The organism is Massilia cavernae (assembly GCF_003590855.1).
Classification (GTDB): Bacteria; Pseudomonadota; Gammaproteobacteria; order Burkholderiales; family Burkholderiaceae_D; genus Telluria_A; species Telluria_A cavernae.
In genome coordinates, this window is record NZ_QYUP01000043.1 from 1 (window position 1) to 51775 (window position 51775).

40 protein-coding genes and 4 pseudogenes are annotated in these 51775 nt (G+C 64.4%); 19 read left to right on the plus strand and 25 right to left on the minus strand.

Going from position 1 to position 51775, the window contains the following annotated elements; all coding sequences use genetic code 11:
• Window positions 1-59 precede the first annotated feature (59 nt).
• The 4 genes from D3872_RS04485 to D3872_RS04495 are packed head-to-tail and all read right to left on the minus strand — an operon-like array spanning window position 60 to window position 7813.
• Complete coding sequence (locus D3872_RS04485) at window positions 60-3692, minus strand: EAL domain-containing protein (RefSeq protein ID WP_119809672.1); 3633 nt, start codon at window positions 3690-3692, stop codon at window positions 60-62.
• Complete coding sequence (locus D3872_RS04490; protein ID WP_182915679.1) at window positions 3689-6847, minus strand: EAL domain-containing protein; 3159 nt, start codon at window positions 6845-6847, stop codon at window positions 3689-3691. The genes D3872_RS04485 and D3872_RS04490 overlap by 4 nt, the downstream gene beginning before the upstream one ends.
• Before the next feature lie 19 nt (window positions 6848-6866).
• On the minus strand, window positions 6867-7043 hold the full coding sequence (locus D3872_RS25550; protein ID WP_182915680.1) for a hypothetical protein: 177 nt from the start codon (window positions 7041-7043) through the stop codon (window positions 6867-6869).
• A complete protein-coding gene (locus tag D3872_RS04495) occupies window positions 7028-7813 on the minus strand; it encodes a chemotaxis protein CheW (RefSeq protein ID WP_119809674.1) in 786 nt (261 codons plus the stop codon). The genes D3872_RS25550 and D3872_RS04495 overlap by 16 nt, the downstream gene beginning before the upstream one ends.
• A gap of 980 nt (window positions 7814-8793) precedes the next feature.
• On the opposite strand from D3872_RS04495, the gene leuA reads away from it, so the two are divergent.
• Window positions 8794-10482: a 2-isopropylmalate synthase gene (leuA, locus tag D3872_RS04500; RefSeq protein WP_119809675.1), complete on the plus strand. Its 1689-nt coding sequence runs from the start codon at window positions 8794-8796 to the stop codon at window positions 10480-10482.
• A gap of 44 nt (window positions 10483-10526) precedes the next feature.
• Here leuA and D3872_RS04505 read toward each other — a convergent pair whose 3' ends face one another.
• Entirely contained in the window at window positions 10527-11660 is a 1134-nt protein-coding gene (locus tag D3872_RS04505) for a branched-chain amino acid ABC transporter substrate-binding protein (protein ID WP_119809676.1), read from the minus strand.
• Window positions 11661-11841: 181 nt separating this feature from the next.
• Between D3872_RS04505 and D3872_RS04510 the strand changes: the two genes are divergently transcribed.
• The gene (locus tag D3872_RS04510; RefSeq protein WP_119809704.1) at window positions 11842-12333 is read left to right on the plus strand and encodes a MarR family winged helix-turn-helix transcriptional regulator; all 492 of its coding nucleotides are present in this window, start codon (window positions 11842-11844) and stop codon (window positions 12331-12333) included.
• A gap of 25 nt (window positions 12334-12358) precedes the next feature.
• On the opposite strand, the gene D3872_RS04515 is transcribed toward D3872_RS04510, so the two are convergent.
• From D3872_RS04515 to D3872_RS04525, 3 genes are all read right to left on the minus strand, one after another.
• On the minus strand, window positions 12359-13159 hold the full coding sequence (locus tag D3872_RS04515; protein WP_119809677.1) for a ferritin-like domain-containing protein: 801 nt from the start codon (window positions 13157-13159) through the stop codon (window positions 12359-12361).
• Between the two features lie 79 nt (window positions 13160-13238).
• Window positions 13239-14231 carry a diacylglycerol/lipid kinase family protein gene (locus D3872_RS04520; RefSeq protein ID WP_370660946.1) on the minus strand — a complete coding sequence of 331 codons (993 nt, stop codon included), beginning with the start codon at window positions 14229-14231 and terminating at the stop codon, window positions 13239-13241.
• An 84-nt stretch (window positions 14232-14315) separates the two neighbouring features.
• Window positions 14316-15200 (minus strand): cupin-like domain-containing protein, encoded by an 885-nt coding sequence (locus D3872_RS04525; RefSeq protein WP_229459161.1) that lies wholly within the window; start codon window positions 15198-15200, stop codon window positions 14316-14318.
• Window positions 15201-15549: 349 nt separating this feature from the next.
• On the opposite strand from D3872_RS04525, the gene D3872_RS04530 reads away from it, so the two are divergent.
• From D3872_RS04530 to D3872_RS04545, 4 genes are all read left to right on the plus strand, one after another.
• Entirely contained in the window at window positions 15550-16527 is a 978-nt protein-coding gene (locus tag D3872_RS04530; RefSeq protein WP_119809679.1) for a tripartite tricarboxylate transporter substrate binding protein BugD, read from the plus strand.
• Window positions 16528-16656: 129 nt separating this feature from the next.
• Complete coding sequence (locus tag D3872_RS04535; RefSeq protein ID WP_119809680.1) at window positions 16657-17115, plus strand: tripartite tricarboxylate transporter TctB family protein; 459 nt, start codon at window positions 16657-16659, stop codon at window positions 17113-17115.
• A 13-nt stretch (window positions 17116-17128) separates the two neighbouring features.
• Window positions 17129-18631 (plus strand): tripartite tricarboxylate transporter permease, encoded by a 1503-nt coding sequence (locus D3872_RS04540; protein WP_119809681.1) that lies wholly within the window; start codon window positions 17129-17131, stop codon window positions 18629-18631.
• A 115-nt stretch (window positions 18632-18746) separates the two neighbouring features.
• On the plus strand, window positions 18747-19727 hold the full coding sequence (locus tag D3872_RS04545) for a Bug family tripartite tricarboxylate transporter substrate binding protein (protein ID WP_119809682.1): 981 nt from the start codon (window positions 18747-18749) through the stop codon (window positions 19725-19727).
• Between the two features lie 96 nt (window positions 19728-19823).
• Here the strand turns inward: D3872_RS04545 and D3872_RS04550 are convergent, their stop codons facing one another.
• From D3872_RS04550 to D3872_RS04570, 6 genes and pseudogenes are all read right to left on the minus strand, one after another.
• Window positions 19824-20306, minus strand: a complete 483-nt coding sequence (locus D3872_RS04550; RefSeq protein ID WP_119809683.1) for a (R)-mandelonitrile lyase — start codon at window positions 20304-20306, stop codon at window positions 19824-19826.
• A 15-nt stretch (window positions 20307-20321) separates the two neighbouring features.
• Window positions 20322-21155: pseudogene (locus D3872_RS26950) on the minus strand (molybdopterin cofactor-binding domain-containing protein); the annotation flags it as partial.
• A 153-nt stretch (window positions 21156-21308) separates the two neighbouring features.
• Entirely contained in the window at window positions 21309-22550 is a 1242-nt protein-coding gene (locus tag D3872_RS26955) for a molybdopterin cofactor-binding domain-containing protein (RefSeq protein WP_274381690.1), read from the minus strand.
• On the minus strand, window positions 22547-23506 hold the full coding sequence (locus D3872_RS04560; RefSeq protein ID WP_119809684.1) for an FAD binding domain-containing protein: 960 nt from the start codon (window positions 23504-23506) through the stop codon (window positions 22547-22549). Before D3872_RS04560 ends, D3872_RS26955 begins: the two co-directional genes overlap by 4 nt.
• Window positions 23503-24135 (minus strand): aldehyde dehydrogenase iron-sulfur subunit PaoA, encoded by a 633-nt coding sequence (gene paoA / locus D3872_RS04565; RefSeq protein ID WP_119809685.1) that lies wholly within the window; start codon window positions 24133-24135, stop codon window positions 23503-23505. Before paoA ends, D3872_RS04560 begins: the two co-directional genes overlap by 4 nt.
• 25 nt (window positions 24136-24160) lie before the next feature.
• Window positions 24161-24577: a carboxymuconolactone decarboxylase family protein gene (locus tag D3872_RS04570; RefSeq protein WP_119809686.1), complete on the minus strand. Its 417-nt coding sequence runs from the start codon at window positions 24575-24577 to the stop codon at window positions 24161-24163.
• A gap of 143 nt (window positions 24578-24720) precedes the next feature.
• Here D3872_RS04570 and D3872_RS04575 point away from each other — a divergent pair, with 143 nt between their 5' ends.
• The gene (locus D3872_RS04575) at window positions 24721-25710 is read left to right on the plus strand and encodes a LysR family transcriptional regulator (RefSeq protein ID WP_119809687.1); all 990 of its coding nucleotides are present in this window, start codon (window positions 24721-24723) and stop codon (window positions 25708-25710) included.
• Window positions 25711-25749: 39 nt separating this feature from the next.
• On the opposite strand, the gene ilvD is transcribed toward D3872_RS04575, so the two are convergent.
• The gene (ilvD, locus tag D3872_RS04580; protein WP_119809688.1) at window positions 25750-27612 is read right to left on the minus strand and encodes a dihydroxy-acid dehydratase; all 1863 of its coding nucleotides are present in this window, start codon (window positions 27610-27612) and stop codon (window positions 25750-25752) included.
• A 144-nt stretch (window positions 27613-27756) separates the two neighbouring features.
• Window positions 27757-28662: a LysR family transcriptional regulator gene (locus tag D3872_RS04585; RefSeq protein ID WP_119809689.1), complete on the minus strand. Its 906-nt coding sequence runs from the start codon at window positions 28660-28662 to the stop codon at window positions 27757-27759.
• 132 nt (window positions 28663-28794) lie between these two features.
• Between D3872_RS04585 and hmgA the strand changes: the two genes are divergently transcribed.
• The 4 genes and pseudogenes from hmgA (at window position 28795) to D3872_RS04605 (ending at window position 32937) form a co-directional block, all read left to right on the plus strand.
• Complete coding sequence (gene hmgA / locus D3872_RS04590; protein WP_119809690.1) at window positions 28795-30114, plus strand: homogentisate 1,2-dioxygenase; 1320 nt, start codon at window positions 28795-28797, stop codon at window positions 30112-30114.
• Window positions 30111-31448 carry a fumarylacetoacetase gene (fahA, locus tag D3872_RS04595; RefSeq protein ID WP_119809691.1) on the plus strand — a complete coding sequence of 446 codons (1338 nt, stop codon included), beginning with the start codon at window positions 30111-30113 and terminating at the stop codon, window positions 31446-31448. Before hmgA ends, fahA begins: the two co-directional genes overlap by 4 nt.
• Before the next feature lie 4 nt (window positions 31449-31452).
• Window positions 31453-31830, plus strand: coding sequence for a glutathione S-transferase N-terminal domain-containing protein (locus D3872_RS27395; RefSeq protein ID WP_182915682.1), 378 nt, complete (start codon window positions 31453-31455; stop codon window positions 31828-31830).
• Window positions 31831-32242: 412 nt separating this feature from the next.
• Window positions 32243-32937, plus strand: a pseudogene (locus tag D3872_RS04605) (fumarylacetoacetate hydrolase family protein).
• 55 nt (window positions 32938-32992) lie between these two features.
• On the opposite strand, the gene D3872_RS04610 reads toward D3872_RS04605, so the two are convergent.
• The 3 genes from D3872_RS04610 to D3872_RS04620 are packed head-to-tail and all read right to left on the minus strand — an operon-like array spanning window position 32993 to window position 35870.
• Window positions 32993-33205, minus strand: coding sequence for a DUF2783 domain-containing protein (locus D3872_RS04610; protein WP_119809692.1), 213 nt, complete (start codon window positions 33203-33205; stop codon window positions 32993-32995).
• Window positions 33202-34893: an FAD-dependent oxidoreductase gene (locus D3872_RS04615; RefSeq protein ID WP_119809706.1), complete on the minus strand. Its 1692-nt coding sequence runs from the start codon at window positions 34891-34893 to the stop codon at window positions 33202-33204. The genes D3872_RS04610 and D3872_RS04615 overlap by 4 nt, the downstream gene beginning before the upstream one ends.
• Before the next feature lie 14 nt (window positions 34894-34907).
• Window positions 34908-35870, minus strand: a complete 963-nt coding sequence (locus D3872_RS04620) for an MBL fold metallo-hydrolase (protein ID WP_119809693.1) — start codon at window positions 35868-35870, stop codon at window positions 34908-34910.
• 134 nt (window positions 35871-36004) lie between these two features.
• Here D3872_RS04620 and D3872_RS04625 point away from each other — a divergent pair, with 134 nt between their 5' ends.
• Window positions 36005-36925, plus strand: coding sequence for a LysR family transcriptional regulator (locus tag D3872_RS04625; RefSeq protein WP_119809694.1), 921 nt, complete (start codon window positions 36005-36007; stop codon window positions 36923-36925).
• Window positions 36926-36927: 2 nt separating this feature from the next.
• Here D3872_RS04625 and D3872_RS04630 read toward each other — a convergent pair whose 3' ends face one another.
• From D3872_RS04630 to D3872_RS26305, 3 genes and pseudogenes are all read right to left on the minus strand, one after another.
• A complete protein-coding gene (locus D3872_RS04630; protein WP_119809695.1) occupies window positions 36928-38232 on the minus strand; it encodes an MFS transporter in 1305 nt (434 codons plus the stop codon).
• A gap of 189 nt (window positions 38233-38421) precedes the next feature.
• On the minus strand, window positions 38422-38844 hold the full coding sequence (locus D3872_RS04635; protein ID WP_370660947.1) for a penicillin-binding transpeptidase domain-containing protein: 423 nt from the start codon (window positions 38842-38844) through the stop codon (window positions 38422-38424).
• Window positions 38845-39052: 208 nt separating this feature from the next.
• A pseudogene (locus D3872_RS26305) lies at window positions 39053-39361 on the minus strand (trimeric intracellular cation channel family protein); the annotation flags it as partial.
• Between D3872_RS26305 and D3872_RS27400 the strand changes: the two are divergent.
• A pseudogene (locus D3872_RS27400) lies at window positions 39269-39469 on the plus strand (ArgP/LysG family DNA-binding transcriptional regulator); the annotation flags it as partial. The pseudogenes D3872_RS26305 and D3872_RS27400 sit on opposite strands and share 93 nt — an antisense overlap.
• Before the next feature lie 26 nt (window positions 39470-39495).
• Here D3872_RS27400 and D3872_RS04650 read toward each other — a convergent pair.
• The gene (locus tag D3872_RS04650) at window positions 39496-40395 is read right to left on the minus strand and encodes a LysR substrate-binding domain-containing protein (protein ID WP_119809696.1); all 900 of its coding nucleotides are present in this window, start codon (window positions 40393-40395) and stop codon (window positions 39496-39498) included.
• A 151-nt stretch (window positions 40396-40546) separates the two neighbouring features.
• Here D3872_RS04650 and D3872_RS04655 point away from each other — a divergent pair, with 151 nt between their 5' ends.
• Entirely contained in the window at window positions 40547-41725 is a 1179-nt protein-coding gene (locus D3872_RS04655; protein ID WP_119809697.1) for an acyl-CoA dehydrogenase, read from the plus strand.
• Window position 41726: 1 nt separating this feature from the next.
• Window positions 41727-42944 (plus strand): CaiB/BaiF CoA transferase family protein, encoded by a 1218-nt coding sequence (locus tag D3872_RS04660; RefSeq protein WP_119809698.1) that lies wholly within the window; start codon window positions 41727-41729, stop codon window positions 42942-42944.
• On the opposite strand, the gene D3872_RS04665 is transcribed toward D3872_RS04660, so the two are convergent.
• Complete coding sequence (locus D3872_RS04665) at window positions 42941-43873, minus strand: LysR family transcriptional regulator (protein WP_119809699.1); 933 nt, start codon at window positions 43871-43873, stop codon at window positions 42941-42943. The genes D3872_RS04660 and D3872_RS04665 overlap by 4 nt on opposite strands.
• A gap of 271 nt (window positions 43874-44144) precedes the next feature.
• Between D3872_RS04665 and D3872_RS04670 the strand changes: the two genes are divergently transcribed.
• On the plus strand, window positions 44145-46601 hold the full coding sequence (locus D3872_RS04670) for a patatin-like protein (protein ID WP_119809700.1): 2457 nt from the start codon (window positions 44145-44147) through the stop codon (window positions 46599-46601).
• 36 nt (window positions 46602-46637) lie between these two features.
• On the opposite strand, the gene D3872_RS04675 is transcribed toward D3872_RS04670, so the two are convergent.
• Window positions 46638-47810: a GGDEF domain-containing protein gene (locus tag D3872_RS04675; RefSeq protein WP_182915683.1), complete on the minus strand. Its 1173-nt coding sequence runs from the start codon at window positions 47808-47810 to the stop codon at window positions 46638-46640.
• A 555-nt stretch (window positions 47811-48365) separates the two neighbouring features.
• On the opposite strand from D3872_RS04675, the gene D3872_RS04685 reads away from it, so the two are divergent.
• The 3 genes from D3872_RS04685 to D3872_RS25965 all read left to right on the plus strand — a co-directional run bounded on the left by D3872_RS04685 (window position 48366) and on the right by D3872_RS25965 (window position 51628).
• On the plus strand, window positions 48366-50828 hold the full coding sequence (locus tag D3872_RS04685; protein ID WP_119809702.1) for a patatin-like protein: 2463 nt from the start codon (window positions 48366-48368) through the stop codon (window positions 50826-50828).
• 189 nt (window positions 50829-51017) lie between these two features.
• Window positions 51018-51344 carry a hypothetical protein gene (locus D3872_RS04690; RefSeq protein WP_147373790.1) on the plus strand — a complete coding sequence of 109 codons (327 nt, stop codon included), beginning with the start codon at window positions 51018-51020 and terminating at the stop codon, window positions 51342-51344.
• A 17-nt stretch (window positions 51345-51361) separates the two neighbouring features.
• The gene (locus tag D3872_RS25965) at window positions 51362-51628 is read left to right on the plus strand and encodes a hypothetical protein (RefSeq protein ID WP_147373791.1); all 267 of its coding nucleotides are present in this window, start codon (window positions 51362-51364) and stop codon (window positions 51626-51628) included.
• Window positions 51629-51775 lie beyond the last annotated feature (147 nt).

Below are 51775 nucleotides of genomic sequence, written 5' to 3' on the forward strand. Positions count from 1 at the left end.
CCAGCACATGCTTCGCAGGCATCGTCCAGGTGGAGTTCCATGTACTTGCTTATCATTGCCTATTCCTCTGTGATTGCTTCGCCCGTTGGCACGGGCTTGAAAATGATCAGCCGCCCGCGCGCCCGGGTTCCCTTGCCCATGCTGTGGGCGGCGATCTCATAACGTGTTCCATGCAGGGTCTCGCTCCAGCTGCGCCCTTCGGCGGCTTCCGCCAGCGCCGGCATGAACCATTCCACCGGGCCGCCCAGCGCCATGCCGTCCTGGCCCAGCAAGCGCTGGGCCGCCACGTTGGCGAAGGCCACCACCTGCTCCTCGTCGAGGCCCAGGATCGGGAGCGGCACGTGCTGCAGCGCCTCGCGCACGATGTCGAGCGATATCCCGGTGCGGCTGATCTGTTCCTTCTGCTGCTGCAGCATCTCCTCCAGCTGGCGGTTGACCTGGGCCAGCCCGTGGTTTGCGGTGCGCACCTGCAGGTCGAGGCGGCGGTTTTCGTCGGCCATTTCCTTGTGCGCAAACGCTTCCTGGATGTGCCCGCGCAGCTGGGTGTCGTCCCAGGGCTTGGTCAGGAACTTGTAGATCGCCCCTTCGTTGACGGCGTCCGTCACCGACTGCAGTTCGGTGAACCCGGACAGCACCATGCGTACCGTGTCCGGATGCGAGGTCTTCACGGCGCGCAGGAATTCGACGCCGGTCATGTCCGGCATGCGCTGGTCGGACAGGATCACGTCGACATGTTCGGTTTCCAGCAGCGCCATCCCTTCCCGGCCGCCGGGCGCGGTCAGGATGCGCATGCCGGCGCCGCGCAGCTGGCGCCGCAGCGCCGCCAGGATGTTCGGTTCGTCGTCGACCAGCAGCAGCGTCCGCTCGCGCTTGTGCATGCGCAGCAGCTGTGCCGGCAGGCCCCGGCCCGCGGCCAGCAGCGCGCCGGCCGCTTGTTCGTCGAGCGCCGGGGAAAACAGCTTGCCCTGGATCTCGTCGCACATGTTGCGGGCCAGGATCTCGCACTGGGAATCCGTCTCGACGCCCTCGGCGATGACCCGCATCCCGAGACTGTGCGCCAGCGAGATGATGGCGGCCGGGATCGCCGCATCGTTGCCCTCGCCCGACAAGGCGTGCACGAACGAGTGGTCGATCTTCAGCGCGTTGACCGGGAACCGGCGCAATTGCGCCAGGCTCGAATGGCCGGCGCCGAAATCGTCGACCGCGATGCCGGCGCCGAGTGCGCGCAGGGCGTTCATCACCTCCACCGCGCGCTCCCAGTCGCGCATCACCATGCGCTCGTTCAGCTCCAGCTCGAGGTGGCACGCCGCCAGCCCAGTGTCGGCCAGCACCGCGCCCACCTGGCCCGCCAGGTCGTCCTGGTTGAGCTCCCGCAGCGACAGGTTCAGCGCCAGCCGCAGCCCGGCGTGGCCCTCGTCCTGCCAGCGCCTGACTTGGGCGCAGGCGCGCCGCATGGCCCAGGCGCCGATCGGCACGATCAGGCCGGTGTCTTCGGCCGGCACCAGGAACTGGCGCGGCGTCAGCAGGCCGAGTTCGGGATGGCGCCAGCGCAGCAGCGCCTCGACGCCGACCACGCGGCCGCTGCTCAGGTCGAGCTGCGGCTGGTAGTGCAGCTCGAACTCGTCGCGTTCCAGCGCGCTGCGCAGGTCGCGCTCCATCTTCAGGCGCCACTGGGCGCGCTCGATCATCTCCGGCCGGTACAATTGGTAGTTGTTGCGGCCCAGCTCCTTGGCGCGGTGCATCGCCAGGTCGGCGAAGTCGATCAGCGTGGCCGGGTCGTCGCTGTCGGCCGGATAGCGCGCCACGCCGACGCAGGCGCTCAGGAACAGCTCCTGGCTGCCGACCGACACGGGCCGCGCGATCGCTTCCAGGATGCGCTCGGGGATGCCGGCGTCGAGGGCTGCGGCGCCGCGTTCCGGCACCACCAGGATGAATTCGTCGCCGCCCAGACGGGCCAGGGTGTCCTCGGGCCGTGCCGCCGACAGCAGGCGCTGCGCGATCGCTTGCAGGAAGGCGTCGCCGGCGCGGTGGCCCAGGCTGTCGGTGACGAACTTGAAGCGGTCGACGTCGATGAACAGCACCCATACTGCCTGCCCTTCGCGCCCGGCCGCCTCGGTTGCCTCGCGCAGGCGCCGGTACAGCAGGTCGCGGTTGGCCAGCCCGGTGAGCGGGTCGTGGGTGGCCTGGTATTCCAGTTCGGACTCATAGCGGCGCTTCTCGGTGACGTCGTACTGCGCCACCACGAAGTGCCGCACCGCGCCCGACGCGTCCTTGAACGGCGCGATATGGGCTTCCGACCACAGCTCGCCGCCGTCCTTGCGCCGGGTCCTGACCACGGCGGTTCCTTCGCGCCGCGCGCGCGCCAGCGTGCCGAGCGCGCGTACGCCGGGCTCGTCTTTCTCTTCGCCCCAGAACATGGTGCAGCTGCGCCCGATGACTTCATCGGCGCGGTAGCCGCTCATCTGCTCGAAGGCCGGGTTGACGTACTGGATCGGATATCCGGGGGGCTCGGCGCTGGTGATGATGATGCTGTCGTAGCTGGCTTCGATTGCCTGGCGCAGTAGCTGCTGGGTGCGGTTGGCCTGGCTCAGCGCCGCGGTGCGCTCCTTCACCAGCCGGTAAACGCTGCGGGTCCGCCTCGACGCCGCGCCGGCGCACGCCGCCGCCAGCAGGGTGCAGATCGTACCGCCCACCAGCATCAGCAACGAGCCCAGGCTATGCCGCGGCAGCGGGCCCGGCTGCTCGGAGACTTCGACCCGCCACGGGCGGCCCGCCACTTCGAAGCTCTGGCCGACATGGCGGCTGCCGCCGCCGGCCAGCCGCGCCAGCGCCGACGGCTGCGCCGTGGCCAGCGGTCCGACGCGGAGCACGCGCCGCGCCGGATCGGCGCCGGCGCCCTCGTACACGCTGACCTCGAGGTCGGGCGCGGCCTGCATGCGCGGGTTGGCCAGTGTCTGCGCCACCAGCGCCGCGCTGCTGACGGCGGCCACGGTGAAGCCTTCGACAGCGGCGCAGCCGGCGCGCCGCACGCCCGCCCGGTACACCGGCATGATCACCATGAATCCCTGCTGCAGGCTGTTCCCCAGCACCACGCCGTACTGGCCTGTCATCGCCGCGCGGCCGGTTTCGCAGGCGCGCCGCGCCGCCGCGTCCTGCTCGGCGCGGGTCGCCGCATCGAGGCCGAAGGTGGACTCGTTGCCTGCCATCGGTTCCAGGTAGTCGACCACGCGGTAGCTCGCGCGCGGCGCGGCGCTGACCACGCTGGCGCCGGCCAGCTCGCCGATCCCGAAACCCGGGAATTCGGCGCGCCGCGCCCGTTCGAAGGCGGCGCGCTCGCTGCCCGCCACCACGCGCTGGAAGGCGATCAGGCGCAACTGGGGGCTGTCCTCGAGCATGGGCCGGGTAAATGCGCCGAACTGCTCGCGCCCGACCGGCGCCATCGCCACGAACAGGCGGTTGACTGTCTCCACCGCAGCCACCGCCTCGTTCAACTCCTCCCGCACCGCAGCCACGCGGGTGGCGGCACGGCGCTCGAACTCGGTCCGCATGCGCTGCTGCTCCACGGTGCGGATGCTGGCATACAACGCGCCGGTAACCAGCAGCCCGATAGCGACGGCGAGCAGCGCCAGCGGCTGCGCCAGCATCCCCGTCAGCGCGCGCGCGCCGTCGCCGATCTGGCCGGCCGTCTTCACGCGAGCACGGCGCCGTGCGGCGCCCCCTGCGTGGCGTCGTATTTGGCGAACGCCTCGCGCACCGCCTCGGCCAGCTCCTGCTCGACCCAGGGCTTGGTCAGGAACTTGAAGATGGCGCCGTGGTTGACCGCGTCGGTGACCGACTGCAGGTCGATGTAACCCGACAGCACCATGCGCACCGCGTCCGGATACATGTACTTCACGCGCGACAGGAATTCGGTGCCGCTGATCCCGGGCATGCGCTGGTCGCACACAATGACGCCGACCTCGTTGGTCGCAAGGATTTCGAAGGCCTCGGCGGCGCTGGCCGCGACCAGCACCCGGTAGCCGGAATGGCGCATTTCGCGCCGCACCGCGGCCAGCAGGTTGGCTTCGTCGTCCACGTACAGCAATGTCGGCAGGTCGGCCTGGCCGAGACGGCGCGCCAGATCCAGCATCTTGCCTTCGCGTAGCATGCGCCCGCAGGCGGCGCCATCCACCGGCCGGCTGAACAGGTAGCCCTGCATCTCGTCGCAGCCATGCTCGGACAGCAGGGCCAGCTGGCCAGCGGTCTCCACCCCTTCGGCGATGACCTCTAGCCGCAGCCCATGCGCCAGCGCGATCACGGCGCGCGAGATCGACAGGTCGTCCGGATCGGAGGTGATCTCGCGCACGAACGACTGGTCGAGCTTGAGCTTGTCGACCGGGAAGCGCTTCAGGTAATTCAGGTTGGAGTAGCCGGTGCCGAAATCGTCGATCGCCAGCCGCACCCCCATGTCCTTCAGGCGGCGCAGGATCTCGAAGGTCTTCTGCGGGTCTTCCATCGAGGCGCTTTCGGTCAGCTCCAGTTCGAGCAGTTTCGGGTCCAGCCCGGTCTCGGCGAGGATCCGGGCGACAGTAGGGGCGATATTGTCCGAGAACTGGCGCGCCGACAGGTTGACCGACACCGGCACCGGATGCAGTCCCTCGCGCTGCCAGGCGCAGCTCTGCTCGCAGGCGCGGCGCAGCACCCATTCGCCGATTGGCAGGATCAGCCCGGTCTCCTCGGCCAGGCCGATGAAGCGATCGGGCGCGATCAGCCCCAGCTCCGGATGCTGCCAGCGCACCAGCGCCTCGACCCCGACGATGGCGCCGCTGGTCAGCGACGCCTGCGGCTGGTAGTGGACCACCAGTTCGTCGCGTTCCAGCGCGCGCCTCAACGCGCTTTCGAAGCGGAAGCGTTCCTCCGCGCCTTCGTTCAGTTCCGGGCGGTAGAAGGCATGGCGTTCGGCCTTGCTGCTCAGTGCGCGGCCCATCGCCACCTCCGCGCCTTGGGCCAGGCTGTCGAAATCGTCGCCGTCGTTCGGAAACACCGCGATCCCGATGCAGGGGTCGAGGTGCAGTTCCTGCTGGCCGTGATGAAACGGTGCGCCCATCACCGCCAGCACCTGGCGCGCTAGCGCCGACAGCTCGTTGGCGCCGGCGCGCACGGCGGCGATCGCGAAGCTGCGGTCGCCGACGCGCGCCACGCTGGTGTCGGCATTGCTCCATTGCCCGAGCCGCGCCGCCATCTGCAGCAGCACTTCGCGCTCCGCACCCGGCCCGAGGCTCTCGCCGATCAGGCGCAGCCGCGCCGGTTTCAGCAGCAGGTAGCCCAGCACCTGGGTGCCGCCGGCCACCTGTTCGCGCAACTGCTGCACGCGGTCGCGCAGCAGGATCCGGTTCGGCAGCCCGGTCAGCGCGTCGAAGTTGCTGAGGTAGTGGAGCTTTTCCTCGGCGCCGCGCAGCTCGGTCACGTCGACGCCGGTGCACAGGAAGTACTCGACCGACTGGTCCGGTTTGCGCAGCCAGGTGCCCGACCAGACGATCGAGCGGATGCTGCCGTCGCGCGCCAGCCATTCGCCCCTGATCTGCATCGGCCGCGGGTTGGCTACGCGGCGCTGGAAGAACTGGTGCAGATCCTGGTGTCCCCTGGCCGAGGGGAACACGTCCCAGCAATGGCGCCCGATCGCCTGCTCCGCCGGCCAGCCCATCGCCTGTTCGCAGGCCGGGTTGAACAGCCGGACCACGCCGCCGGCGTCGGCCATGCACACCAGCGCGCCACTGGTATTGACGACCGCCGACAGCAACTCGGGTTCGGACTGCCAGGCATCGGTGCGCTCCTGCACCAGGGTTTCCATGTGGCCGTAGAGATGGGCGCGTTCCATCGCGACCGCGATCTGGTTGCCGGCCGTCTTCAGTACCTGCCAGTCGTCGTCGGTCAGGGTGGTGGCGGTGGTCAGCAGGCGCAGAATGCCGCCGGTGCGTCCGCCGATCGCCAGCGGCACGCTCGCGTGCGGGCGGTCGAGCAGCGCACAGCGCTCGACGAACCGCGGCGCCGCCTTGGCCTCGGCCAGCAGTTGCCCTTCGCAGCTGCAGCCGACGTGGCGCGCGTCCCCGCCCGCGGGAGCGAAATCGCGCTGCGCGACGATCCTGGCCTGAGCGCCGTCGCCGAACAGCCGGATGCAGCCGCCCAGCACGCCCGGAAAATCGAGCATGCGATCGAGCGCCAGGTCGGCCACGGTGCGCTCGCTCAGCGCCGGGTTGAGCGACTCTGCGAGCTTGTACAGCCCTTCGAGCGACCGGCAGGAACGGGCAATCCGTTGCTGCTGTTCCTTCAGCTGCCCGGTCATCTGGATCGCCTCCTCGCAGGTCGAGATCAGGAGGTCGAAGATCTGCTGGCGCTCGGCCGTGACGAAATGGGTCTGGCCGCCGAGGGTGACTTGCATTCCCAGGTGGATGCGGTCGTTGCTGCGCAGCGCACGGTTGGCGAGGATGAAGCGGATCCGCCCCAGCAGGTACTTGCGGTCGAACGGCTTGCGAATGAAGTTGTCGGCGCCGCAATCGAGTCCGCGGATCACGTCGTACAGGCTGGTGAACGAAGTCAGCACAATCATCGGGATGTCGCGCAGCGCCGGATCCTTCTTGAATTCCTGGCACATTGCGAAGCCATCCATCTCGGACATCGCGATGTCCGTCACCACCAGCGTCGGCGACGCTTCGCGCGCCGCGCGCAACCCTTCGGCGCCGTTGGCTGCGATGCGCACACGGTAGCCGCCCTCTTCCTCGAGCAGCCTGGCAAGGTACTGGGCCTGGGTGCTGCTGTCTTCCACCACCAGGATGTCGGTTTCTTTTTCGGAGCCCGGACAAATGTTCATATTTTTTTCTTGTTGGGTTTCAAAATTCAAAAACTGCCGGCGTGCCGCCGGGACGGGCCAGGCCGTGCAACAGCTTGCCGATGCCGGCCGGTTCCAGAACCAGCATCGCCGCATCCAGCCGGATCGCTGCGCCCGGCATGCCATACAGCGCCGAACTGGCGCGGTCCTTGCCCATCCCGGTCAGCAGCACTGCCACCGCCGCGCCGCGCCGCGCAAGTCCGGATGTACGGCGCGCAATAAGTATGACACCGATGGGCACATGCCGTGCTCAGGCGCGCCCGACCGATAGCTGGAAGCCGTCCGGCGCCAGCACGTCCGGCCGCCCTCAAGCCGTTCGCCGTCGGCGGCCATGCGGACCGGGTAGCCGCCGGACGACAGCCACGCAGCCAGGCCGGCGGTGAAACCGGACGCCAGGTGCTGCACCACCCTGACCTCTGCCATCGTCTTGACGGTGCGCACCAGCGCCTGCGCCGTCTCGGCGTGCGCCGGATTGCCGATCCTAAAAGGGCGCCGCACCACCAACCAGCGCGCCCGCCTCGATCGCGTGGAAGCTGGCGTCGCTCCGCCAGGAGCGCCAGCATGCCCGCCTGCGCCCGGCGGCGCGATCGCCAATTCCGAGTACGCGGTCGACCACCAGCTCCACGAGCAAGCCCGGCAGTCGGCGATCACGATGTAGTGCGCAAGGGAGATCACGGTCGGGCCGCATCCGACGCGCACCGCGAAATCGAGCACCGTGACCGTGTCACCCGCCACGTTGAGTACGCCAGGAACGATCGCCGAAGCGCCCGCCAAGGTAGCGGGCTCGACGGCCATCACGACGCGCCGGACACCACTGAGCGGCACGGCGAATCGCCGGCCGGCGCACTCGAATTCGATGAACTGTTTGGGCGCCGCGCACGGGGATGGCGGAGCCGCCCCTGCCATGTCGCCGCAGGCCATATCGGGGGCGGAAACGGAATCGATCATCGGGCGACTTTCATGGTTGGTACCGGCGGGGGAGCAAGGTCACAGCCGGCTCATCGGAAACCCGAATGGTAATCAAACGTGGATCGGACGCAACTCCCGGTCAATCGTCCACACCGGCGCGAACGCGTCGTCTGCAAAGTGGACTAAAGTCCCGGTTTTCGCTTGCAAGGTGTTGAATCTTCGGGGCATTCGTCAATACGAGCCACCAAAGGCGCGCGATCGGGTGTCATCAATCGGACCAAAGGGCCGTCGTCAAAACCACGACATCGGAATTCACATAAGCGTTGCGCCCCAGCAACATCGTAACATTTCCCCACGCTTTATTCCGATGCCGCACCCCCGCTTAAGCGGACCGTCGGGTAAATCCATGAGCATTCTGGATACTCCCATGACGGCGAAACATTCTGCCGTTTCCATATTTACACAACCGCTGTTGGTTTCACAAGCAGGTTTGACCTTACTCGCGGCTGCGCGCGGTTCGTCGCGCGTATATTGGCCATTCACTCAATGACCGTCACCACCAGCGATTCGATAAATGATGGTTATGACACATAAATACCCAACTTTAACAAACCCAATATCCCCGATCCCGCGCACAAGTGCTTGACAGCCACGCTACACACCCCTTAAAGTCGAAGCATGTCTTCCTTCCTGCATCTGCCAACTTCCCTATCGCTCGCTGGCGCGCTATCGCTAGCGACGCTGCTACTACGCGCTTAATTGCCGTCGTATGCGTCCGGCCCGCCAGCCGGCTTCAAGCCAAGTTCCAGGAAGTTTTACCGATGTCTGCCACTGTTCAATCCACACCGTCGTTCGCCAATACCGGGATTCTCCTGGCTGCCGGCGCGCGCGCGTTCGTCCTCCTGCTGCTAAAGCTACCGATCGGTTGCCGGGCCTAGCGTTACGTGGCCCGTCCGGCAGCCCCCGCCACAACGCGCCGCACCGGCCTTTCCCGTTTCGCACTATCAGGAGCAACGACCATGATCAGCAATCCATCAGCCAAATACCGTCCCTTCCCATCCGTCCAACTGGCCGACCGACAGTGGCCGTCCAACACCATCACCCGCCCGCCGATCTGGATGAGCACCGACCTGCGCGACGGTAACCAGGCCTTGATCGAGCCGATGAGCCCCGAGAAAAAGCTGCGCTTCTTCGAGATGCTGGTGAAGATCGGCCTGAAGGAAATCGAAGTCGGCTTCCCGTCGGCGTCGCAGACCGACTTCGATTTCGTGCGCAAGCTGATCGACGAGAACCGCATTCCCGACGATGTCACCATCATCGTGCTGACCCAGGCGCGCGAGGAGCTGATCCGCCGCACCGTGGAATCGGCCGCCGGCGCCAAGCGCGCGGTGGTCCACATCTACAACTCGGTGGCCCCGGTGTTCCGCCGCGTGGTCTTCAATATGTCGCGCGAGGAGATCGTGCAGATCGCGGTGAACGGCACCCAGCTGGTCAAGGACCTGGTGGCGGAGCATCCCGAAACCCAGTGGGGTCTGGAATACTCGCCTGAATCCTTCTCGACCACCGAGCTCGATTTCTCGAAACAGATAGTCGATGCCGTCAGTGCGGTGTGGCAGCCTACGCCAGCCGACAAGATGATCGTCAACCTCCCGTCCACCGTCGAAGCCAGCACGCCCAACGTGTACGCCGACCAGATCGAGTGGATGTGCCGCCACTTGAACAACCGCGAATCGCTCGTCATCAGCGTGCACCCGCACAACGACCGCGGCACCGCGGTGGCTGCGGCCGAACTCGCGGTGATGGCCGGCGCCGACCGGGTCGAAGGCTGCCTGTTCGGCAACGGCGAACGCACCGGCAACGTCGACCTCGTAACCCTGGCGATGAACCTCTACACCCAGGGCGTGCACCCGGGGCTGGATTTCTCCGACATTGACGCGGTGCGCAAGCTGGTCGAGGAATGCAACGAGCTGCCGGTGCACCCGCGCCACCCCTATGCGGGCGACCTTGTGTACACCGCGTTCTCCGGTTCGCACCAGGACGCCATCAAGAAGGGCTTCGCGCAGCAGAAGGCCGACGGCTTCTGGGAAGTGCCCTATCTCCCGATCGACCCGGCCGACCTCGGACGCAACTACGACGCCGTGATCCGCGTGAACAGCCAGTCCGGCAAGGGCGGCATCGCCTACCTGCTCGAGCAGGAATACGGCCTCGCGCTGCCGCGCCGCCTGCAGATCGAGTTCTCGCGCGTGGTGCAGGAGCAGGCCGACGCCAGCGGCCGCGAGATCGCCGCCGCCGACATTCACGCCCTGTTCACGCGTGAGTACCTCGACCAGGACAAACCGTACCGCTACGTGTCGCACGCGATGAGCGAGAATACCGCGCGCCCCGAACCGGTCCAGATGGACGTTTCGGTCACACACCACCATGCGCGCCACACGCTGCCAGGCTGCGGCAACGGCCCGATCGACGCCTTCGTCAATGCGCTCGGCCTCGACATCCAGCTGATGGATTACCATGAGCACGCGATCGGATCGGGCGCCAACGCGCGCGCGGCCTGCTACGTCGAGCTGCGCGTGGCGAACGGCCCTACCCTGTTCGGCGCCGGCATCGACAGCAACATCGTGACCGCATCGTTCAAGGCTGTGCTGTCGGCGGTGAACCGCCAGCTCGCGATAAAGCAGCGGGACGAACAGCCCGCGCTCGCTGCCTGATATCCTGCCGCCCACATGAAAAAACCCGCCGCAGCGGGTTTTTCTTACCTGGTCACCGCCAGCATCGTGCGGCGGCCGCCCTTGAAGGTGTATAGGGTCAGGGTCCCGTCACGGATATCGCCCTTCGCGTCGAAGGCCACAGGGCCGGTGACGCCCTTGTACCTGATCTTCGCCAGCTCCGGCAGGTACTTCGCCGGGGCAGTCGAACCTGCCTTCGCCATCGCATCGGCAATCGTCATTACCGCGTCGTACGCATATGGCGCATTGATCTGCACGTCGATACCGAAACGCTTCCTGTAGTCCGCCTTGAACTTGTCCAGCGCCGGCTTGCCCGCCGTCTCGACGCCGCCCGCTTCCGCACACACCACCTGGCCATCGGCCATGGCGCCGCCCGACAGCTTGGCGATTTCGTCGGAGCAGATGCCGTCGCCGCCCATCATCCTGGCGTTGATGCCAAGCTGTTTCATCTGGCGCAGCATCGGGCCCGCCACTGCGTTCATCCCGCCGAAGAAGATGAGGTCCGGCTTGCTCGCCTTGATTTTTGTGAGGATGGCGTTGAAGTCGGTCGCCTTGTCATGCGTGAATTCCTTGGCCACGACGTCCGCGCCGCCGCCCTGCTCCTTCAGGCCCCGCGCGAATTCGGTCGCGAGGCCCTGGCCGTAGGCGGTGCGGTCGTCTACCACTGCGATGCGGCGCACGCCCATCTGCTTCACCGCATAACGCCCCAGCGCGCGGCCCAACTGCTTGTCGTTGCTGACGACGCGGAAGGTGGTGTTGAAACCCTGTTCGGTGTATTTCGGGCTGGTGCTCGAATGCGAAATCTGCGGGATGCCGGCCGAGTGGTAGATTTTCGAAGCAGGAATCGTCGTGCCCGAGGTCTGGTGGCCGACGACGGCGTTGACCTTCGCGTCGACCAGCCGGTGCGCAACCGCGGTGGCCTGCTTCGGATCACCTGCGTCGTCTTCCGCCACCAGTTCGAAACGCACCTTCTTGCCGCCGATGACAGGGCCGCGCGCGTTCAGTGCCTCGACCGCCATGCGCGCACCGTTCTCCGTGTCCTTGCCAAAGTAGGCCACCGGCCCGGTCGTCGCGCCTACGTGGGCGATTTTTACGACCTCCTGGGCCGACGCCACCCCGGCTAGCGACAGGGCTACTGCCACAACTGCTTGCTTCTTCATCCGATCCTCTCGATTACACACTGCTATTCAGCTCATATTGCGATAACCCCATAGTTTACCGCGCTTGCGGCCGGGTGTGCCGGGAGGTCGCCATATCGGACCTTAGCGGATTTGGATCGTCGACTGGCATGTTATGATTTCGCCGCATTGGGCGGCTACGCTCACTGAAACAAAGATCCAGATGGCAACCCGTAAGCACGAAAAATTTGTCAACGCGGTCCAGGAAGCGGCCGACCAGCCGCTCGACCAGGACTTGCTCCTCAGCCTGGTTGCTTACAACTGTCGCCGCGCCTACCTGGCCATCATGCCGCTGTTCCATGAGCGGATGAACGGCTACGAGCTGCGCGCGGTCGATTTTTCGGTGCTGTGCCTCCTGAACGCCAATCCGAACATCACGCAGAAGCGCCTGTCGAAGGCGGTCAAGATGTCGCCGCCCAACCTTGCCATCCTGCTCGACCGCCTGGAAGAGCGCGGCCTCCTGCTGCGCCAGCGGAATCCGCTGGACAAGCGCTCGCAGACGCTGGTCCTGACGCCGGACGGCGAGCGCATGGCCGCCGACGCCGCGCAAAGCGTCAGCGAGATCGAAACGAAAGCCACCTCCGCCCTCAGCGACGCCGAACGCGCACAGTTGATCGAACTGCTGCAGAAGATCTTCAAGCCGACCCGCAGCTAAATCCGGAAGGTCACTGCACCCGAAATCAACCGAGGCTGGACAGCTCCGTTTCGGTAAATCCCGCCATCCGGCGCGCTTCGATGTTGAATGGCGCCTTCAGCGCCGGCGCGCGGTAGCGCGCCGCCAGTTCGCCATAGGCCGCGCGCGGGTCCAGCCCGCGCTGGCCGCACAGGTAGTTGTACCAGCGGTTTCCGATCTCGACGTGGCCTATTTCGTCCTCGAGGATGCGGTCAAGGATCTTCGCCGCCGCCGGGTCGCCGGCCTGCAAAAGCTTGGCGCGCAGCGGCGGGATCGCGTCGAGGCCGCGCGCCTCCAGCGTGCGCGGCACCAGCGCCATGCGGGCCGTGATGTCGCCGCTGGTGCGTTCGACCATTTCCCACAGGCTGTCGTGGGCAGGGAAATCGCCATAGGCGGCGCCGAGAAGCTGCAGGTGCGCCGACAACATCGAGAAATGGAGCGCCTCCTCTTTCGCCACGCGCAGCCAGTCGGTGTAGTACTCGACAGGCATGCCGGGGAAGCGCCACAGCGCGTCCAGCGCGAGGTTGACGGCATTGAATTCGATATGCGCGAGCGCGTGGATCAGCATCGCGCGGCCTTCCTGGGTGGCCATCGAGCGGCGTCCCACCAGGCGCGGCGGCACCAGCTCGGGGCGCACCGGCCGGCCGGGAATCGATCCATCGACGGCCGGAACGGCGCCGCTGTCCACTGCCAGGCGGCCGGCGGCATGCGCCGCAGCCATGGCCGCGACGGCCTCGGTCTTGGTGAGCGGATCGGTTTCAAGCAAGCACTGCAACGCGCATGCGCGGAGCTCGGACGGACGCGCCATGGTAAAGCCTTCAGCAAACGAAAAGGACGCAGTGTACCAAAACCCGCACGGGCTGGCGTATCGTGCCGGTTTCATGGTTTCACAATACGGACGCGACTCGTGCGTGTGTGCCGGCGCCATCCGCTTCACGCGGCCCGGCGCGTTCCGGCACGATGACACGTAGTGCTCCGGGGCGGATTCGATAGCGCAAGGGAGTCTCCATGATCGTCACTTCCCCGTCCGTTGCGACGCGCATACGTTTGCGCCGTGTTTCGATCAGCAAGTCGGTTGCCGCCACGCCGTCGAAGTCACGGGCGCCCCGCAGGCGGCCGAACAGCGCACGCATCGCGAGCATGAACAGGCCCATGCGTCCGGTACGATGGGTAACGTACAAACACAAGCGGCCTGCGTCGAGGCGCTCGCGCACACCTATATTGAAGCCTTCCATCAGGTATTCGTTATTGCCGACAAAAACGAAGGGCGAGCGGCGCCTGTGCTTGTCCTTGTTGACGCCGATAGTCACATTCAGGAAGGGATAGCGCCGCAGAGTTGTCATGGTGGCCCAGAAAAATGCCGTCCACTTGCCCCGCCCGAGGCGCTTCTGCTGCTTTTCGCGGTCCCGCACGATGTCGGGATACAGGCCGAGGCTCGAATTATTCAGGAACAGGCGTCCGTTGACTTCACCGGCGTCGATATTGATGCTGTTGCCGGCGGCGATATTCGCCACCGCTTCATCGAGGCCGAGTGGAATGCGCAGGTCTTTCGCGAAGTGGTTCAGGGTCCCGAGGGGAAGCACGCCAAACGGGATATCGGTTCCGATCAGGCATGATGCGACCGCATTGATGGTGCCGTCGCCGCCACCCGCGACGATCACGTCGGGCCGATCGGCGACTGCGGATTTGGCGGCATCGACAATCTCGTCACCGCTGTGGGCGAGGATCACGCGTGCGTTCGTTCCATTGGAACGGAACTTCTCGGCCAGGGCATCGGCCCACTCGGTCGTGTAGCCGAACCCCGCAGATGCATTGATAATCACCGCGATGTGTGAAGGCATGCGCGTTCCCTGACGGTCGGTGAGGATGGACAGCTTCACCTCAAGTCTACAAGACAAAGTACCGGCTTGCTGTCCAGGAGGCGACGCGTGTGGAGGAGCGCAGCTCTTCCCCTTGCAGGAGTTTCACGATTGCCGCGACGCGCCACCGTTCAATGCGAGCGGAACCGCTCTCGCCCACCGATTCGCGGAAAGGGAAAACGTCAGCGCCCGCACCTGGTGATACCAGCCGGCCGGCACATACAGCATATCGCCGGGATTGACGATGCATTCGATCATCGATGCCTTGCGCGCGAGCGGAAACTCCTCGTAATCCGGCGCCTCCGGGTCGAAGGGAGAACCGAACAGGATGGCATTCGCCTCGCTAGGGTACAGGTATTCGTCGTGGTGTGGCGGCGCCAGGAAGATCCGCTTGGTTCCCCAGACCTGCGCAAAAATATTGTCGTCGTAGTCGCAATGCAGCGGCGTCACCGTTCCCGCCGGGCCCACCCAGAAGCGCGGCGGCCCCATTTTCCGGAAATACGCGGGCCAGTGGCACAGCGAGTTCAATTCGCGCAGCTCGAGGTTGCCCAGGTAGGGAGGCAAATCGTGGGTGCCGGCGGACACAAGCTCCAGGTACTCGAGCATCGACATGTCCTGCATGGCCCGGTCTGGCGCGAATGCGGTGTTGACGTAGTCGCCTACCCGCGCGCGCACCGGCAGGTGGCTGTAGCGTTCGCGCAGCGCGTGCGGCGTCAGCGCGGACAGCGGCCACCGGTTCACCACACCGGTGATCAGGAACGGCAGGCCCTTTGCGGCCAGCGCCTGGAATGCTGCGGCATCGAGCCTGCCCATGCGCGGCACTTCCGATATCTCCGGCAGGCTGCGAGCGGCCTGCCTGATCGCGTCGCGCATTTCATGAATTGACGCGACTCCGCGGACCTGCGCATCCCTTTGCTCGCGCGCCTGCTTTTTGGCGGCAGCCTCCTCAGGCGACAACACTTGCAACCGCGGCGGCAAGCGCTGCGTCATGCGCGCCTGTGGCGCTTCCTGGTCTGGCGCTGGCGCCTTGCTCTTTATCGACATATACCTTCACCATCGCGTTCGAACCCTCGCCCGCGTAAAACTGTCTCACTGCCTGAACAGACGTCCGGGCACTCCCGCCCATCAGGGTGCCGGCCCGCTATTTTTACATATTAGCGAGCGGTCATCATTTGTGTTTTTCCACAGTTGCACGTAAAACTATTTACTGGTAAAACAACTGTTGCGTAGGAGGTAACGGCTGCACCGGTTTCAGGAGATTGCGGCCGCCGGACTGCCCCACTCCGCGCTCAAGTACTACCCCTTAAAAAACAGAACAGAGCTTAGAGGAAGACACCAGATGAGAACCACATTTTTGCGCACGGTTGCGTGCCTTGCGATGTTCGGTAGCGCAATAACTGCCCACGCCCAGGCTTACCCCACCAAGACCATCACGATGATCGTGCCGTTCGCGGCCGGTGGGCCGACCGACACGGTGGCGCGCCTGGTGGCCCAGTCGATGGGAAACAAGCTCAAGCAGCAGATCATCATTGAGAACGTCGGCGGCGCCGGCGGCACCATCGGCGCCGCGCGCGTGGCGAAGTCCGCCCCGGACGGCTACACCCTGTTCCTGCACCACATCGGCCAGTCCACCGCGCCTGGCCTGTACCGCAAGCTCACCTACAACGCGATCGACAGCTTCGAGCCGATCGGGCTGATCACCGACGTGCCGATGACCCTGGTGGCGCGCAAGGACTTTCCTGCCAAGGACTTCAAGGAGATGCTGGCCTACATCAAGGCCAACAAGGCCAAGGTTACCTATGCCAACGCCGGCCTCGGTTCGGCTTCCCACCTGTGCGGCATGCTGTTCATGACCGCCATCGGCACCGACCTGACCACCGTGCCTTACAAGGGCACCGGCCCCGCCATGAACGACCTGCTCGGCGGCCAGGTGGACTTCATGTGCGACCAGACCACCAACACCACCAGCCAGATCAAGAGCGGCAAGATCAAGGTCTACGGCGTGACCACCAAGGCGCGCCTGGCCTCGATGCCGGACGTCCCGACCCTCAACGAAGCCGGCCTGCCGGGCTTCGAGGTCGCCGTGTGGCACGGCCTGTACGCACCAAAAGGCACGCCGAAGCCGATCGTCGACACGCTGGCCGGCGCCCTGCAGACCGCGCTCAAGGACCCGGTCGTCAAGCAGCGCTTCGCCGACCTCGGTACCGAACCGGTGGCCGACAGCCGCGCCCGGCCCGAAGCCCTGCGCGCACACCTGAAGTCGGAAATCGACCGCTGGGGCCCGATCATCACCAAGGCCGGCGTCTACGCCGACTAACCGCTTCGACGTTTCGGGGACAGACCCCGGAATCGGGGCGGAATCGGGGTCAGACCCCGAATTGGGGTCTGACCCCGATTCCGGGGGCTGTCTCCCACATAATTTAAAACAGCAGCAAGGAGACACACAGTGCCAACATTCATACGCCATCCAAAGGATTTTTGGACAGGCATCATCTTTCTGTTTTTCGGGCTTGGCGCCGTGATCATCGGTATGGACTACGAAATGGGCACGGCCGGCCGCATGGGCCCCGCCTACTTCCCGACCGTCCTCGGTGTCATGCTGAGCCTGATCGGCGGCATTGCTGTCGTCCGTTCCTTCCTGCGCGAGGGTGAAGCAGTCGGCAAGTTCCACCTCAAAAACATCGTGCTGATCCTCGCCGCAGTCATCCTGTTCGGATTCCTGATCCGGCGCGCCGGCCTGGTGCCGGCGGCGCTGGCGATCGTCATGCTGAGTGCCTTTGCCAGCCCCAAGTTCCGCTGGGCCCAGGCCGCGGTGCTGGCTGCGGGACTGGCGATCTTCGCTTACGTGGTGTTCGTCAAGCTGCTGGGCTTGCCGATGCCGGTGTTCGGTTCATGGTTCGAGTGATAAGTAGAAAAACATGGAAATCTTAAGCAACCTCGGACTTGGCCTCGAGACGGCCTTCACCCTCACCAACCTGATGTATTGCCTGATCGGCGTGTTCGTCGGCACCGCGGTCGGCGTGCTGCCGGGCCTCGGCCCGATCGCCACCATCGCCATGCTGCTGCCGGCCACCTTCGGCCTGCCGCCGATCTCGGCGCTGATCATGCTCGCGGGCATCTACTACGGCGCCCAGTATGGCGGGTCGACCACGGCGATCCTGGTCAACCTCCCCGGGGAATCATCCTCGGTCGTGACAGCCATCGACGGCTACCAGATGGCGCGCAACGGCAATGCCGGACGGGCGCTCGCCACGGCGGCGATCGCTTCGTTCTTCGCCGGCACGGTCGCAACCATCCTGCTGGCGCTGTTCGCGCCGCCGCTGGCGGAGCTGGCGCTCAAGTTCGGTCCCGCCGAATACTTCTCGCTGATGGTGCTGGGCCTGGTGGCGTCTGTCGTGCTGGCCAGCGGCTCGCTGCTCAACGCCATCGGCATGGTCATCCTCGGCCTGCTGCTCGGCCTGGTCGGCACCGATGTCAACTCCGGCACTGCGCGCTACACCTTCGACCTGCCGGAAATGGCCGATGGCATCAACTTCGTTATCGTGGCGATGGGCATGTTCGGCATCGGCGAAATCATCCGCAACCTCGAACACAGCGATGACCGCCACCTTGTCATGAAGAAGGTCTCCGGCCTGATGCTGACGAAGGACGACTTCAAGCGCTTGATCGGTCCAGTGCTGCGCGGCACCGGCCTTGGCTCGGCGCTGGGCATCCTGCCCGGCGGCGGCGCCATGCTGGCGTCGTTTGCGGCCTACTCGATCGAGAAGAAGGTGTCGCCCAACTCGAAAGAGTTCGGCAAAGGGGCGATCGAAGGCGTCGCGGCGCCGGAGTCGGCCAACAACGCCGGCGCCCAGACCTCGTTCATCCCGATGCTCACGCTGGGCATTCCGTCGAATCCCGTGATGGCGCTGATGATCGGCGCGATGATCATCCAGGGCATCCAGCCCGGTCCCGCGGTGATGACCGAGCAGCCTGCCCTGTTCTGGGGCCTGATCGTTTCCATGTGGTTCGGCAACCTGTTCCTGGTCGTGCTGAACCTGCCGATGATCGGGCTGTGGGTCAAGATGATCATGGTTCCCTACCATCGCCTGTACCCGGCCATCCTGATGTTCTGCGCGATCGGTGTGTTCAGCCTGAACAATGCGGAATTCGACGTCTGGCTGATGGCCTTGTTCGGCCTGTTCGGCTACATCTGCGCCAAGCTGGGCGCCGAGCCGGCGCCTATGCTGCTAGGCTATATCATCGGCCCGATGATGGAGGAATACCTGCGCCGCGCGCTGCTGCTGTCGCACAGCGACCCGTTGGTCTTCGTGACGCGCCCGATCAGCGCGATCATGCTGGCGCTGGCAGTGGCTGCGATGGTTGTCGTGCTGCTGCCTTCGCTGAGGAAGAAGCGCGAAGAAGCCTTCCACGAGCAATAAGCAAGCATGGGCGGGTCTTCGCGGCCTGCCCATCAGGCATCAAGTTTTCTCTCGCGGGAAATGCAAATACCGCGGTAACCGTCCGTGCAGGACAATCAACTAAAGGATGTTGAATATGCGATTCCTCTCCATCGACGGCAAGCAGCTCGCCTTCGCGCTTGCAGCATCGGTCGTCTCCATCAGCGCCCTCGCACAAAGCTGGCCTAACAAAACCGTCACGGTGGTCGTGCCGTGGCCTCCGGGCGGTCCCTCCGACATCGCGGCGCGGCCTTTGGCCAAGGGCCTCACCGAGAGCCTGGGCCAGACCTTCATCATCGACAACCGCGCCGGCGGCGGCGGCAACATCGGCACCGCCGCGGTAACCCGCGCCAATCCGGACGGCTACACGCTGTTGATCACGTCGAGCGCGCCTATCGTGATCAACCCAAGCCTGTACAAGAAGATGACCTTCGACCCGCTGAAGGACCTGGCGCCGGTGACCAACCTGCTGCGCGTGCCGCTGGTGCTGGTGGCCCACCCTTCCGTCCCGGCGAAGACCCTGAAGGAGCTGATCGCCCACATCCAGTCGAAACAGGGCAGCTTCTCCTACGCCTCGTCCGGCAACGGCACGCCCCAGCACCTGACCGGCGAATTGTTCGACAGCGTCATGAAGCTGAAGATGGCCCACGTGCCGTACAAGGGTTCCGCGCCGGCGATATCCGACGTGCTGGGCGGCCATATCCCGATCATGTTCGACAGCACGATCGCGATCATGCCGCACATTAAGAGCGGCAAGGTTAAGGCGATTGCGATCACCAGCGGCAAGCGTTCGCCGCTGCTGCCGGACGTGCCGACCTTCGCCGAATCCGGCGTGGCCGGCATCGAATCGTACGCTTGGTACGGCATGTTCGCGCCGGCCAAGACGCCGAAGGACGTGGTCGCCAAGATCAACGCCGAGGCCCTGAAGAACATGAAGAAGCCTGAGTTCCAGAAGGTCCTGGCCGATACCGGTTCCGACTTCGTGGGCGACACGCCGGAAAACTTCGGCAAGTTCGTCCAGGCCGAACACGCGCGCTGGGGCAAGGTCGTGAAGGATAGCGGCGCGACGGTCGACTAAGCGAGGCGCTTCACTCATAAAAAGTTCGGGGACAAAAGATCGGGGACAGACCACGATCTCGACATAGATGGTGGTCTGTCCCCGAACTTGTTCGACCTAAAATCCTGCGTTGTACTGAGCGTCGGACACCTTTTCCATCCACTCGACGACTTTACCCTCCGCCTGTTCCTGGATCGCGATGTGCGTCATCGGCGTCGTCGGCGCGGCGCCATGCCAGTGCTTTACGCCAGGCGCGGTCCACACCACATCGCCCGGGCGAATCTCCTCCACCTTTCCGCCCCATCGCTGCACGCGACCAACCCCGGCAGTCACCACCAGTGTCTGCCCAAGCGGATGGCTGTGCCATGCTGAACGCGCACCCGGCTCGAAGGTGACATACGCCGCAGCTGTCCGCGACGGCTTGTGGGCCTGGAACAATGGATCCACCCGGACCGATCCCGTGAAATCTTGCGCCGGCCCGCTGCTTGATGGCCGGGTACCGTTGTGGGAGATGTCGAACGCCTTTTCCTGGGCGTCTGCGGCTACGGGCGCGGACGCCATCACACACAGTGCGATCGCGGTAGCGATAAAATGTTTCATGTGTCCTCCTGGCGCTTACGCAAGCGCTGGCAAGTTGGGAAGTAGCTTGTCCGGCGTGATCGGATACTCCCTCACCCGGATACCGGTAGCGTTGTAAACCGCGTTGGCGACGGCGGCGGGCACGCCGCTGATGCCGAGCTCTCCAACTCCCTTGGCCTTCAAAGGCCCGGCAGTCGCATCGACCTCGTCCAGGAAGATCACTTCCTGCTCCGGGATGTCGGCATGCACCGGCACTTCGTAGCCCGCCAGGTCGTGGTTTACAAAGAAGCCGGCGCATTTGTCCACCACCAGGTCCTCCATCAGCGCGGCGCCGACACCCATCGTCATGCCGCCGATGATCTGGCTGCGGGCCGCCGTCGGATTGATGATGCGCCCGGCCGCGCATACCGCCAGCATGCGCCGCACGCGGATTTCGCCGCTTGCCTCGTGAACTGCCACCTCGACAAAATGGGCTCCGAAGGTTTGCTGGGCGAAGCGCCGGCCAAGGTCGCCGTATTCCATCGCATCTTCGGCCACCAGTGCGCCGGCTGCGACCGCGTCCACTAACGGCCTGCTGACGCCCCCCGCCCGGACACGCCCGCCTATGAATTCTATGTCCGCCTCCACCATATTGAGGCGCCCGGCCACCAACTCGCGCAGTTTCATGCAGGCCGCGTACACGCCTGCCGTCGACGATGCCGCGCCAAACTGGCCGCCGGATCCCGCGCCCTCGGGATACGCCGAGTCGCCCAGGCGCACGACAACCTTGTCCAGGTCCACGCCCATCACCTCCGCAGCAGTTTGCGCGATGATCGTATAAGTGCCGGTGCCGATGTCGGTCATGTCCGTTTCCACCGTCACCTGGCCGCTGCGGTCGAGGCGAAACCCGCGCGGCCGATTTGATCACCGGGCGGCCCTCTATTGCCGCTGCCATGCCAAGCGATCAGCCATCGCCCCTCGCGCCTTGCCCCCCGGTTCCGGCGCGCGCGCCCGTCCCAAACCAAAACCGCTCGCCGCCGGTCTTCATGCACTCCACCAGCTGCGCTTTGAGAACGGCCTGGCCCGGGCGCTTCCGGCCCACCTGGGTGTCCGGTTCAAGATGCGGAACAGCGACCGGACGATCCCAGCTTTTTCCGCCATTTTCGTCCATTGCCCACTTTCGAGCGCCATCATCCCCGGCGTTTTCGCCTGGCGCACGCATGGCGCTTGCCTCCCCGGCAGGTCGAATGGGCAACGCGCAGCTGAGTCATTTTCGGGTTCTCGCCGCATACAGCAGGCGCGTCGGGCGCGATGGAGTTTTCTGGCCGGCTGCCCTTGGTTTCCAGACCAAGCTTTCGTGGGCGATCGCCGTGAAATCCGTCCGTCCTTGGCCCGCGCCGATGCGTATGCGGCTGGATTTGGCGCTGCGCGGTGCGTCGTGTTGTTGAACATGAGGTGGCGCTGCAGGGCCACCTTGACCGGCCGCCCTACCTGGCGCGCCGCGAGCGCCGCCAGCACCGCGTCGGCCTGGATCGAGCCCTTCCCGCCAAAGCCGCCGCCGATGTAGGGCGCGATGATGCGCACCTTGTCGCGCGCGATACCCAGCGTGCGAGAAATGTCGCGCATGCCCCAGCTGACCAGCTGGATCGCTGTCCACAGCGTCAGCCTGTCGCCGTCCCATGCAGCGATGGTCGCGTGCGGCTCCATCATGGCGTGCGAGTGGTCGGGCGTGGAGTAGCTCGCTTCGACGGTCACCGGGGCGCTGGCAAAGGCGGCGTCGAAGTTGCCAGCGGCGCTGCCCATCATCGGCGGGAGCTGCGCCGGTTGCTGCACCGGCGCATGGCGCATCGCTTCCTCGAGATCGAAGCTGCCCTTCGCACGCACATAGCTGACGCGCACCAGCTGCGCCGCGGCGCAGGCCTGCTCGAAGGTCTCGGCGACCACGATCGCCACCGCCTGGTGATAGTGGTCGACATCCGGCCCGGCCAGTGGCCGCGCGACATAAAATGCCCCGGCGCCAAGTTTGCCAGCGTTGTCGGCGGTGACGATGCCGAGCACGCCCGGCGCGGCTTTGGCCTGCGCCAGGTCGATCGACGCGATCCGCCCTTTGGCGATTGCAGCGCCGACGATGTAGCCGTAGGCCGCGTTGGGCGTTGCAGCGTCTTGTTCGTAGGCGTAGGTCGCGGTGCCTGTGGTTTTAAGGCGTCCGTCGACGCGCGCGGTCGGCTGGCCAACCACCTTCAGGCGGTCGATCGGGTTGCGGATTGCAGGAGTATCGAATTTCATGGCTTGGTCGTCCTCGCATCGGCTAGTATCGCTGCGAGCGTTCGCTCGACAAGCGGCAGTTTGAAGGCATTCTGCGGCGTGGTCCGGGCGCCTTCCAGCAGGCGCGCGGTAACAGCGGCGGCGCCGCGCGCCATTTCAGGCTCGGCCGCCTCGACGCGCCACGGCATGTGCGCCACGCCGCCGAGCGCAACCCGCCCGCTGCCGTCCGGCCGTACGATGGCCGCAACCGACACCAGCGCAAACGCATACGACGACCGGTCGCGCACCTTGTGGTAAACATGCGTTCCGCCGGCGGGCCGTGGAAGCGTCAACGCCGTGATGAGTTCACCCGGTTCCAGATTCGTTTCCAGGTGCGGCGTGCTGCCTGGCAGCCGATAGAAGTCGGCGATCGGGATAGTGCGCGCGGCGCCATTGGTGCGCACGGTTTCCACCGTCGCGTCCAGTGCGCGCATCGCGACCGCCATGTCGCTCGGATGCGTTGCAATGCACATGTCGCTGGCGCCGACGATGGCGTGCTGCCGGTTGAACCCTGTCAGCGCGCCGCACCCGCTGCCGGGCTGGCGCTTGTTGCACTGCTGGTTGGTATCGTAGAAGTACGGGCAGCGCGTGCGCTGCAGCAGGTTTCCAGCTGTCGTCGCCTTGTTGCGCAGCTGCCCCGATGCGCCGGCCAGCAGCGCGCGCGATAGCAGCGCGTACTCGCGCCGCACGCGCCGGTCAGCCGCCAGGTCGGTATTTCGCACCAGCGCGCCCACGCGCAGCCCTCCTTCGTCGGTCGCTTCGATCTTGTCGAGGCCAAGGCCGTTGACGTCGATGAGGTGGCCCGGCGTCTCGATCTGCAGCTTCATCAGGTCGAGCAGGTTGGTGCCGCCGGCGATGAACTTGGCGCCGGGCGTACGCTTCATCGCCTGTGCCGCCTCGGCCGGCGTGCGTGCCCGTTCATAGGTAAACGATTTCACGCCTTGCCTCCGGCGATCTCGGTGATCGCGTCGATGATGTTCGGATAGGCGCCGCAGCGGCAGATGTTGCCGCTCATGCGCTCGCGCAGCTCGGCGCGGGAAGCCTCCGGTTGCGACTGCAGGTCCGCACTGGCGTGGCTCGGAACGCCGGCTTTGATCTCGGCCAGTACCCCGACCGCCGAACAGACCTGGCCGGGTGTGCAATAGCCGCACTGGAAGCCGTCGTGCTTGATGAACGCGGCCTGCATCGGGTGCAGCTTCGCCGGCGTACCCAAGCCCTCGATGGTGGTGATGATGTCGCCTTCGTGCATCACGGCCAGGGTCAGGCAGGAATTGATGCGCTGGCCGTTGACCAGCACGGTGCATGCGCCGCACTGGCCGTGGTCGCATCCCTTTTTGGTGCCGGCCAGGTGCAGGTGCTCGCGCAGCGCATCGAGCAGGGTTGTCCGGGTATCGAGCTGCAGCTGGTGGCGGGCGCCGTTGACCATCAGCGTAAACTTTGCCGCTGGCGTTGGTTCAGGCGTCGACTGGGCGGCTGCCGGCAAGGACACGGCCAGCGCCGCCGCCGTGCCGGCGCCGGCCGCCATGAAGCCGCGCCGGGTTAGTTTCAGTCCGTCATTATCATCCATGCGTATTCCTTTCATGTGGTAAGTGTCACTTCTTCCGGAACACTTCCTTGGCCACGGAAATCGCCGTGACGGCGTTCGGCCAGCCCGAATAGAACGCCAGGTGCGTAATCGCCTCCACCAGTTCAGTCTCAGTCAGCCCGTTGTCGCGGGCGCGCTGGAGGTGCGAGCGCAACTGGTCGGCCCGGTTCATCGCGATCAACGCACTCACCGTCACCAGGCTGCGGTCCCGCTTCGACAAGCCGGGGCGTTCCCATACATCTCCGAAAAGCACCTTGTCGGTCAACTCTGCGAGCTTGGGCGAAATGTCTCCGAACATCTGCTGCGCCCGCGTTGCAGGCGCAGCGGCGCTTGCGTTCGGCGTGCCGGATGGCCGCGGCTCGGACGCCTGTGCCACGGCCGGCAAAGCCGTAAAGCAGCAGGTAGCGGCGACGAGCAACGGCATGCACTCTTGTAACGGTTTCATCTGGTCTCCCGGGGAATTGACTTTGGTATGGAGCCGAATATACCTTTGTGATTCGCAACGGAGTAGTATGTGATAGCTTGAATCATTCGCAAGCATTTATTGATAATCCCCTGCCCGACACCATGTCCATCAACGAATTGCGTTCCATCTCCACATTCATTGCGGCGGCCGAGCTGGGAAGCCTGCGCAAGGCGGCGGCTGCCCAAGGCTTGAGCCCGCAGGCGGCGAGCCAGGCGCTGGCTCAGCTCGAGCGTCACCTGGACGTGCGCCTCTTTCATCGCACCACCCGTGTCATGTCGCTCACCGATGAGGGTCGCAGCTTTCTCGAGGAGGCGCAGCCCGCGCTGTTGAGCCTCCAGCGGGCACTGCAAAATGTGAAGCACACCAGGGACGAGATTGCCGGTCCGTTGCGGATCATCGGCCCGAGGACGACATTCCGGCCGATCATCTGGCCCCTGATAGAAGAATTTTGCGACCAGTACCCCGGGATTCAACCGGATGTCCAGTTGGAGGATCGCGTTGGGAACTGGGTTGAGGACCGGGTGGACGTCGGATTCCGCATAGGAGTTGCGCCGCACGAAGGGGTCATCGCCCGCCGGCTGTTTCCGCTTCAGCTGGTCGCATGCGCTACCCCGGGCTACATCGAACGCTTTGGTGCGCCGGCGTCGGCTGGCACCCTTGTAAGCCACCAGTGCAGCGTCTATCGAAGCCCGGGCACGGGGAAGATCGTCCCATGGCGCCTGAAGGTCAATGAACAGGTGCTCGAACTCGCCCTGGCGCCGTACATCTGCACGAACGATGAAGGTTTGGAGTTGCAAGCTGTCCTTGCCGGACGTTGCATCGGGCAACTGGCTGGCGTGACTGCCGCACCGTACCTCAGGTCTGGAGAGTTATTGCCATTGCTGGTCGAGCAGATGCCCGACATCTCGAGCTATTTCATCTATTTTGGAAGCCGGGCCTCACAACCTGCGCGAGCCCGCGCGTTTATCGACCTGGCGCTGCGGCGGCTGGTCGATAACACGGAATACGTCTTAAGCACGGAAGAATTGGCGGCAGGCGAACAGCAGGCGCTGGACATCGCCCGGCGCACACAGCGCGGCCGGGCGAGTTAGGACGTTTCAAACCGGCGCCTAGCGGCGCCGGGAGTGCGATTAGCGCTTCAGCTGCGACAAGTCGCGCACCGCACCGCGGTCGGCGGACGTGGTGAGCGCGGCATAGGCCTGCAGCGCCTGCGATACGTAGCGTTCGCGGTTTTCCGGCTGCCACGCACCGGCGCCCTTCGCCTCCATCGCCGCACGGCGCGCCGCCAGCGCTTCATCGCTGATGCGCAGGCCGATGCTGCGGTTCGGGATGTCGATGTCGATCATGTCGCCCTCTTCCACCAGGCCGATCGCGCCGCCTTCGGCCGCTTCCGGCGAAGCGTGGCCGATCACCAGGCCGGAGGAGCCGCCCGAGAAGCGGCCATCGGTCAGCAGCGCGCAGGCCTTGCCCAGGCCTTTCGACTTGATGTACGAGGTCGGGTACAGCATCTCCTGCATGCCAGGGCCGCCCTTTGGACCTTCATAGCGGATGATGACGACGTCGCCCGCGTGCACGGTGTCGCCCAGGATGGCTTCCACCGCCGCGTCCTGGCTTTCGAACACGCGCGCCTTGCCGGAGAAGGTCAGGATGCTTTCATCGACGCCGGCCGTCTTGACGATGCAGCCGTTCTCCGCCAGGTTGCCGTACAAGACCGCCAGGCCGCCGTCTTTCGAGTAGGCGTGCTCCAGGTCGCGGATGCAGCCGTTGCTGCGGTCCAGGTCCAGCGCGTCGTAGCGTTCCGACTGCGAGAACGCGGTCTGCGTCGGCACGCCGCCCGGAGCCGCGCGGAACAGGCGGTGCACGGCCTGGTCGTCGCTGCGCTTGACGTCGTTCTTCTCGATCGCGTCGCCCAGTGTCTTCGCGTGCACGCTGTTGACGGACGTATCGAGCAGGCCGGCGCGCGCCAGTTCGCCCAGGATGGCGATGATGCCGCCCGCGCGGTGTACGTCTTCGATGTGGTACTTGTCGGTCATCGGCGCCACCTTGCACAGGCACGGCACCTTGCGCGAGATGCGGTCGATGTCGGCCATCGTGAACGGCACGCCTGCTTCGTGCGCTGCGGCCAGCAGGTGCAGCACGGTGTTGGTGGAGCCGCCCATCGACACGTCCAGCACCATCGCGTTTTCGAAGGCGGCCATGGTGGCGATGTTACGCGGCAGGATCGAGTCGTCGTCCTGCTCGTAGTAGCGCCGCGCCAGGTCGACGATGGTGCGGCCAGCGCGCAGGAACAGTTCCTTGCGGTCGGAGTGGGTCGCGACGATGGTGCCGTTGCCCGGCAGGGACAGGCCCAGCGCCTCGGTCAGGCAGTTCATCGAGTTGGCGGTAAACATGCCGGAACACGAACCGCAGGTCGGGCATGCGGAGCGCTCGATCTCGGCCACGTCGGCATCGCTGACGCTGCTGTCGCCAGCCTTGATCATCGCGTCGACCAGGTCGAGCTTGATGATTTTCTGGCTGCCGTTGACCACTTTGACGACCTTGCCAGCTTCCATCGGACCGCCCGACACGAACACCACCGGAATATTCAGGCGCATCGCGGCCATCAGCATGCCCGGCGTGATCTTGTCGCAGTTGGAGATGCACACCATCGCATCGGCGCAGTGGGCGTTGACCATGTACTCGACCGAATCGGCGATCAGGTCGCGCGACGGCAGCGAGTACAGCATGCCGCCGTGGCCCATGGCGATGCCGTCGTCGACCGCGATGGTATTGAATTCCTTGGCGACGCCGCCGGCCGCTTCGATCTCGCGCGCCACCAGCTGGCCCAGGTCCTTCAGGTGCACGTGGCCCGGAACGAACTGCGTGAAGGAGTTGACCACGGCGATGATCGGCTTGTCGAAGTCGCCGTCCTTCATGCCGGTGGCGCGCCACAGGGCGCGGGCGCCGGCCATGTTGCGGCCGTGGGTGGTGGTGCGGGAACGGTATTGCGGCATGATGGGCTCCACTAACTGGATAGATATTCGGATTTCACCAGCTTGCCTTTCCGATAGCCCTTTGTCCAATATGGTTTTTCGCTGCTAGTGATATGCCACACGTATCACAGCACCTGATTGCGAACGATTCTCATATGAGACAGGCTATTCGACGAAAATCGCCCCGACCAGCCCGCGCAGCCACTGGTTGCCCTCGTCGTCGTTATAGCGGCGGTGCCAGAAAATATTCGTCTGCAGCAGGGGCAGCCGCAGCGGCGGGCGGATGTAGGCCAGGTTGAACGGCGCCGCGGCCCGCTCGGCCAGCTTCTGCGGCACCGTGACCACCAGGTCGGTACTGCTGACGATATACGGCACCGCCGTGAAATGCGGCACCCGGTAGCGGCTCTCCTCCCGCACGCCGGCCTTTTCCAGCACCTGGTTGATGCGGTCGTACGGGCTCTCGGTGGACGCGACCAGGATGTGCTGCGCCGCCAGGAACACCTTCAGCGCCGGCACGCCCTCCCCCAGCGGATGCCCGGCCCGGAACATGGTGACGTAGGGCTGGCGGAACAGGCGCCGCTGATACAGCGCGGTCGATACCTTGTCGAAGGCGCCGATGGCCACGTCGATCCGCCCCGCTTCCATCTCCGCCTTCAGGTCGACACTGCCCGGCCGCACCGTCGCCAGCCGTATCCGGGGCGCCACCACCTGGCAGCGCTCGATCAGCGGCGGCAGGAAGTAGATCTCGGCCACGTCGGTCACCGCGATGGTGAACTGGCGCTCGCTGGCGAACGGGTCGAAGCTTTCGGGCCGGTTCAGGGCCAGCGTGACGCTTGCCAGCGCGGCGGCGATCGGCTCGGCGATGTTCTCGGCGAAGGGCGTCGGCTGCATGCCGGAGGCGGTGCGCACGAACAGTTCGTCGTTGAAGGTACGGCGCAGGCGCGCCAGCGCGTTGCTGACCGCCGATTGCGTCAGGTCCAGGCGCCGCGCCGCCGACGAAATCTGGCGCTGCTGGAACACCTCCTGGAATACCACCAGCAGGTTCAGGTCCATCTCCCGCGGTTCGATCATGTTTGCACCCTCTATTTACCAAATCAATATTCTACATTTACCTATTCATGTCGCAAACCACTGCGTGCTCGGCTACAGTAGTGGGAAGGAATAACGCCAACCGCGCCTGCCCATCGAAGGAGGAACCCAGGAATGAAAGCACCAAGCGAACAATCCGGCCGCTACCAGTCCGGCTTCGGCAACGAATTTGCCACCGAGGCGCTGCCCGGCGCCCTGCCCGCGCATCAGAACTCGCCCCAGCGCGTGGCCTACGGCCTGTACGCCGAGCAGCTGTCGGGCACCGCGTTCACCGCACCGCGCAGCCATAACCGCCGCTCGTGGCTGTACCGCATCCGCCCTGCGGCAATGCACCAGCCCTTCCAGCGCGCCGCCAAAGGCAACGGACGCATCGTCAGCAGCTTCGACGAAGTGGCAGCCCCGCCCAACCAGCTGCGCTGGGATCCGCTGCCGATGCCAAGCGAGCCGACCGACTTCATCGACAGCTGGGTGACGATGGCCGGCAACGGCAATCCGCAGTCCCAATCCGGCAACGCCTTCCACCTGTACGCCTGCAACCGCAACATGGACGGGCGCTACTTCTACAACGCCGACGGCGAACTGCTGATCGTGCCGCAAGAGGGCCGCCTGGCGATTTTCACCGAGTTCGGAAAGATCGACCTCGAGCCGCTGGAAATCGCGGTCATTCCGCGCGGCGTGCGCTTCCAGGTCAGCCTGCCCGACGGGTCGGCGCGCGGCTACATCTGCGAAAACTACGGCGCCTTGCTGCGCCTGCCGGACTTGGGCGTGATCGGTTCCAACGGCCTGGCCAACCCGCGCGACTTCCTGACCCCGCATGCAGCCTACGAGGACGTCGAAGGCGACTTTGAGCTGGTGGCTAAATTCGGCGGCAACCTGTGGACCGCGAAGATCGGCCACTCCCCGCTCGACGTAGTGGCCTGGCACGGCAACTACGCGCCGTACAAATACGACCTGCGCCACTTCAGCCCCATCGGCTCGATCGGCAACGACCATCCCGACCCGTCGATCTTCCTGGTGCTGCAGGCGCCAAGCGACACGCCGGGCGTGGACACGCTCGACTTCGTGGTGTTCCCGCCGCGCTGGCTGGTAGCCGAGAACACCTTCCGTCCGCCCTGGTTCCACCGCAACGTGGCCAGCGAATTCATGGGCCTGATCACCGGCGCCTACGACGCCAAGGCCGAAGGTTTCGCACCGGGTGGCGCCAGCCTGCACAACTGCATGACCGGCCACGGCCCCGACGCGGCCACCTTCGAGAAAGCCAGCGCCGCCGACACCATGAAACCGCACAAGGTCGACAACACCATGGCCTTCATGTTCGAGACCAAGCTGGTGATCTGCCCGACGCCGCACGCCTTGTCGGCGCCACAGCTGCAGTCCAACTACAACGAATGCTGGAACGGCATCCAGAAGCACTTCAATCCGGAGAAACCATGAGCCCAGTTCAACAACGACTTAACGAAACCCACGATGCCGCCCTGCGCAGCTGGGTCCCGTCCGCCAACCAGGCCGGCACCGACTTCCCGATCCAGAACCTGCCCTTCGGCGTGTTCCGCCGCGCCGGCAGCGCCGAGCAGTTCCGCATCGGCGTGGCCATCGGCGACCAGATCCTCGACCTGGGCGCAGCCGGCGAAGCAGGCGCATTTGCCGCGCTTCCGCAGGAGATCCGCGACGCCGTCGCCGGCTCCAGCCTGAACGCGCTGATGGCGCTGGGCGAGGCATCCTGGTCCGCGCTGCGCATGGCGCTGTCGCGCGCGCTGCGTGAAGGCTCCGCCGACGAAGCCAAGCTGAAAGGCGCACTGGTCGAACGCTCGCACGCCGAGTACACACTGCCCGCACGCATCGGCGACTACACCGACTTCTATACCTCGATCCACCATGCGACCGCCGTGGGCAAGCTGTTCCGCCCCGACGAGCCGCTGCTGCCCAACTACAAATGGGTACCGATCGGCTACCACGGGCGCGCCTCGTCGATCGCCGTCTCCGGCCAGCAGTTCCGCCGGCCGGTCGGCCAGACCCGCCCGCCCGGCACCGATGCGCCGGTATTCGGTCCGTGCAAGCGGCTGGACTACGAGCTCGAAATCGGCATCTTCATGGGCACCGCCAACACGCTCGGCGAGCCTGTCGCAATCGGCCAGTCCGAGCAAGCCGTATTCGGCCTGTGCCTGCTGAACGACTGGTCGGCGCGCGACCTGCAAGCGTGGGAATACCAGCCGCTGGGTCCTTTCCTGGCCAAGAACTTCGCTTCGACGATCTCGCCATGGGTAGTCACCCTGGAAGCGCTGGCGCCATACCGTACCGGCTGGACCCGCGACTTCGCCGATCCGCAGCCGCTGCCTTACCTCGACTCGCCGCAGCTGCGCGAGAGCGGCGCTTTCGAGGTCCAGCTCGAAGTGCTGATCCAGTCGGCCGCGATGCGCAACAACGGCACGCCGCCCAAGCGTGTATCGCTGTCGAACTTCCGCGATTCGTACTGGACGGTGTCGCAGCTGGTAACCCACCACACCGTCAACGGCTGCAACCTGCAGCCGGGCGACTTGCTCGGCTCGGGCACGCAGTCGGGCCCCGATGCAGCAGAAGCTGGCTCCCTGCTGGAGCTGACAGCCGGCGGCAAGCAGACCATCGAGCTGGCCGATGGCGAGACGCGCAAATTCCTGGAAGACGGCGACACCGTCGTCATGCGCGGCTGGGCCGAAGCTGCAGGACGTCCGCGCATCGGTTTCGGTGAAGTCAGCGGCACCGTGCTGCCGGCCCGCCCTACGGAAGGCTGACGCGATGCGCCTGTACACCTACTTCCGCAGTTCCGCGGCTTACCGCGTGCGCATCGGGCTGGGGCTGAAGGGACTGCCTTACGAGGCGGTCCCGGTGCACCTGGTCCGGGATGGCGGCGAACAACTGAAGGCGCAGTATCGCGCCGTCAACCCTTCCGGCCTGATTCCCGCGCTCGACGACGGGGCTGTCATCACACAGTCGCTGGCTATCCTTGAGTATCTCGAGGAGACGCATCCGCAGGCAGCCCTGCTGCCCGCCGATCCTCTTGTCGGGCGGGCGCGCGTGCGCGCGCTGGCGCAAACGGTGCGTGCGATATTCCACCTGCTTGGGAACCTGCGGGTGCTCAAACACCTGACAGGTGTTGCTGGGCGTGCCGGATGAAGCAAAGCTGGCGTGGAGGCCAGCACTGGATCAAATGAGGGTTGCCGCCGCTTTTCGAAGCGCTGCTGGCCCAATTCGCCGGATACGGCAAGTTCTGCCACGGCGCATGCTCCGACCCATTGCGGATTGCTGCCTGGTGCCCCAGTTGTCAATGCGCCGACGCTTCGAGGTAGACCCTGCGGCCTACCCGACCATCGTGCGTATCGATTGCCGCCTGCGCCGCAGTCTTCTGCTGTTTATACGAGGCGCCACCCTTCGCGCCAGCGCACGCCGCGTAAACACCCCTTAAAACCCACCGGCACTGAAAAACCGTCGCTCCCGGCCACTCCGGAAGCGTACGTGCGATATGCTTTCCGCACATTCGTCTTGGTATATTCCTCAAACCAACCGCATCGCCGAACCAGGAATGCACATGACTAATATGCTTTTCACGCCGAAACGCGACACCATCGGTAGGGTGGCCGGCAGCGACGCACGCTTTTCGGTAAGGCGGCTTCTGCGTTCTGGCCGCAACTACGCCGCACACGGCACGCGAAATGGGCAATGACCCCGACCGCGAAGATCCATTCTTCTTCATGAAACCGCCGACGCAGGTCCGTCCCCGCAGAAGGAGTTATGCCTTTTCCACCTGCCACCGAAGACCTGCACCACGAGGTTGAACTGGTCGTCGCCCTTGGCGGCGGCGGCGCCAACATTGCCCAGGCGAGGCGCTGAAGCTGTGTGGGGTTACGGCGTGGGACTGGACTGACCCGCCGCGATCTGCAGGCCGTGGCCAAGGACATGCGCCGCCCGTGGGACTTTTCCAAGGGCTTCGACGCATCCGCGCCGTGCAGCGCACTGCACCCGGTCAGCGAAGTCGGACACCCGCAGGACCCGCGGATCTGGCTGGAGGTGAACGGCGCCATAGTCCAGGACGGCACACTCAAGGAGATGATCTGGCCGGTAGCCGACATCATTGCCTATATTTCCCGCTTCGTGACGCTGACGCAAGGGGACCTGATCTTCACAGGTACGCCTGCCGGGGTCGGTGCCTTGCACCGTGGCGACCGGGTTCGGGCTGGGGTAGATGGGATTGCCAGCTTTGAAGCTTGGGTTGGAACAGATTAGCCGGGTTTTTCCTGCCACCCGATAGCCCGGCACCTGTGCCCGCGGCACCGTGGGATCAGCTTTTCTCCACCACCATCGAATCGCGTGCCAGCCGCATGGCGTCGACCAGCACCTGGTGGCTGCCGACCTGGTTAGCCAGGATCAGGACCAGCTTCGCATTGAGCATCTGGCTCTGCGCCTCGCTCAAGTCGCGATGGGTATCGATCAACGCCTCGTAGAAGTCGTCGGCGCGCTCCAGGTTCGGCGCGGTGATCAGGGACTGGTTCATGCATGTACCTCCTGTTGGTTGCGGCAGGTGGCGCGTTGCAGCGCCTCGCCTACCTGTGCTGCATCGAGTCCGCGCCAGCGGGCGCAGACATGCTGGTCGGGACGGATCAGGTATGCCGTGCCGGGACGCGCGTCGTAGCGCGCGCGCAGCATGCCATCGCAATCCTCCAGCACCGTCACACCTTGTACCTTGGCGGCGTTGGCGCCTGGAGGCACCACCATAAGCACCTTGAGCGCGATGCCGTCCGCCGCCTGCGGCAAGGACTGCAGCGCTTCCAGCATGCCTGCCGAGGGCGCGGCGCCGTCGCTGAAGTACACGGCGGCGAAGCTGCCGCCGAGGTGCGGCAGCATCCAGTCCGCTTCGCCATCGAGCCGCACCGGAGCGTCGGCACAGGGTGCGCCTGGCGCCATCGAACCGTCGAAGCGCGTACTGTCGGGTGTATTCAGTACCGACTGCGTGTATGTGCTCGGCGTGGACAGACGGCCGCTGTTGACCAGTGCGCGGGCAAAGCCGCAGTCGCGCGACAAGGCCAGCGTGGCGTCGCGGAACAGCCGGCTGACCGCACTCTTGGGCGTGATGAAGTCGGTGGCGCGGGTCGAGTTGAGGATGTTCTCGTCGGCCGCGAATTCACGCTCGTCGCCATAGGTGTCGAGCAGCGCGTCTGGAGCTTCCCCCTTCAGCACCATGCGCAGCTTCCACGCGAGGTTGTCGGCATCCTGCACGCCGCTGTTGGCGCCACGTGCGCCGAACGGCGAAACACCATGGGCGGCGTCACCCGCGAACAGCACACGGCCATGGCGGAATTTGTCCATGCGCAGGCAACAGAAGGTGTACACGCTGACCCACTCCAGCGTGAACTCGGTGTCCTTGCCGAGCAGCGCCTGCACGCGCGGGATGACCCGCTCGGGCAGCTTTTCCGCCACCGGATCGGCGTCCCAGCCCAGCTGGAAGTCGATGCGCCACACGTTATCCGGCTGGCGGTGCAGCAGGACCGACTGGTTCGGATGAAAGGGCGGATCGAACCAGAACCAGCGTTCGGTCGGGAAGTCCGCCTTCATCTTGACGTCGGCGATCAGGAATCGGTCTTTGAAGGTTCGCCCTTTGCTTTCCAGTCCCATCAGGCGCCGTAATTCGCTGCGGCCACCATCGGCCGCCACGACGTAGGCGGCGCGCAGGGTGTACTCGCCTTCGGGCGTAGCGACGGTCAGCGCTACTCCATCTTCCTGCTGCGCCATCCCCGTGACCCTGCTGCGCCAGCGCATGTCGAGCCCTTCGCACCGCTGCGCCTGGGCGTGAAGGTAGCCTTCGACGTAGTACTGCTGCAGGTTGATAAAGGCCGGCATCTGGTGCCCGCTTTCCGGCAGCAGGTCGAACTGGTAGACCTGCTGGTCCTGCAGGAACACCTTGCCGATGTTCCAGCGTACGCCCTTGTCCAGCATCGGTCCGGCGCAGCCAAGGCGGCCGAAGATCTCGAGCGTGCGCTTGGAAAAGCAGATCGCGCGCGAACCTTGCGACAGGCAGTTGTCGTCGTCGAGCAGGATGGTGGGGATGCCCTGGCGCGCCAGGTCGATCGCCGTGGACAGCCCTACCGGGCCGGCGCCGACCACCACCACGGGATGCAGCGTGCCGCTGTCCCGGGCCCGGGTCGCCTCGAAATTGAACGCGAGTGTCTGAAAGTCGATGTCCATCATGTCCCCCGGGCTCAGGCCTGCAGCGAGTGCCACATTTCCTGATCGCGTTCCGCGGTCCAGATGCGCGGATGCTTGATGCCGCTGGCTTCGTCGTACGCGCGCGTGACATCGAAAGGCAGGCAGTGCTCGTAGATAAAGACCTGGCCGAACTTCGGATCCATCAGGCAGCGCACGCTGGCCATGGCCTCTTTCAGCGTATGGCCGGCGGCCACCGCTTCGCGTGCACCGGCCAGCAGCGTGGTCACGAAGTCCTTGGTGTAGTCGATGCCCTCGTTGACCTCGGCGGGCGTCAGCAGCGCTGGGCCGCGGCCGGGCACCAGCTTCTCCGGTCCCATCGCGCGCAGCGTTTCCAGCGTTTGCGGCCACTCTTCGAGCTGGGCGTCGCCGGTGTAGGCCGCCGCGCCGAATTCGACCAGGTCTCCCGAGAAGCAGATCTTCTGCGACGGGATCCAGGCGATGGTGTCGCCCTTGGTGTGCCCCATCCCGATGTGCATCAGCTTTACTTCCAGCTTGCCCATGAAGATCGTCATTTCGCTGTCGAACACCATGGTCGGCCAGGTCAGGCCCGGTACCGACTCGACCCCGGCGAACAGGCGCGGGAAGCGCTCGATCTCGGATTTCATGTCCTGTTCGCCGCGCTCGACGATCAGTTCATACGTGCCGCGCGAGGCGATCACCTGCTCCGCGCCTTCCTTGACGTATGCCGAGGCGCCCAGCACGCGCACCGCGTGATAGTGCGACATGACCACGTACTTGATCGGCAGGTCGGTGACGCTGCGAATGTGGTCGATCAGCGGCTGCGCCATTACCGGCGTCGCCGTGGTGTCGATCACCATGACGCTGTCGTCACCGATGATGACGCCGGAGTTCGGATCGCCCTCGGCGGTGTAGGCATAGGCGTTGTCGGACAGTTTGACGAAGCTGGTCTTCTTCTCGACCAGGTCGGCTTGCGACGCAAATTTTTTCTCGGACATGCTGTATCTCCTCGTTTTGGTGTGGTGATTGCTGGTTGCCAGCGGTGTATCCAGAATAGAAGATGGGATATTATCTGTAAATCACATGACGGTCATTACTGTTATGATCTACATTCATACACTGGGATGGACGCATGCAACAGCAGGAAACGCAATTCGACCTCAACCTGATCGCCGTGTTCGACGCGCTCCTGCGCGAACGTAATGTCACGCGTGCCGCCGAAGACCTGGATATGTCGCAGAGCGCGATGAGCCATGCGCTCAAACGACTGCGGGTATTTTTCAACGATCCCTTGTTCGTCAAGACCGGCAGCGGCATGCAGCCCACGCCGCGCGCGCTGGAGCTGTCGTCCACCGTGCTGGGCCTGATGGGAACCATCCGCGCCGACCTGCTGGTACATGCCGGATTCGAGGCGCACGCGTCGCGCCGGCAATTCAGCCTGTGCATGACCGACATGGGGGAACTGATTTTCCTGCCCCGCCTGGTCGAACGCCTGCGCCAGGTGGCGCCCTTCTGTACCGTGCGGGTGCTGCAGATTTCGCCGCGCCAGATCGCCGCGGCCCTGGAGTCGGGCGAGGCCGACCTGGCACTGGGCTCGCTGCACTCGATGCCGGAAGGTCTCTTCCAGCAGCAGCTGTTCACGCGTTCGTTCGTCACCCTGGTCAACAAGGGACGGAAGGATATCGGCGACACCATGACGGTCGAACAGTTCTTCGCCATGGAACACATCGTGGTGTCCTTGTCGGGCAAGAAGGAAGACGGCTACGACAGCGTGGTCGATGAATACGGCACCAAGCGCCGCATCTACCTGACCACGCCCCACTTCCTTACCGTGCCGCTGATGATCGAACGGAATCCGGACCTGATTGCCACCGTCCCGCGCGAGCTGGCGTCTGCCTTCGCACGCTACAAGGCGGTGCGCATGGTGGAGACGCCGATCAGCCTGCCCCACTTCGCGATTCGCCAGCATTGGCATCCCCGCTTTCACCATGATGCGGCCAACAGCTGGCTGCGCAAGCTGGTCAAGGAAGTGTTCGAAGGGCTGCCCGAGTAGGATTACCGGCGCACCCCGCCCAGCATGGCCGCGGCGCTCGCGACCAGCAGTGCGCCGAGGACGTACAGGGCGTTATCCATGCTGCCGGTGGCTGTCTTGATCTGGCCGATGGCCCATGGACCGACAATACCGCTGGTAATGCCCACGCTGCTGATGACCGCGATGCCCGCGGCGCGCGCCTGCTGCGGCAGGTGGCCGGTCGGAATCGCCCAGAAGATCGGCAGGGCCGAGAAGATCAGGGAGGTCGCGATCGACAGCATCGCCAGCGCAACACCCAAGTTGGACGGATGCAGCGTCAGCGATGTCAGGGCGACCGCGCCACCCACGGCGCAGATGGCGAAAAACTTGCGGTGCTGGCCCTTCAGGTCCGCGTGGCGGGCGATCAGGATCACGGCGACGGCGCCGATGGCGTTCGGGATCACCGAATACAGGCTCACCTGGACCACATCGCTGACGCCGAAATCGCGGATCATGATCGGCATCCAGAAGCTGAGCGTGAGCGAGGCGCAGGTCAGCGAAAAATAAATGAAGGCAAACAGGTAGACGCGCGGGTTGCCAAGCACGCTGGAGATGCGGCCGTGGGCGGCGTTAGGCGAAGCAAGCGTCAGGTTGGCCGTCAGGCGGGCTTTCTCGGCGGCGCTGAGCCAGCGCGCTTGCGAGGGCTGGTCGTCGAGGTAGAAATACGCGATGACTGCCAGCAGCAGCGCCGGGCTGCCCTCGATGACGAACATCCACTGCCACCCTTTCATGCCCATGACGCCAGCCATGTCGCGCATGATCCAGCCCGATACCAGGCCGCCGAGCACTCCGGCCACGGCGACGCCGGCGAAGAAGAAAGACAGCACGGACGCGCGGCGCTGCGCGGGATACCAGTACGTCAGGTACAGCACGATGCCAGGGAAGAATCCGGCTTCGAAGACGCCGAGCAGGAAGCGCAGCGCATAGAATTGCGTCGGCGTGGCGACCCATGCCATCCCGACGGATGCCGCGCCCCACAGCAGCATGATGCGCACGAAGGTCTTGCGCGCGCCGTATTTTTCCAGCAGCAGGTTGCTGGGGACTTCGAAGATGACATAGCCGACGTAGAACACGGCTGCGCCCAAGCCGTACATCGCGTCGCTGAACCCGAGGTCCTGCTTCATCTGTAGTTGCGCGAAGCCGATGTTGATGCGGTCCAGGAAGGACACGACGTAGCAGATGAAGAGGAAGGGTATGACGTGGAGGCTTATCTTGCGGTAGAGGGCGTTGTCCGTGTTTGTGCGACCAACAGCGGCGTGCGCCGGGTCATCGGTAACTGTGGTGTACATGATTGTCTCTTTATATGAGTGCGTTGATCGGCGGCGCAGGGCCTTCGATGTGTGTTCCGCCAGCTACTCCCGGTACAGGGACGCGGTGAGTCAATGGTAGGTGGGAGGCACTCATGTGTAAATTGCATGAACATCATAAGGATTATGAATAGCATGCATCCAGGCGGGCTGGCGCGGCCGGCCAGAGAATTAGCTGTCGAACGGGACGCGAATGTCGGTCACCGCGGAATCGGGCGCGACGTGCAGCGCCCGCAACGCATCCTGCGTCACAGCGGCGAACACCGGCGCTGCCACCTTCCCGCCGAAATACCCGCCCACGGTCGGCTCATCGACCATCACCGCGACGATGATGCGCGGATCGGAAACCGGCGCGAAACCGACGAAGGCCGACACGTACCGGTTGGCGTACTTGCCGTTGACGGGTTTGTGCGCGGTACTGGTTTTGCCGGCCACGCGATAGCCCGGCACCTGCGCCCGCGGCGCCGTGCCATGCGGGCCGGCGGCCAGCTCCATCCAACGTCGGCACTGCGAAGCTGGCGCTGCGGATGCAGCCGCGGCAGATGTGGAGCACTGCAGGCCCTTGCCGGTAGCGGTGCGGGTCGCCGCCTTCACTTTCGTTCATCCGACAGTTCGCCAAAGGCGCCGGTGTCGGCGTCCGGCACCGGCACCGGCAGCGCGAGCGGATCGCGAGCAGGCGCAGCGAAAAGCCGGCGGCGAGCGCCACGCCGGTGGCAAGGTCGGGGTCCGTGCCGAAGTGAAGCAGGCCCACGTAAAGCATGCCGGTGACCAGCGAAACCGTCGCATACAGGTCGCGCCGCAGTACCAGCGGCACCTGGTTGCACAGGAGGTCGCGCAGCAGGCCGCCGAAGACGCCGGTAATCATCCCCATCACAACCACCACCGCGACATGGGCGCCGATGGCGGCGGCGATATCGCAGCCGATGATGGCAGACGTCACCAGTCCGAGCGCGTCCAAGAGCAGGAACGCCCGTTTCAAATGATGCAGCGAGCTTGCCAGCAAGGCGGCGGCCACGCGCGTTACGGCCTGGGCTACGCGATGGTGCCCGAATGGCTGCTTGATGCGGCCGGCGGCGAGCAGTATCCGCTGGTCTGCCTGGCGCCCAATCATCCCACCGATGTCGCCCTGTACTGGCATGCGTGGAAGCTGCAATCGCCGCGCATGGAGTGGCTGTCCAGGCAGATCATCGAGGCTGCACGCACGCGATTGAGGCAGTAGCCGGCCCAAGGAACGCTCACGCTGCGTCAGCGCCCGGCTTGCCGCATGAGCCAGCCAGAAAATAACGCCAGCGCGGGCTTGGCGTCGACGCGCTCCGGCGTAACCAGGTAATACGCGCGGCTCCCGTGCACCGCTGTGTCGCACACCTGGCGCAGTTCACCGCTCGCCAGTTCCGATTCGATCAGGATGGCGGGCAGCAGTGCAACGCCCAACCCGTGTGCGGCTCCTGTAGTCAGCATCGAGAAGAGCTCGAAACGCGGACCGCGAAGCGCCAGTTCGTTGGTCACATCCATGGCATCAAACCATTGGCGCCACGCATCCGGTCGCGTACTCTGCTGTAGCAGCGGCAAATCCACCAGGTCGCGCGCGTGCCAACGACGCCGTCCGGCGAGCAGCTTCGGGCTGGCGACCGGGATGATCCGTTCGTCGATAAGGTGGATCGCGCTGGTTCCCGGCCAGTTCGCCAGCTGTTCCGGGGTGCCCGCATACAGCGCCGCATCGAACTCGGTGTCGCCGAACATGAATGGACGTGTGCGTGAATCGATGTGCACCGTCATTTCCGGATACTGGTCGTAAAGTCCTGGCAGGCGCGGCATCAGCCAGCGCGTCGCAAACGTCGGAACGGCAGCCAGCGATATGGCTTGCCTGCCGCCTTGGCGGGACATGGTATCGAGCGTGTCGCGCTCAAGACCATCGAGGCGGGGTGCGACCTGCCGTGCATAGTTCGCGCCGGCTTCGGTGAGCGCGACGCCATGGCCGGTGCGGGTGAACAGTTTTAACCCGAGATACCCCTCAAGCGTCGCAATCTGGCGAGAAACGGCACTCTGGGTCAAGGCAAGTTCACGCGCGGCGTCGGTATAGCTTTGGTGCCGCGCCGCAGCGTCGAAACAGATCAGCGCTTTAAGCATTGGAATTTTTCGTGACATACATCCTCAATTCGTCATATCGGCCCAGCGGTCCCGCTTTTTGGGTGACACCGCGATATGATATTTTCGCATAGCTGTGTTCAGTTTTATCGTTTGCCTAAAGGCGGTGGAGACAATTAACATCGCCCCATCCAAACATAGATGAGACATCATGAGCAAAACCACCTTCCAATGGAATGACCCTTTGCTGCTCGACCAGCAGCTCACTGGCGACGAACGCGCTGTGCGCGACGCCGCCCGCGAATACTGCCAGGGCAGCCTCGCGCCGCGCGTGCTGGAATCGTTCCGCCATGCGCACACCGATAGCGGGATTTTCCGCGAGATGGGCGAGCTGGGCCTGCTCGGTTCGTCGATTCCCGAGCAGTACGGCGGCGCCGGGCTGAATTATGTCTGCTACGGCCTCGCTGCCCGCGAAGTGGAACGTGTCGATTCGGGCTACCGTTCGATGATGAGCGTGCAGTCGTCGCTGGTGATGGTTCCGATCTACGAGTTCGGCTCCGAGGCAACCAGGCAGAAGTACCTGCCCAAGCTGGCGCGCGGCGAATGGATCGGCTGCTTCGGCCTGACCGAACCCGATCACGGCTCCGATCCGGGAAGCATGGTCACCCGTGCGCGCAAAGTGGCGGGCGGCTATAGCCTGACCGGCGCCAAGATGTGGATCACCAACAGCCCGATCGCTGACGTGTTCGTGGTGTGGGCCAAGGACGACGAAGGCGCGATCCGCGGCTTCGTACTGGAAAAAGGCTGGAAAGGCCTGAGCGCCCCCGAAATCCATGGCAAGTTCGGCCTGCGCGCAAGCATCACCGGCGAAATCGTCATGGACGAAGTATTCTGCCCCGAAGAAAACGCCTTCCCTGACGTGCGCGGCCTGCGTGGCCCCTTCACTTGCCTGAACAGCGCACGCTACGGCATCGCGTGGGGCGCGCTCGGCGCGGCCGAGGACTGTTACTTCCGCGCCCGGCAGTACACGATGGACCGCAAGCAGTTCGGCCGTCCCCTGGCAGCCAATCAGCTGGTGCAGAAAAAGCTGGCTGACATGCTGACCGAAATCACCATGGGCCTGCAAGGCTGCCTGCGGCTGGGCCACATGAAGGACGAAGGCAATGCCGCTGTCGAACTGACGTCGATCATGAAGCGCAACAGCTGCGGCAAGGCACTGGACATCGCCCGGATGGCGCGCGACATGATGGGTGGTAACGGCATCAGCGACGAATTCGGCGTCATCCGCCACATGGTGAACCTCGAAGTGGTCAACACCTACGAGGGTACCCATGACGTGCACGCGCTGATCATCGGCCGCGCCATCACCGGCATTGCCGCATTCAGCTGACATGGCCACCCCACTGCGCGCCGCCCCGCTGAGCGGCATCAGGGTGCTCGACCTGTCGCGCATCCTGGCGGGGCCCTGGGCCAGCCAGATGCTGGGCGACCTGGGCGCCGACGTGGTCAAGGTGGAGCAGCCTGGTCGCGGCGACGACACGCGCTCGTGGGGGCCGCCCTACCTCAAGGACGAGGACGGCAACAGTACCGGCGAAACGGCGTACTTCCTGTGCGCGAACCGCAACAAGCGCTCGCTCGCGATCGACTTCGCGACCGAAGCAGGCCAGGCGCTGGTGCGCCAGTTGGCCCTCAAGGCTGACGTGGTGGTGGAGAACTTCAAGCACGGGGGCCTCAAGCAGTACTCGCTCGACGCCGAATCGCTGCTCGCCGCCAACCCGCGGCTGGTGTACTGCTCGATTACCGGCTTCGGCCAGACCGGGCCTTATGCAGCGCGCGCCGGCTACGATTTCCTGATCCAGGGCATGGGCGGGCTGATGAGCGTCACCGGCGCCGCCGACGGCGAACCGGGCGCGGGGCCGCAAAAGGTCGGCGTGGCCCAGATCGACATCCTGACCGGCTTGTACGCCACGGTGGCCATCCAGGCCGCGCTGGCCGAACGCGAACGCTCAGGACTGGGCCAGCACATCGACCTCGCCTTGCTCGACGTGCAGGTTGCCTGCCTCGCCAACCAGGGCTCCAACTACCTGGCCGGCGGCTCCCTGCCCGGACGCATGGGTAACGCGCATCCCAACATCGCGCCGTACCAGGACTTCCCGACCGCCGATGGCGACATGATCCTCGCTGTCGGCAACGACGCGCAGTTCGCGCGCTTCTGCACTTGCGCCGGTCATCCGGAGTGGGCCAGCGACGCGCGCTTTGCGACCAACGCACTGCGCGTAGCGAACCGCGCCGTGATGATCCCGCTGTTGCGCCAGGCTACCGTGATGCGCACGACAGCCGAATGGATCGCCCTGCTGGAAGCGCACGCGGTGCCGTGCGGGCCGATCAACCGGATCGACCAGGTCTTTGCCGATCCACAGGTGCAGGCGCGCGGCCTGCGGATCGAGCTTGGGCATGCGCTCGCCGGCCGGGTGCCGCTGGTCGCCAATCCGGTACGCCTGTCGGCATCACCGGTCAGCTACCGGCGTCCGCCGCCCCTGCTTGGACAGCACACCGACGAAGTCCTGGCCGAATGGCTAGGCATCGGCAGCGCGGCGGCGCCTGCCTAGCGCGTGGCCGCGCTGGCGGCGAGCGCACGGCGGTACTTGTGCGCCGCCACCCTCAGGGCGTCGATGGTCGCCATGGTGGCTTCGCTGAAGGTGGTGTTGCGGCGGTAGAAGAGCGCAATCGGCCGTTCCCACATGAAGCCTTCCGTCATCAGGCAGGACAGCGCGCCGCTATCGATATCGGACTCCACCAGCTGCTTTGGCAAAAGGGACAGGTAGGGACTGGAGATCAATATTGTCTTGCAGAAATCGAGCGAGGTGGTGGTGATCTTCGGGGCCGGCACCGGCAAGCCGCGGGTCACGAACGCGTCGCGCCAGCCCGCTTCCACCTCGCCCAGGAATTTGCCGAGGATCCAGTCGCTCTGGCATAGCAGTTCCGGCGCCGGCGCACGCATCTGCGCCAGCGGATGCTGGTTGCCGGCCACCACGCAGTACAGCTCCGTGCCCAGCGTTTCCCGTTCAATCCCCTCGTACACCACCGAACCATTGTCGATCCCGACGAACAAATCCATCTCGCCGTTCATCAGGCTGTGCGCCGCCGATGGCAAGGCGCCGGCAATCACGTCGAGGTGGAGATGGCCGCGGTCGCGCTGCAGCGACAGCACCGCTTCCGATACCAGCTGGGTCGATGCGGTCGGGCTCGATCCAAGGCGCACGCTCGCCCTCCTGCCGGCCAGTGCGTCGTCCACCTGACGCTGGAAACCGGCAGACTCGGCCAGGATATTGTGTGCGTAATGAACCAGCGAGCGGCCCAAGGCGGTGGGAACCGCGGCGCGCTGGTCGCGTTCCAGCAGTTGCACGCCAACCGACTGTTCCAGCCCCTGTATGTGGCGGCTGATGGCTTGCTGCGAGACGCCCATTTGTTCGGCCGCGCGCGAAAAACTGGGGTTTTCGACGACGGCCAGGAAGAAGCGCAAGTCGCGAAGTTCCATAGATACCCGGGTAAAAAGTGTGAACGTTACATTAATTTATCAGCGGTGGCCAGTGACGGCCCGGCTACACGTGTCGAAGTAGGATGCATGACACTTGGCAGCGCGAATCGGCAGCGCGGCAGCGGGCATGCCGCCATCTTGGACCTGGCAAGGCAGTAGTCGCGGAAACTGAAACGTGGCAGTCTTCGATATACGGGACACCGCCACCAGAGTGGCAGCAGGTTCGCGTTGAGAATAGAATGATCGTGCCTCTTCCACGGGGAAATCGGCTATGAAACAGAAAGAATTACGGTTGGCAATCGTATTCTTCGGCGGCGTTTCGCTTGCCGTCTATCAGCATGGCATTAACCGCGAAATCCTGAACCTGGTGCGTGCGTCGAAGCTGTACCACCGCGACGACCGCGAAACCGACACCACGCCGATGTCGCTGCGCACCCACTATCCCGACGAGCCGGAGCAATCGACGGGCGACATCTATTATCGTTTCCTGGAGGCAGTCGGCCAGCAACTCGACTTGCGGGTGCTCGTCGACGTCATTTCAGGCTCCTCGGCGGGCGCGATGAACGGCGTCGCACTCAGCCGGGCGCTCGCGCACGATCTCAGCCTGGCGCCATTGACCGACATGTGGCTGGCCGAGGCGGACATCGCCGAACTGCTGGATCCCGAAGCCAGGGCCAAGCGCTGGAGCAAGTGGATGTTCTGGCCGCTCGTCGGCCCCCTGCTTTCGCGGCTTAAGCGCGAAGGCCTCATCATCGGCCAGGTCAACGCCGAAATGCGGGAACGGGCCTCCTTGCTCCTGCGCTCGCGCTGGTTCAAGCCCCCGCTGGACGGGCGCCGGCTCTCCTCCCTGATCCTCGACGGCCTCACCACGATGGAACGCCAGCCAGCTTCCGCCGACTCCCTGCTCCCGCCCGGCACGCGGCTCGACCTGCTGGTCACGGTGACCGATTTCCGCGGCCTGGACCGTTCGATCTTCATACATGATCCACCGATGCTGACCGAGCGCGAGCACCGGCGCCCGCTCCACTTCCAGCTCAATCGCGACAAGGGTGGACACCTGCGCAGCGACTTCGATCTCGACAGCGTGCCGTCGCTCGCGTTCGCGGCACGGGCATCGGCTTCCTATCCGGGGGCTTTCCCTCCGGCCCAGTTGCGCGAAATGGACGACCTGCTGGCTACGCGGCACCGTCCATGGCCGGCGCGCGCGCACTTCCTGAAGCATAATTTCGGCGGCTACAGCGCCCAGCGCAAGGATCCCGAGGAGGCCGTGCTGGTCGACGGCAGCATCCTCGACAACAAGCCGATCATGGCCACGCTCGAAGCAATCCGCGCGCAGAGCGCATTCCGCGAAGTCGACCGCCGCCTGATCTTCATCGACCCGCACTCCCAGCTCGACAAGCCGGCCCCGGGCACGGGCGTGCCGGGCTTCTTCGCGACCCTGCGCGGGGCGCTGTCCGACCTGCCCCGCACCGATCCGACCTACAAGGAGCTGGCGGACGTCGGCCGCTACAACAAGCAGGTGCGGCGGCTGAAGCAAGGCATTTTTTACGCCCGGCCGCAGGTGGAGAAATTGATCGACCAGGCGACCGACGGAAAGTTCAGGGGCAAGTTCACCATCAACGACCTGCGCCAGTGGCGCCTGCGTTCGACGAACGCCTTGGCGACCACGCCGATCGTTTACGATTCCTACATGCGTACGCTGGTGCTGGAAGCGCTGGACTTTGTGGTCGACCTGATCGTCGGTGCGTGCGGATTTCCAAGGGAATCGACCGCCACGCACCACGTGCAGGAGGCGGTGGAACTGTGGGCGTCAAAGCACGAGATCCTGCTTGCCGACTCCTACCGGGTGGCGGAAGACGCCAATGAAAACGTCGACATGCCCGCGTTTGCGCAAATGGTGATCAACTTCGGCGTCGTGTACAAGAAACGCCGTTTGAATTTCGTGCTGCACGAGCTCAACGACCTGTATGGGAGCACCGGGCCGGAGGCGTCCTGCGTGACCGCGGATGACGACCTCGACCTGATCAACATTCAAATCCACAAACTCATCGACGCGATGTCGATGTACGACAGTACCGATTTCCTCAGCGAGCAGGCGGTTGCCATGTGCCGCAAGCTGTTCATGCCCATCACCGCGGGACCGGAGGTCGACGTCGAACAGTTCGTCGCCGGCCAGGATGCGGACCTGACTGGCCTGGTGCGGCGTTTGGCCATCGAATGCGACCTGGCCGCCAAGAACGACGATGCCGATGGACTCTTGTCGTCCCCGCTGTTGCTGAGTCTCGAACCGCACTGCCGCGCGGCCATCCTCACCGGCTATCTCGGCTACTTTTACTGGGACGTGATCCTGCACCCTGTCGTCAGTGCGCTGGCGCTGGAGACAGGGCCGATCGAAGAGATCCTGGTTGACCGGATCAGCCCCGACGACGCGCTCAGCCTTGCGCCGCCCGGCAATACGCGCGTCCTGCTGGGCGGGACCTTTGCCGGATTCGGCGGTTTCCTCAACCGCGCGACGCGGGAAAACGACTACCTGTGGGGGCGCTTGCATGCGGTTGACCGGCTGTTCGATATCCTGGCCAGTACCTTGCCGGTACCAATCCGGGTCACAATCGACTTCCAGGCTTTGAAGAAGGAGGGATTCGAACGCGTGATCGACGAGGAGGCGCCGCGGCTCAAGCTCATTCCTGATCTTGTGTCGCAAATTCGGGCTTCGATTGCCGCGCTGTGAATCCCTGACGCACCTTGTAGTAGCCGCGGCGCGCCCTCATCCGGCAACGCAACGCAACACAGCTTCGTCCGCCAGCACGATGCGGTTGCGCCCCTCGGCCTTGGCCCGATACAGGGCCGCATCAGCACGCGCCAGCAGGCTGTCGAGGTCTTCCAGTTCGCTCGACTGGCTGGCAATGCCGATACTGAGGGTGCAGCTAGGTAGCTCGGATACGGCATCGCGCAGCGCCGCCTGGATACGCAATGCCACCGGAATTGCGTCCTTTGCGGATGTTCCAGGCAACAGCGCTACAAATTCCTCGCCGCCGAAGCGAGCCACCCGATCGCGTTCGCGCAACGCCTGTTGAACCAGCGTCGCCACATGTTGGAGAACACGATCGCCCATCGCATGGCCGTAGCGATCATTCACGGCCTTAAAGTGATCCAGGTCAAGCGCCAGAATCGCCAGCGGCCAGTCACCCTGACGCGCATGTATCTGTTTGCGTCCAAAGAATTCGCCGAACCCGCGCCGGTTCAGGATCCCCGTCAAAGGATCGTGCGTGGAGCGCTGCTCCAGCACCAACTGCAGCCGGCGTGAGGCCAGTACCAGGAAGGCCACGCTAAGCAACAGGATGACTAGATTGGATATCGCCAGATAGCTGGTTGCCAGCGCCGAGCTTTTCAGCAGGTCCACACTGGCGCCATCGGAAACCAGCGCAGCCACACCCCGTATCAGTACCAGGGCCGCTTGTACCAGCAGCAGCGCGAAGAAAAAATAGCTGGTGAAATGCCGTTCGCCATAGCGTACAACCAGACGCAATTGCACCAAATGCAGCACCAGTTCGGCACATGAGTAGAGTGCCACCCGCATGGCAAAATCCGGGGTCACGAGCAGCCACCAGAGGATGCCTATGAAACAACTCCCCCAGACGATGTGGAACAGGCGCCAGCTAGCCGCCTGCCCGTAGAACAATTGGGTACCGATCATTGACAGGCCAATACCCCACAGGAGAGCTGCGTTGGATGCGGGCACGGACAGCACGTCCGGCAGCGTGCCGCGCAAGGCCAGCATCAAGACAGCCAGCACCATGGCTAGCTGGCCCCATGCCCAATGCCCCACGCCCTGGACCTCGCTTCGGAAGCTGCGATGAACAGAAAACATGATCATGCTCATGCCGACGCAAGTAAACGCCGTCATAAACATCAGGGTAAATACATCAAGCGATCTCATTTGATCCGAGCAGGCCCTCTGGCCGGGAAAAAGGTTGGTACGGGGAAATATCATTCACGCGCCGTATTCTATGTTGATTTGCCGTTCCCCGACACTGTCTCGCCGATGCTCCCGAATCCTCACCCCCTTCGTTGCCGATCTTTCCGATCCATGCAGGGACCCGTAACATGCTGCACGAACGGCTGCGTATCCCAAGTGCCGCGTCGGAATTCGGCTGCAAGACAACGGTCGTTCACGACGCATGCGCCACACGCGACCTTGAGTTCGGCGGACAGACCGTGCCGGCCGCGCAGGTCCATGCCCGCGCTGATGTCAGCCCTTGCGTTTGCCTACGCTACGGTGCTGACGACGGACGAACACTTGGCGAACCAAGACGCCGCGGCTTGCTGGCAAGGAGTGCGCCGTCGGCGCGCTTCGCTAATCGGCAAATACTTGCGCTCGTCCAGACCGGTGAAGCGTGGAAGTATTCGATATGCGGGACGCAACTGCCACCAGAGTGGCAGCAGCTTCGCGTTGGGAATAGAATGATCGTGCCCTCTTCCGCGGGAATCAGCAATGAAACAGAAAGAATTACGGTTGGCAATCGTATTCTTCGGCGGCGTTTCGCTGGCCGTCTATCAGCATGGTATTAACCGCGAAATCCTGAACTTGGTGCGTGCCTCGAAACTGTATCACCGGGACGACCGCGAAACCGACAGCACGCTGTTGTCACTGCACGCTCACTATCCCGACGAACCGGAACAGTCGACGGGAGACATTTATTACCGCTTCCTGGAGGCGGTTGGCCAGCAACTCGACTTGCGGGTGCTCGTCGACGTCGTTTCCGGCGCCTCGGCGGGCGCCATGAATGGCGTCGCGCTCAGCCGGGCTCTTGCGCACGATCTCAGCCTGGCGCCCTTGACCGACATGTGGCTGGCCGAGGCGGACATCGCCGAACTGCTGGATCCCGAAGCCAGGGCCAAGCGCTGGAGCAAGTGGATGTTCTGGCCGCTCGTCGGCCCCCTGCTTTCGCGGCTTAAGCGCGAAGGCCTCATCATTGGCCAGGTCAACGCCGAAATGCGGGAACGGGCGTCGTTGTTCCTCCGCTCGCGCTGGTTCAAGCCCCCGCTCGACGGCCGCCGGCTCGCCGCTTTGATCCTCGACGGCCTCACCGTCATGGAACGGCCAGTCGCTGGGGGCGATTCCCTGCTGCCGCCCGGCACGCAGCTCGACCTGCTGGTCACCGTGACCGATTTCCGCGGCCTGGACCGTTCGATCTTCATACACGATCCACCGATAGTGACCGAGCGCGAGCACCGGCGCCCGCTCCACTTCCAGCTCAACCGAGACAAAGGCGGACACCTGCGCAGCGACTTCGATCTCGACAGCGTGCCGTCGCTCGCATTCGCTGCAAGGGCATCCGCCTCCTATCCCGGGGCGTTCCCCCCGGCGCAGATCCGTGAAATGGACGACCTGCTGGCAACGCGCCACCGGCCGTGGCCGGCGCGCGCACGCTTCATTAAACACAATTTCGGCGGCTACAGCGCCCAGCGCAAGGATCCCGAGGATGCCGTGCTGGTCGACGGCAGCATCCTCGACAACAAGCCGATCATGGCCACGCTCGAAGCAATCCGGGCGCAGAGCGCATTCCGCGAAGTCGACCGCCGCCTGATCTTCATCGACCCGCACTCCCAGCTCGACAAGCCGGCCCCGGGCACGGGGGTGCCAGGATTCTTCGCGACCCTGCGCGGGGCGCTGTCCGACCTGCCCCGCACCGATCCGACCTACAAGGAGCTGGCGGACGTCGGCCGCTACAACAAGCAGGTGCGGCGGCTGAAGCAAGCCATTTTTTACGCCCGGCCGCAAGTGGAGAAATTGATCGACCAGGACACTGAAGGAAAGTTCAGGGGCAAGTTCACCATCCACGATTTGCGGCACTGGCGTCTGCATTCGGCAAACGCCTTGACGGCCACACCGATTGTTTTCGATTCCTACATGCGTACGATGGTGCTGGAGGCGCTGGATTTCGTGGTCGAACTGATCGTCGGTGCATGCGGTTTTCCAAGGGAATCGGCCGCCACGCACCATCTGCAGGAAGCGGTGGAACTGTGGGCGGCAAAGCACGAGATCCTGCTTGCCGACTCCTACTGGAACCGGCCGGCGAAAGATGTCAATGAAAACGTCGATTTGCCCGCGTTTGCGCAACTGGTAATCAACTTCGGCGTCGTCTACAAGAAGCGCCGTTTGAATTTCGTGCTGCACGAGATCAACGACCTGTACGGCAGCGCCGGGTCGCCGGCGTCGTGCGTGACGGCAGATGATGATCTCGACCTCATCAACATTCAAATCCACAAACTCATCGATGCGATGTCGATGTACGACAACACCGATTTCCTCAGCGAGCAGGCGGTTGCCATGTGCCGCAAGCTGTTCATGCCCATCACCGCGGGACCGACGGTCGATATCGAGCAATTCGTCGCCGGCCAGGATGCGGACCTGACCGGGCTGGTGCGGCGTTTGGGCATCGAATGCGACCTGGCCGCCAAGAACGACGCTGCCGATGGACTCTTGTCGTCCCCGCTGTTGCAAAGTCTCGAACCGCACTGCCGCGCGGCGATCCTCACCGGCTATCTCGGCTACTTTTACTGGGACGTGCTCCTGCACCCTGTCGTCAGCGCGCTGGCGCTGGAAGCCGGACCGATCGAAGAAATCCTGGTTGACCGGATCAGCCCCGACGACGCGCTCAGCCTCGCCCCTCCTGGCAACACGCGCGTCCTGCTGGGCGGGACCTTTGCCGGTTTCGGCGGTTTCCTCAATCGCGCGACGCGGGAAAACGACTACCTGTGGGGGCGCTTGCATGCGGTTGACAGGCTATTCGATATCCTGGCCAGTACCTTGCCGGTAGCAATCCGCGTCAAAATCGACTTCCAGGCCTTGAAGAAGGAGGGATTCGAACGCGTGATCGAGGAGGAAGCGAAGCGGCTTAAGCTCATTCCGGATCTGGTGTCGCAAATCCGCGCTTCCATTGCCGCGCTGTGAATCCCCGAGCGGGAGGTAAGGATTTTTGTGTGCGGGGCTTGGTTTCCGATCCCGTCACCCAAAGTACGGATCAGCAACCAACCAGTCGTTTCGACGACGTGTCCGAAAATCTGAAACGGCGGCAGCGCAACGCAGCTTATGAAATGTTTGGACAAGGTGCCGGTAAGCGCGAAAATTGATCGGAAAATTATGAGCATTGATCTGGATGGTTTGGTACGCCTAGCACTCGCCAAGGTTGCAGTGCGAATTGAGAAAACGGTCGGCCCGTTGAATTCCAACACTGCGCAAGAACACGAACGGCGAGTTGCGGAGCTTGAAGTTGAGGCCGTCCTGGCGAAACTTTCGCTACAAGAGCACTGCGAGCATGATTTTCCAGGGCTGGGTTTACACTCGAACATGCTCACGTTTTGCCGGAAGTGCGGAGCGGAAGTCGCCGGCGGAAGGATTGAGGACCTTCGGCCCATTTCGTCGGAAGAACTCGACAAAATTATGCGATTGAGTGATGTCGATAATTGAGCAGAGAAAGCCATACGATGAATGAGGCACTGAAACACTCGAATGCCTGCAGAGAATTGCTGGATGACGAACGTCTTGCTGACGCAATCGCGTACTGTTCGGCCCAAAGGGTCGAACCGCCGCAGTGCTCACTGACGGCCGACTCTGTGAATGCTGACCGATTGCGAAACCTGGCAAAGAACATGCTTTCGGATTACGGCTGGTGGTTGAAGAGGCTGAAAATCCGCGCAGCACGCGAAGCCGAAACGGTCCGCATTCGGCAAGGTTTGTCGTCGCTAAAATAATAAGGAAAATATCGTGGCGACAACCATCTATCGATGGGAGAACGGAAACACCGAAGAATGGATATATGTCGATGATGACGGTTCGGTTGTTCACCGATTTGAAAATGCCGGATGGGTAATGGCCCGCAAAGGGATTAACCTGCGCGA

Bases quoted from the DNA above. Each gene is read 5' to 3' on its own strand.
- D3872_RS04490 (WP_182915679.1), bottom strand. From the start codon at position 6,847: ATGAACATTTGTCCGGGCTCCGAAAAAGAAACCGACATCCTGGTGGTG.
- D3872_RS04495 (WP_119809674.1), bottom strand. From the start codon at position 7,813: ATGATCGATTCCGTTTCCGCCCCCGATATGGCCTGCGGCGACATGGCA.
- leuA (WP_119809675.1), top strand. From the start codon at position 8,794: ATGATCAGCAATCCATCAGCCAAATACCGTCCCTTCCCATCCGTCCAA.
- D3872_RS04505 (WP_119809676.1), bottom strand. From the start codon at position 11,660: ATGAAGAAGCAAGCAGTTGTGGCAGTAGCCCTGTCGCTAGCCGGGGTG.
- D3872_RS04510 (WP_119809704.1), top strand. From the start codon at position 11,842: ATGGCAACCCGTAAGCACGAAAAATTTGTCAACGCGGTCCAGGAAGCG.
- D3872_RS04515 (WP_119809677.1), bottom strand. From the start codon at position 13,159: ATGGCGCGTCCGTCCGAGCTCCGCGCATGCGCGTTGCAGTGCTTGCTT.
- D3872_RS04525 (WP_229459161.1), bottom strand. From the start codon at position 15,200: ATGACGCAGCGCTTGCCGCCGCGGTTGCAAGTGTTGTCGCCTGAGGAG.
- D3872_RS04530 (WP_119809679.1), top strand. From the start codon at position 15,550: ATGAGAACCACATTTTTGCGCACGGTTGCGTGCCTTGCGATGTTCGGT.
- D3872_RS04540 (WP_119809681.1), top strand. From the start codon at position 17,129: ATGGAAATCTTAAGCAACCTCGGACTTGGCCTCGAGACGGCCTTCACC.
- D3872_RS04545 (WP_119809682.1), top strand. From the start codon at position 18,747: ATGCGATTCCTCTCCATCGACGGCAAGCAGCTCGCCTTCGCGCTTGCA.
- D3872_RS04550 (WP_119809683.1), bottom strand. From the start codon at position 20,306: ATGAAACATTTTATCGCTACCGCGATCGCACTGTGTGTGATGGCGTCC.
- D3872_RS26955 (WP_274381690.1), bottom strand. From the start codon at position 22,550: ATGAAATTCGATACTCCTGCAATCCGCAACCCGATCGACCGCCTGAAG.
- paoA (WP_119809685.1), bottom strand. From the start codon at position 24,135: ATGGATGATAATGACGGACTGAAACTAACCCGGCGCGGCTTCATGGCG.
- D3872_RS04570 (WP_119809686.1), bottom strand. From the start codon at position 24,577: ATGCCGTTGCTCGTCGCCGCTACCTGCTGCTTTACGGCTTTGCCGGCC.
- D3872_RS04575 (WP_119809687.1), top strand. From the start codon at position 24,721: ATGTCCATCAACGAATTGCGTTCCATCTCCACATTCATTGCGGCGGCC.
- ilvD (WP_119809688.1), bottom strand. From the start codon at position 27,612: ATGCCGCAATACCGTTCCCGCACCACCACCCACGGCCGCAACATGGCC.
- D3872_RS04585 (WP_119809689.1), bottom strand. From the start codon at position 28,662: ATGATCGAACCGCGGGAGATGGACCTGAACCTGCTGGTGGTATTCCAG.
- hmgA (WP_119809690.1), top strand. From the start codon at position 28,795: ATGAAAGCACCAAGCGAACAATCCGGCCGCTACCAGTCCGGCTTCGGC.
- fahA (WP_119809691.1), top strand. From the start codon at position 30,111: ATGAGCCCAGTTCAACAACGACTTAACGAAACCCACGATGCCGCCCTG.
- D3872_RS27395 (WP_182915682.1), top strand. From the start codon at position 31,453: ATGCGCCTGTACACCTACTTCCGCAGTTCCGCGGCTTACCGCGTGCGC.
- D3872_RS04610 (WP_119809692.1), bottom strand. From the start codon at position 33,205: ATGAACCAGTCCCTGATCACCGCGCCGAACCTGGAGCGCGCCGACGAC.
- D3872_RS04615 (WP_119809706.1), bottom strand. From the start codon at position 34,893: ATGGACATCGACTTTCAGACACTCGCGTTCAATTTCGAGGCGACCCGG.
- D3872_RS04620 (WP_119809693.1), bottom strand. From the start codon at position 35,870: ATGTCCGAGAAAAAATTTGCGTCGCAAGCCGACCTGGTCGAGAAGAAG.
- D3872_RS04625 (WP_119809694.1), top strand. From the start codon at position 36,005: ATGCAACAGCAGGAAACGCAATTCGACCTCAACCTGATCGCCGTGTTC.
- D3872_RS04630 (WP_119809695.1), bottom strand. From the start codon at position 38,232: ATGTACACCACAGTTACCGATGACCCGGCGCACGCCGCTGTTGGTCGC.
- D3872_RS04650 (WP_119809696.1), bottom strand. From the start codon at position 40,395: ATGTCACGAAAAATTCCAATGCTTAAAGCGCTGATCTGTTTCGACGCT.
- D3872_RS04655 (WP_119809697.1), top strand. From the start codon at position 40,547: ATGAGCAAAACCACCTTCCAATGGAATGACCCTTTGCTGCTCGACCAG.
- D3872_RS04660 (WP_119809698.1), top strand. From the start codon at position 41,727: ATGGCCACCCCACTGCGCGCCGCCCCGCTGAGCGGCATCAGGGTGCTC.
- D3872_RS04665 (WP_119809699.1), bottom strand. From the start codon at position 43,873: ATGGAACTTCGCGACTTGCGCTTCTTCCTGGCCGTCGTCGAAAACCCC.
- D3872_RS04670 (WP_119809700.1), top strand. From the start codon at position 44,145: ATGAAACAGAAAGAATTACGGTTGGCAATCGTATTCTTCGGCGGCGTT.
- D3872_RS04675 (WP_182915683.1), bottom strand. From the start codon at position 47,810: ATGAGATCGCTTGATGTATTTACCCTGATGTTTATGACGGCGTTTACT.
- D3872_RS04685 (WP_119809702.1), top strand. From the start codon at position 48,366: ATGAAACAGAAAGAATTACGGTTGGCAATCGTATTCTTCGGCGGCGTT.
- D3872_RS04690 (WP_147373790.1), top strand. From the start codon at position 51,018: ATGAGCATTGATCTGGATGGTTTGGTACGCCTAGCACTCGCCAAGGTT.
- D3872_RS25965 (WP_147373791.1), top strand. From the start codon at position 51,362: ATGAATGAGGCACTGAAACACTCGAATGCCTGCAGAGAATTGCTGGAT.